Origin of the sequence: [Phormidium] sp. LEGE 05292, from assembly GCF_015207735.1 — a bacterium.
GTDB lineage: Bacteria > Cyanobacteriota > Cyanobacteriia > Cyanobacteriales > Aerosakkonemataceae > Floridanema.
The window spans coordinates 1-45,067 of record NZ_JADEWG010000043.1; the positions used below are offsets into that span (position 1 = coordinate 1).

Sequence of the window (45,067 nt, forward strand, 5' to 3'; positions counted from 1 at the left end):
CTCTGCCCCCCTGCCCCCCTGCCCCAAATCTCTGCACTGGGGCTGGATATTGGTCGGAAGCGGATCGGGGTAGCGGGGTGCGATCGCACAGGTTTAATTGCCACAGGTTTGACCACCATCGAGCGCAAATCCTTTACCGACGACCTGGCAAAATTTCAACAACTAGTAGCAGAACGAGAAGTAGAAATTTTAATCGTAGGATTACCCTACTCAATGGATGGCACCTTGGGCTACCAAGCCAAACAAGTGCAAAAACTCGCCCGTAGTTATGCTAAAGCCTTAAATTTACCCTTAGAGTATGTAGACGAGCGGCTTACCTCCTTTCAAGCCGAAGAACTGCTCAAAGCCGAGAATAGATCCCCCTCTAGAAATAAAAATTTGATCGATCGCAAAGCCGCAGCAATAATTCTGCAACAATGGTTGGACGAACGTCGTAAACGACAATAATACTCCCCTCCTTTGGAGCCTAACCATGTCTGAAAACAGAGAAAATGGATATTCTCAGGAAGAAGAAGATATCGTCAGCTTGATCGATCAACAAGGACGCGAACTTCTCTGCTACGTAGAGGAATATATTGAGCTAGAAGACGATGAATATCTTGTTCTGCTGCCAGTTGATGCCTCCGTCGATATTTTTATTGGCGATCCAGAAGCAGAAGAATTATCCGTAGTTCAAGATGAAGCAACTATTAAGGAAATTTTCGGCAGTGCTAAAGCTGTCTTGGCAGAAAAAAACCTCAAACTCAAAACTACTCCCTTCGTCTTGACTGTAGAAGGCGAACTCCCCCCCGTTGACGAAGAAAACCTACTGACTTTGGAAATACAAGACGAAGACGCTAACCCCATGCAACCTCCAGTAGAACCAGAGGAACTGCAATTATTAGCCAATTTCCGTCATGAAAACAAGGACTACAGCATCTACACTCCTTTAGCTCCCTTGGTTTTCTTCGGTCGTTTTAACGACGAGGGAAAAGCAGAGTTACTTTCAGAGGAAGAATATGAACGAGTCCGACCTCTACTAGAAGAGCAATTGTTTAATCAAATGGAATAATTGACAATCTCCGCCCTACAAGGGCGGAGATTCTTGCAGTATGACCTCTAAGTGCCGCGTGGCAGAAATGATTGAGCAGTGGGAAATAGGTGAAAAGCTGAACAGAAAAACTTTCTGCCTTGGAGCCTTCTTCCACTAGAACTTGCTTGCAATTAGGAAACTAAGTGGCATACTAATCACCGAGGTTGTGTTTTCTGATTGATGCTATTTCCAGATGAGCATTGTGCAACGCTTCTCTAAATTTTTTTTCTACCTGGCACTATTTCCTGCTGTAATCGCGCTATGTGCTTGGCAAGGTTGGACTTGGTGGAGTTGGGCGACAGCACCCCCCGTGCCTAAGCCATCTTCTACCGAAGCACCAGACGCTGAAAAAACAGTACAAATTCAAATTCCTTCTGGTTCTACTAGCAAGGAAATTGGTAGTTACTTGGAATCAGCGGGGTTAATTCGTTCTAGTAATGCTTGGGATCTTTGGGCACGCTGGTTAAATACCCAAAATAAAGGTGTGTTTAAAGCGGGGACTTACCAGCTTTCTCCCTCTCAGTCTTTAGCAGAAATTGCTGAACAAATTAGTCAAGGTAGTGTCTTACAAGTTAGCTTTACGATCCCGGAAGGTCGATCGCTCAAGCAAATGGCTGCTTACTTTGAATCCCAAGGCTTTTTTACCGCCCAAGAATTTATTGCCGCTACCAAAAAAATTCCTCGCGATCGATTTCCTTGGCTACCCACTGGTCTACCTCATCTAGAAGGCTTTTTGTACCCTGACACTTACCAAATAGCTAGCGGAGGCATTACTCCCCAAGCAGTTATCAATAGCATGATCAAACGGTTTGAGGAAGTAGCTCTGCCAATCTACCAACAAAATCCCCAACAAACTAAGCTTAACCTTCTCCAATGGGTGACTCTTGCCAGTATCGTAGAAAAAGAGGCGGTGATTCCGGCAGAACGTCCCCGCATTGCAGGTGTGTTTACCCAACGCTTGCAAAAGGGCATGAAACTGGAAGCCGATCCAACGGTTGAATATGGATTAAATATCCAACAAACAGCCGATCAACCCTTGACTTTTAAGCAAGTCAAAACTCCCTCTCCTTATAACACTTATCTGAATCGAGGTTTACCACCAACCCCGATCGCCAGTCCAGGAAAAGCTAGTTTACAAGCTACCCTGACTCCAGAAAAAACCGATTATCTGTTTTTTGTGGCTCGTTACGATGGTACTCATGTCTTCAGTCGCACTTTGGCAGAACATGAAGCAGCTGTGGCAGCGATTCGCAAACAACGAGTACAACAAAACCAGGGCACAACTGCTCAACCAAATTAATCACTAATTTGGTAAGAGAATGAGGTTGATGAGTTTTGTAGATAGCAGTTTTTATCCTGCAAAACTCATCAGGAAAAACTCAAACACTAGCCCTTTACTGATGACCAATTACCAAATAAATTCTTATGTCTTGGGGCGCACTGTTACAGCCAGACTTAATTTTAGAAGGCACAATTCTCCGTCTGACACCAGAAATTCTAGAGTACTACCAGATCAAGGGTTTGGTGTTAGATGTGGATGAAACTTTAGTACCTATGAAAGTTTCTCAAGCTTCGGATGAACTACTACACTGGGTCGAAGAAATTCGTCAAGTAGCTCAATTGTGGCTGGTAAGTAATAACATAAGTGAATTGAGAATTGGTAGAATTGCTCAAGCTTTGAATCTACCCTACATTTTGGGTGCTAGCAAGCCTTCTCGCCGCAAACTGCGAAGGGCTGTTTCACAAATGAATTTGCCCATAGAACAAGTAGCAATGGTAGGCGATCGCTTATTTACTGATGTCTTAGCAGGTAATCGTTTAGGAATGTTCACTATTTTAGTAGAACCGATCGTCCCTACTGGAGAAGCAATCCAATCTTACCCAATTCACACTCTAGAAGTTTGGCTATCCCAAATTCTCGGCGCAACTATCCCTGCGAAAAAACGCCATATTAAATAAGTAGCAGGGGGGCGGGGGGATGTACAAAGAAAATGTAGAATTACTATTCGGATAAAATCTAAAATCGATCGATTTTATGAATCAGACTATAGTTGTGAAAATTGGTACTTCTAGCTTAACCAATCCCGCTACTGGTAACTTAGCTCTCTCCACAATAGCTGGTTTAGTTGAAGTTTTAAGTCGTCTCCGTGCTGCGGGAAACAATGTTGTTTTAGTATCATCAGGGGCAGTGGGTGTAGGTTGCGCCCGTCTGGGACTACATGAACGTCCCCGGAATATAGCGGTGAAACAAGCTGTAGCTGCTGTGGGACAGGGTAGATTAATGCGTGTTTATGATGATTTATTTACTTCTTTACAACAGCCGATCGCACAAGTATTACTCACTCGTAGCGACTTAGTACAGCGCAGTCGTTATGTCAATGCTCACAACACTTTTCAAGCTTTATTAAAGTTGGGTGTCATCCCTATTGTCAATGAAAATGATACTGTCGCCATTGAAGAGTTAAAATTCGGCGATAATGACACTCTTTCCGCCAGAGTCGCTAGTTTATTAGAGGCAGATTGGCTGTTTTTACTCACAGATGTCGATCGACTTTATTCGGCAGATCCGCGCAGTAACCCCGATGCCCAACCTATTACTTTAGTGACGCGCATCGATCAACTAGCAGAATTACAAGTGCAAACAGGCGATCGCGGTTCTCAGTGGGGTACTGGTGGTATGATGACTAAAATTGCCGCTGCCCGAATCGCTACTGCTGCTGGTGTTCGCACGGTGATTACAGAAGGCAAAAACCCTGGAAATATTGATAAAATTCTCGCCGGGGAACCAATAGGTACTCATTTTGAACCTCAACCCCAACCCGGAAATGCTCGGAAACGCTGGATTGCTTATGGTTTAGTTACGTCTGGTAAAATCTATCTGGATCAAGGGGCAGTAAATGCGATCGCCAAAGCTGGAAAATCTCTATTAGCTGCCGGAATTACGCAAGTAGAAGGTGAATTTCATACCTCTGATGCAGTGCAACTGTGCGATACCACAGGTCGAGAAATTGCCAGAGGAATTGTCAATTATAGTAGTAGTGAACTAAAAAAAATTCAAGGTCGTCAATCAGCCGAAATTACTGCAATTTTGGGTTATTCCGGTGCAGAAACCGTAGTTCACCGAGATAACTTAGTAGTGAGTAGTTAAAAGGCAGAAGGCAGAAGGCAGAAGGCAGAAGGGAAGAAAGGCAGAAGGCAGAAGGGAAGAAAGGGGAAAGAGAATAGGATAAGTTTTCAATAATTTTCTCCCCTGCTCCCCTGCTCCTCTGCTCCTTTGCTCCTCTGCTCCCCTGCTCCTCTGCTCTCCTGCCCTTAACTGCTGCCAGAAACCCAAATAAATTTTAATTATAATGACGGCCCTCTGATTCGCACTTTTTAGCAAGGCAGCGTTCTAATAATTCTATTCTGTATAAGTACCAGAATTTATGAGGATTTAATATTAATTTAGTTTTAGAACTAAACAAAGGCTGGTTGAGAAAACGCCAGACGGGAAATTTAATTTTAACTTGTTTGTTAGACATAGTACTTATAACCAATGAAATCAGGTGGTAATAGCTTTGTGGACACTCTAAGCTTTTAGTGTGACTTATGAGCTTGTTATTATTACTGTCGCAAACATCTTAATCACTTGTCTTGGTGAAGATTGCGGAATGTGAGGATAAACTTTTTAACAAGTTACGTATTTTCCCTGAAATTCTACTTTGATAGTGTTACCCAATTCTCTGTTTTACATATTTTTTCATTTAATGGCAAATTTTATCATATCCTGTGAATTACTGAGTATTTCTGCCAAAATATTTAATGTTTTTGTAATTAAAATTTAAATATTACACATCTGTCATCCGTAATTTGAATCCGCTAAGGGAAAGGGAATTGACACTCTCACCGTTAAGCTAACCTATGATGGGAGATTCTTCATTAACCGAAGGATACCTGATAAAAGCAGTGCCTTTGCTTCAAAATCGATAAACCACCAGCGTCCTTGAGTGGATTTTCCTACGCGGAAAAAACCCTCTTTTCCCACTACGGTTATTGCATCGATGCGTACTCGCTCTAAAGGAGTAGGGGATCTGCCAATTACTAGATTTACTAGGGGAGGTAAAAGCGGAATTGCGATCGCTGTTAACAAAGCAACTACGAAAGTTGTCATCAATTGATACTTTTTCTGCAAATAAACCATCCTAATTTAATCATTATTTGATTTTTTACTATTAACTTTTACTAGAATATAGCAAAACTTTCCTTTTATTAGTTAGTAAATAATTAATATATTAAAAAATTAAATTATTTGGACTAATATCCTTGAAGTAATCATTCAATATGTACAAAATCGTTATCCCATAACATACTCTCTCCTAAATAGCGATAAAGTAACTAATATAACGAAGAGATAGATTAGGAGAATAGTTGATGTTGTCAGGTTATCGTCAGCAGGTAGAAGAACGGGCGAAGTTGGGAATACCGCCGCTACCGCTTTCGGCGCAAGAAACTTCAGAACTTTGCGAGTTGCTGAAAAATCCACCTGCTGGGGAGGAGGAGTACTTACTAGAATTATTGCGCGATCGCGTTCCTCCCGGAGTAGATCCTGCTGCTTACGTGAAAGCTGGATTCCTCACCGCCATTGCCAAAGGGGAGATCGCCAGTCCTTTGATTGCGCCTGAATGGGCGGTATATTTGTTAGGGACGATGGTAGGTGGATACAATGTGCAATCTTTGATTGATTTGTTGAAATCAAAAAATCCTCCCACTGCATCTCACGCCGCTTCAGCTTTAAGCAAAACCTTGTTAGTTTTTGATGCTTTCAATGATGTAATTGAACTGGCAAATATCAACCCTTATGCTAAACAAGTGGTTGACTCTTGGGCGAATGCGGAATGGTTTACTAGTCGCCCAAAATTGCCGGAGAAAATTACGGTAACGGTGTTTAAAGTGCCAGGGGAAACTAACACTGATGACTTATCTCCTGCGCCTCATGCTACCACGCGACCGGATATTCCTTTGCACGCTTTAGCAATGTTAGAAAGTCGGATGCCAGGGGGTTTAGAAACTATTGCTAAATTGAAGGAAAAAGGACATCCTGTTGCTTATGTGGGGGATGTAGTTGGTACTGGATCTTCGCGGAAATCTGCGATTAATTCGGTGTTGTGGCATATCGGTAATGATATTCCTTTTGTTCCCAATAAACGGGCGGGGGGATATATTTTAGGAAGTGCGATCGCTCCCATCTTTTTTAACACAGCTGAAGATGCAGGTGCTTTACCCATTGAATGCGATGTTACCAAGCTAGAAACAGGCATGGTAATCAACATTTATCCCTACAAAGGTGAGATTACCAACGAAGCAGGAGAAGTAATTTCCACCTTTACTTTAAAACCCGAAACTATCCTTGATGAAGTACGTGCAGGTGGTAGAATTCCCCTATTAATTGGACGCAGTTTAACCGACAAAACTCGTGAAGCTTTAGGATTAGAACCTAGCACATTATTTGTCCGTCCTACACCACCAAAAGATACAGGCAAAGGCTTTACTTTAGCCCAAAAAATGGTCGGAAAAGCTTGCGGTTTACCAGGTGTTCGTCCGGGAACTTCTTGCACACCAATTATGACAACTGTTGGTTCTCAAGATACCACAGGGCCGATGACCAGAGATGAGTTAAAAGAACTCGCTTGTTTAGGATTTAGTGCAGATTTAGTAATGCAAAGTTTCTGCCATACTGCCGCTTATCCTAAACCAGTTGACGTGAAAACTCACAAAGAATTACCTGATTTTATGGCACAACGGGGAGGTGTTTCATTACGTCCGGGAGATGGAATTATTCACTCTTGGTTAAACCGAATGTTGCTACCCGATACTGTGGGAACAGGTGGTGATTCTCACACTCGTTTTCCGTTAGGAATTTCCTTCCCCGCAGGTTCAGGTTTAGTAGCATTTGCTGCTGCTTTGGGTGTCATGCCTTTGGATATGCCAGAATCAGTTTTAGTGCGTTTCAAAGGTGAATTGCAACCTGGAATTACTCTGCGAGATATTGTGAATGCCATTCCTTATGTAGCGATTCAAAAAGGGTTGCTAACTGTCGCTAAACAGAACAAGAAAAACGTCTTTTCCGGGCGAATTATAGAAATGGAAGGTTTGCCCGATTTAAAAGTTGAGCAAGCTTTTGAATTAACCGATGCTAGCGCCGAACGTTCTTGTGCTGGTTGCACAATTAAACTGAGTATCGAGACAGTTTCCGAATATCTCCGTTCCAATATCGCACTGTTGAAAAACATGGTAGCGAGGGGTTATCTAGATGCCCGAACTATCATGCGTCGGGTGGCAAAAATGGAGGAATGGTTAGCAAATCCGGCGTTAATGGAAGCTGATGCTGATGCGGAGTATGCCGAAATAATTGAAATTGATTTGAATGAAATCAAAGAACCAATTGTGGCGGCTCCAAATGACCCGGATAATGTTAAATTATTGTCGGAAGTTGCGAACGATCCAGTGCAAGAAGTATTCGTCGGTTCTTGTATGACGAATATCGGTCATTATCGCGCCACTGCGAAAGTTTTGGAAGGGGAAGGTGCGGTAAAAACTCGGTTGTGGATTTGTCCGCCAACTAGAATGGATGAAAAGCAGCTGAAAGAAGAGGGATATTACGGGATTTTTGGTGCTGCTGGTGCGCGTACAGAAATGCCTGGTTGCAGTTTATGTATGGGTAATCAAGCGCGTGTTGCAGATGCAACAACCGTGTTTTCAACTTCTACCAGAAATTTCAATAATCGCATGGGTAAAGATGCGCGAGTTTACCTTGGTTCCGCTGAGTTAGCTGCTGTTTGTGCGCTGTTAGGAAGAATCCCAACTGTGCAGGAATATCTCGATTTAGTGGCGAAGAAAATTAATCCTTTTGCTGGTGATTTGTATCGCTATTTAAATTTCGATCAAATTGCTGGTTTTGCGGATGAAGGACGGGTGATTCCGTTGGAAGATATGCCGCGAATTGAGGATATTTTGGGGATGCCTGTGAAGGCGGGTAAATAGTTAAAGTAGGGTGGGCAAAAGCCCACCTTATTCTGTATGACTAACTTGCGGCAAACAGAGCAAAGCAAGTTAAAATGAGGTACAAAATGGTGAAAGATTTGAAAAGCTACTGATATGAAGTCTCTGCAAAACTACACTATTGTTATTCGTCCCGATGACAATGGCACTTTTGTCGCATATACCCCAGCAATTCCCGGTTGCCATGCTTGGGGACAAACGCCAGATGAAGCGCGTACTGAACTTGTCTATGTGTTCGAGATGATTCAAGAAGAATACCAAGAACAAGGACTTATGATGCCTGAAGACGTTAAGTTGGTGGTTGCCAATGCCAGCTAAAGCGAGTGAGTTGGAAAAAGTTGCCCGGAAACTGGGGTTTGAAAAAGTACGCCAGAAAGGTAGTCATGCTCGTTGGAAGCATCCAGATGGACGAGTCACTACGATACCTATTCATGGCAATGCTGAAATTGGTAGTTGGTTATTTTATGAAATTCTCAAACAAATAGGAATTACTGAAGAAGAGTTTAATCTATTGCGATAATTAGGAAACTGCTTGATAAAAGTTGTTATGAGTATGGAGATTAAGTATGATAAATAAGTCGATCGCAACTCCAAACAGTCTCTACGAACAAGACTTTTATTTGTGGATAGAAACAACTGCTCAACATTTAAAAGAAGGCAAATTTGATGAACTGGATTTGACTAATTTAATTGAAGAAATTGAAAGTATGGGTAGAAGCGAAAAGCGAGAATTGAAAAGTCGTTTAATTGTGCTTTTAATGCACTTGCTAAAATGGCAATATCAGCCAGAAAAACGTAGTGAAAGTTGGCGTAGTACCATCAGCGAACAGCGTATTTGTATTGAGGGATTACTAGAAGATAGTCCCAGCTTAAAACCTCTAATTTCCGAAGTGTTTGATGATTGTTATCAAAAAGCTCGTCTGAAAGCAGCGGATGAAACAGGAATCAAGTTAAACTTTTTTCCGAAAGAATCACCTTTTACTTTAGAAGAAACTTTGCAAACTAGTTTTTTTTAATGTTAGCTTTTCAACCTCCAGAGGTGAGAAAATTTACTGATTTTGCCGTAGCATGAACACAATGGATACGATCGCACCAACTTGACTCAAGTAAAGCATTATAGTACATTAGTATTTATTAAATAACTAATCAACAAAAATGGCTAAAGAAAAGAAGAAAAAAACACAGCCTAAAAAAACTTTTTCTTACATTGATGGTAGTTATGGAATACCCCGGATTATAGTTAGAGGGGAAAGTCCCGCTCCTGGTTATCCAGTAGCTTTTGTTGAAGCTCAAAATGATGGGGAATTAAAATATTTTAAACCAGATGAAGAGAGTGGAGAAGAATATGAAATAAGTAAAAGTGATGCGTGGTTAGAATATTACGATCGCCTTTTTGAAGGTGCAATGAGTCATGATATTATTCCAGCTTTTGATAAATTGTTAACTAATCAAAGTTGGAAAGTTCCCTTCGATTCTAATATGGAAGCTTTTTGGGATTTCCAGGAATACAAAGAGGACTATACAAATATTGAGAATTTAAAGTTATTGCCTAAAACTCACGATGATTGGTTAGCAAGTTTGGTAGCAAGATGGCGAAATAAACAATGTTGGTCTAATTACACATTACTCTTGCAATTTGAAGAACCCTATCCTTATCTACAATATCCAAACTCGGAGATGAGGTTTACTTGCGAAATAAGTCTTCAAAATGAACTTAGGATTCTTAACTATTGTCTAGACGATTTGGAATCAGAAGAAACAGAAGCAGAAGATGTTATTACAATAAAAGAAACTATTCACGATTTTATTGCGATCGCACCTTCGCTGTCCAATAATAATAACAGTTCTGTATTGCAAATTTTTACCCAACAAAAACGTCAGCATCCCCAATTTATATCAGATGCGATTAGAGAAGCTGTGGAGAATATTAAAAATGAACTAGCAGGAAGAGAAGAAAAATATCTCGCTGATGTTTATGAATTTATTCAGCAAATTGACGCAGCTGATTAACCAAGGGAAATTTTAGTTATAGGATAAGGAATAAATCAATGAGTAGACCGATATCTTTGTTTACTGATTATCGCAGTGGCGAAAATTCACTTACTAATTATTGCGGACTAATTTTTAAAATGCTTTATGAAGAAAATCCTAAAAGCTTTGAAGAAGTATTAGGAGCTTTATTGCCATCAGGTACTAATTTAACGGTAGGGGTGAATTTCTTACAACAGACAAAGCAAAGAAAAAGCATTCCTGATTTAGCAATAACTCAAAGGTCGTTTACTATTTTCTTTGAAACTAAGCTTTATGAAAAGCAAACTTATGAGCATATAAAAGGATTTCAACAAGAAACGCAAGATAAAATTCTATTTCTGCTATCTAATTTTGAATCCGATGAACCAGAAACGCAATTTGCAGAACAAATTAAAAGAGCATGGGAAGAAGAGCGAGTTATTCTACAACCTATTTCATTTGAAGAATTACTCAAACAATTAAAAAGCGTTCGTTCTTCAGAATCATTTAAAAAAGTAATCGATGAATTTGAAATTTACTTGGATACAAAGAACGTTTTGCCAAGGTGGAAATATTTGCTGGATGTTGTTAATTGTGCAGGTTCATTTCAAGAAATAGAAGCAAATGTCTATATTTGTCCAGATACAGGTGGCTCGTATAGTCACAGACGAGCTCAATATTTAGCTCCTTATACAAATAAGAGAGTTACGAAAATATTTGAAGTCAGAGCAGTTGTTTCTATTCAGCAGGAACTAGGGGAAGGAAATGTGAAGTGGAATAATAGCGGGGAAGCAGAACAAGTTTTAATTGAGGAAGCAAGGGAAGCTATTCGTCTTTTTGAGTTTAGGATAAATGAAAATAAAACTCTACCCTTGCAGGTATTTTTGTTGACTAATGGTGAACCTACTTGTTTTGAAAAGACAAGTCCTGGTGGAATGTTTGGTTCAAAGAAATACTTTTGGAATATTGCACTGGATTGCCAAAATTCTCAGGAATTAGCTAGGTTTTTGGATGGTAAGAGTTGGAATGATTTTCAGAATTAGACTGCAAGAAGTTAAAGAGGAGATTGGTAAGTTGTCTGATTTGCAATAGGTGAATAGAGCACAGGCTAGGCGATCGCGCTAAATTAATAACATAACTATCAAACTCAAAACTGTGATGAAAGCTGAAGATTACCCATTTGTGAAAGAATTGATTGTTGATACTGAAGGTACAATCCAAAAAGTTGTGATCGATTTTAGTGATTATCAGCATCTTCTAGAAGCGATCGAAGATGAAGGACTAATCCGCGCTATGAATGAAGTAAAAGGTGAGACACCGCTTACTTTAGATGAAGCATTAGCAGAACTGGAGAAAGAGTGAATACAGAGTATCTACCTAGTTTTGTGAAAGATCTCAAGGCGCTGAAAAGTACGCCTGTTTTTGAGTCTATTAAAGCACTGGTTTTTGAAGAGATACCCAACTTACCTAGTTTTGAAGATATCCTCAACTTGAAAAAGCTAAAGGGGTATGAAAATGCTTATCGAATTCGCGTCGGTGATTATCGCATTGGTTTTACATTTGATTGTGAAACAGTCATATTTTACCGGGTACTACACCGAAAAGAATTTTATCGCTATTTTCCTTAAATGCGATCGCACACCCTAAAATTGTTATCCCAGCAGATGTGGGAGTAGCTGTATATTGCTGCAAGAAGTTAAAGGGGAAATTGGTAAGTTATCTGATTTTCGATAGGTGAATAGAACACGGGCTAGGCGATCGCACTTTTCACTCTCCAAATGCGATCGCACCACACTTACTCATAAACTTCACTTCTATGAGCAATCAAAATTACAATCACCCGACCTTCTTCTTCTTCAATATCAGGATTAACATTTTGTTCAATGTAATAAACTACTCGATAATCACCCACACGGTAACGGTAATAACCAGCAAAATTGCCTTTTAAAGCTTTAATATTTGGATGATTTCGAGGATCTTCTTGAAGTCTTTCAAAGCATCTAGCTAACTTTTTAGCTAAGGGGAGATTAGCAGCTGCATAAAAATTTTCTGCTTCAGAGGACAACTGAACTCTATACATCGTTTCGTACTTTTCGCCAATCAGTTACCCTTCCCGCAGCAACGTCCTGTTTTCCGCGATCGAAAGCTTCAAGGAAACCAGGAATTTCTAATAATTCTTCTGTTGCTTCATTACTTTCGCGTTCTGCTAAATAAGCTAAGAAATCAGCAGCAACGCGCAATCTTTCGGGGGATAATCGATCAACGTATTCCTTAACTTGAAGGCGCATTTGGTCAGTATTCATTGGTAATAACAGTGTGATTATTTCATCATTTTAACCTGTAACAGCAAATGTTGGAGTAGCTGTATTTTGCTGTAAGAAGTTAAAGAGGAAATAGGCAAGTTGTCTGATTTTCGATAGGTGAATAGAGCACAGGTTAGGCGATCGCGCATCGATTTTACTCCCCAAATGCGTTGGCGTAGCCTGCCGTAGGCGTATCGTTTTGTTTCACTCCCAGCCTACCTAACAGTAATTATATATTATAATTAATTAGCCAAAATAGCATCCTCATAGATTCGCTATGTCTTCTGTAGAAATCAAACAAGCTATTTCCCAAATATCAGAATTATTCGATTTAGCTTTAAATGGAGAAGAAGTAATCATTACACAAAATCAACAGCCTTTATTAAAATTAGTTTCACTTGGGCCAAAATCTCAACGTCCTCCTTTATTTGGCACGGATAAAGGAATCATTTCTATTTCTGATGATTTTGATGCACCGTTAGAAGAATTTGAAGATTAACGATGCAAGTTTTATTAGATACTCATGCACTTATTTGATTTTTCTATGGGAACACAAAATTTAGTGATACTGGTAGAAATTTAATAGAAGATATAAACAATATAAAATATATCAGTGTGGCGAGTGCTTGGGAAATGGCAATTAAGCAAAGTAAAGGGAAACTCTCTTTATCGGTTCCTTTAGATGATTAAATTCAAGAGAAAATAAAGCTAGAAGATTTTCAATTACTAGAGATTAAGCTGAGTCATTTAAAGATTATTTCTCAATTGCATTTTTATCATAACGACCTTTTGATCGATTATTAATTGCACAAGCTATAGTTGAAAATATTTCGATTATCAGTCAAGATTCTCTGTTTAATTTATACCCAATTAATGTTGTATGGTAAGAATGCGATCGCCTATCTCACCCATTAAATCACACCAAAAAACTTAATGTCTTAGAATGGATTAATTTAAACTTGTTTTTATTGACTCTAATTCGCGATCGATATTTTCCACACAACCATTTAACAAATTTAGTTGCGATCGCTTACTACTAACATCTAATGACGGTTCTGATATTTGAAAATTGATAAATTTTTCAGCTTTTTCTTGATATTTTAGTAACTGCTCAACAGATTCTTTACTAAAACGAATTAAATAATCTTTCGCAGCATCAGCATATAGCTGCATGACTTGATTATGATAAGCTTCTTCGGTGGTTTGTTGCTTTCCTTTGGAGAGGTTTTGATTCAAAATATAAGCGGCGCTACCCACAACAGCAGCACCTACTGGGCCACCCAAAACCCAACCTAAACCAGTGGCGACACCTACCGAAGCAGTGTCAGCTAAACCATCAGAATTGGTCGGTTTATTTGGTAGATTTACTTGGGGATGAGTCGGGAATGAAATTGAGAGAGTTTCGGGTTGAGGACGATTGAAAAATTCGCTAGCTTGCGTCACCCATTTGACAATTGATTCTTGCATTTGAACCAATTTTGGTTGCAAAAAATTTCTTTCCCAGTTGCTAAATTGACCTTGTTGCAGTGCCGCAGCAGCTTCCGATTGATAGCGATATAAAAGTGTTTTCTCGTCTAACCAATTGCGTAATTCTAAAACGCTAGTTATAAAACCTTGTTTAATTAGTTTCTCGGCTTTTTGTTGAATCTCAATTTTGGCGTTGTGTTTATTTTCCAGAGTTTCTAATTCGCTGGCGATGCTTTGTGCTTTTGCTTGCAAGGATTGTTTGATTCGATCGGCAATTGTAATTACACGAGGTAAACGAACATCTGCGATTTTTTCTTGTTTTGCTGCCAAAATACTTTGCAAAGCAGATTCAAAAATAACTAAACCGCTACTTTGTGCGGCTGCAACATCACCTTTTAATCGGGATCTTAAGGCGGGGAGTGCATCAACTCGGTAAAGATTACTGATGTTTGGCGGTAAATCTGCACGAAAGCTTTCGGCTACAAATCGCAGACGTTTGTAAACTTCTTTTTGGTCTTTTGCTTCTAATAAATTGAGGAAATTCACAACAAAAACTATGGTTTTAATGCCTCTATCTATTAACCAATCATGTAGTTTTTCTCGTTCAGTTAAAGTCATCAATTGACGAGCATCTAAAACTTGAATAATTAAATCTGCTGTTAGCAGTTTGTTTCGGACTAATTCATCTTGTGCTTCTCTGTCGTTCGTTCCTGGTAAATCGAGTAATTCAACGTTATTTTGTAAGAGTGGATGAGGACAAAAAACTTGCACCGAGGCGACATCATCTCGCATTCTTCTGTCGCCATCTAAAATAGCAAATTGTTTGAGAATTTCTGTACCAGGTTCATTAATTTCTCTGCCGTCTATAAAGGTTATTTTAGTTTTTAATTCATCGCCATATTTGACAGAAATTGCTGCACCTGTGGTGGGAATAATATCAATTGGTAAGGCACGATTGCCGAGAATAGCATTAATTAAGGTTGATTTGCCGTAATTAAATGGGCCGAAAACGGCTATTTGAAATCCGGGTTTAGATAGATGATTGCAGACGGAAATCGCATCTTGATAAACTTGAGAGTTTTTATCTATTTCTAGCAAGGCTAATGCTGTTTGGAGATTGTTAACTAGGGTTTGATATTTGTTTTCTTGTTCCATATTACTACCCGAAACTTTTTCAAATGATTATATATTTTTACTCCCCGCAAGGGGAGTAAACAGTTATTTAAGCAACTGCTTTTAGAAAATTGTCGTAGACAGAATCGATTTTTCGGAAGTCAGAAAAGACATCTGATTCAATAGTTTTAAGACGCTTTAGTTCATTATCTCGATTAATTTCGTGAGATTCTTTTTGCTTGAGCAAATTATCTAGTTCAGCTTTGCGTGAGTTAATGTCATCGTTGATGCGATCGCTAACTTCTTTATCATAAACATTAAAGCATTCTTTGACAGCATCGTGAATTGGTTGCCATTGTTCTTGCGCTACTTGGGGGAGATGTTTTACTAACTCTTTTTTCGCTGCTTTTACTAATTCTTTTCTTGCTTGATCTGCTTGCAAAACTCCTATACCCATCCCTAATAAAGCTAGGTATAATGGGCCTAAAACAATGCCAGTTACACTACCAATAATGGTGCTAATCCCAAACACGGTAATTAAGTTTAACAGGATATTTTTCCAATCAAATCCTGCACCCGCCATTGCCACACCTGCAAAATTGCCGCTAGCTAAGGAAAAAAGCCCCATTGCCCATTTTGCCCAAGCGGGAGAGTTATCTTCTGGTAATGAATTCCCTGCGGCTTGGACTTTTTTTCCGGTTAATTTTTCAGTAATTGTATTGGTGATTTTGCTATAAGAAGCCCCGTAATTTTCTGCGCTTTTAGCTAATAATAGAAATGCACTATCCATTTCTTTTTCCGCCGTCAAACTCCATGCAGAGAGCTTGTCATTAATATATTGCTCGAATGCTTGTTTAAGTGCAGCTTCAAATGCTTCTCTGCGGCTTTTACTCAAAAAATCCATGAATTTTAAATCAGGTTGATAGCGTGTGAAATCTGATTCAAAAGTATTACCTAAGTTTAGCACATAAGTACGGAAAGAATCTGCGATCGCTTTAGCTTTACTATCACCTAAATTTTGAATTTCTTGTTTAAATTGATCTCTAATATGCGTTAATTTTTTAAATTCAGGTTCAACCGAACTAATCTTTTCTTTCAATTGCGTAACATCTTGTTCTAACAAGGGAATTCGCCTTGACACAGCTTCTTGCACACGGGTAGCAGTTTGACGCGCCAAAGTTCTCGCTTGTCGCAATTCAGAAATAGCCCTTTCTTTGGTTAAAAATGTGTTGAGTGCGCCCATAAATTCGGGAAAACCTGTACCTTCTAGAGAAGCTAAAGGCTGTTTTATACGTTTCCTTAATGCCTTAATTGCAGAAATTTCAAATACTCTTTCTTCATAAATATCTTGACCATCGATTACACAATATTCGCTTAAGTTAGCTTGAAAAACTCGTCGCAATCTATCTTCAGACTCTTGCAATTCTTCTAAATCATCTGGGTCAATTAAACTTTCCCGAACTTGATCCCAAGCATTAATTAAGAAGAACACGCTTAAACCGCGATCTTTGATATAGTTTTCTAAATAGCGACGTTCGCCAAGAGTGCAAGGTTGGGAAGCTCTTAAAACAAACAAAATTGCATGACAATTATTAATATAACCCAGGGATAATTCATTTCGTGCTTCTGTATCATTCAACCCTGGACTATCAACTATTTCCACACCTTTTTCTAACAAAGGTAATGGGTATTCAACTATGGCATAATCAACGTCGGGAAAGGCTTGTTTCTTTTCTTGTTCGAGCCTTTTTGCTTCGGCGGGATCGATCGTATAATCTTGCTTAAAACTCTTAAAATCCAACTCTTTTGGGCTTTTTCCATCTTTAAAATAAACCGTTACTTTCTTTTGGGGGCCATAGCGGAGTAGCGTTAACACTGCTGTACAGGGATTTACATCACTGGGTAATAAATTTTCGCCAATTAAGGCATTTAAAAAAGTACTTTTTCCGCGTTTCATATCGCCTAAAACTAGGAGGCGAAATACACCTTTTTGGTAGTTTTCACTAGCTACTTTAACATCTTCTATTTCTCTTTCTAAACCGAGTCCACCAGAAGATTTTTTGCCTTCTGTTTCAGCTTTTTCCAGAGTTGCAGTCATGTGGTTGAAGGATTTAGCTACTTCGGCGCGTGCTTGGGCAACTTTTTCTAAATCGTTAAGAAAACGATCGGTTTCAATTTTGTAACTCATTTCGTGGCACCAATAAATTCAACAGGAGCAAGTGTAATTTCTATTCCCAGGATATCACGCATAATAGGAAGTTAAACCTTCATAAACTGATTCCAAGTTGTGATATTCGGATAAAATTTCCGTGTCCAAAGTTCTCAGACGATTTGATTCAGCATGGTAATTAATTTCTTGTGATTCCTTTTGTTTGAGTAAGTTATCTAACTCAGCTTGGCGAGATTTGATGTCTTCTTTGATCCGTTTGTTGACTTCTTGTTCATAGGTATTGAAACAGTCTTTAACGGCTTGATGAATCGGTTCCCATTGTTCTTGTGCTAGTTGAGGAAGACATTTGACAAACTCTTTTTTGGTGGCTTTAATAAATTCTTTTCTGGCTTGATCTGCTTGCAGGGCACCTATTCCTAAACCAATTAAAGCAATTCCAATAGGGCCTAAAAATGTGCCTGTAAAAATTAGCAAAAAGCTACTAATTCCAATCGCTGCTAACCAGTTTACTAAAATGTTTTTCCAGTCAAAACCAACACCAGCTAGGGCTATACCTGCAACGTTACCTGTAATTAATGAGAAAAATCCCATTGCCCAACTTGCCCAGGTGGGAGAGTCGTTTTCATAACCTAAGTTTTGTCCGGCAAATACATTTCCCGTTAATTTTTCGCTGATGGTATTGGCTACTTTTGTATATGCTGAACCATACTCAGCCGCACTTCTAGATAAGATGGCAAAAGCATCATGTATTTCTCGTTCAGCAGTTAGTTCCCAAGCGGAGAATTTGTCTTTTATGTATTGTTCAAATGCTCGTTTACAAGCGGCGTTGAATTCTTCTCTTCTGTCTTGACTTAAGGAATCTAGAAATCCGATTGATGGTTGATATTGTAAGAAATCTGTTTCAAAGGTGTTGCCTAAATTCAAAATGTAAGCCCGGAAAGAATCAGCGATCGCTCTTGCCTTACTATCTCGCATATTGATAATATCAGCCTGGAAGCGATCGCGAATTTCCATCAATTGCTTAAACTCAGGTTCAACTGAATTAATCCGCCTTTTCAGTTCCTCAACATCTTGTCCTAACAAAGGAATTCGCCTTTCCACTGCCTCATGTACATGATTGTAAATTAAACGGGCTAAAGTTTTTGTTTGGCGCAATTCTGCGATCGCTCTTTCTCTAGTCAAAAACGTATTTAAAGCAGCAATAAACTCTGGAAATCCCGTTCCTTCTAAAGCACCTTCCGGGTTTTTTATTCGTTGCCGCAAAGCTTTTAAAGAGTAAATTTCAAACACTCTTTCATCATAAATATCAAACCCTTCCACCTGACAATATTCAGCCAAATAACTCTTAAATACTTGTCGCACCTTTTCTTCAGCCGCTTCTAATGCTTCAGTATCATCAGGATCGATTAATCCCTTGGTGATTTCATCCCAAGCATTAATTAAAAAGAAAACCGTTAAACCTCGACCTTTGATATAATTGTCTAAGTAACGACGCTCTGCCAAAGTGCAAGGTTGATCGGCTCTAAAGACAAATAGAATCGCATGGCAATTATTGATGTAATTTAGAGATAATTTGTTCAGCGCCTCTGTATCATTTAACCCTGGACTATCAACAATTTCAATTCCTTTTTCCAACAAAGGTAAAGGATACTCGACAACCGCATAATCGACATCAGGAAAAGCTAATTTTTTCTCCGCTTCTAATTTTTTGGCATCATCAGGATCGATCGTATATTCCTGTTTAAAAGTAGCAAAATCTAGCCTTTTGGCAGGTTTATCATCTTTAAAATAAACTGTTACCTTTTTTTCTGGGCCATAACGCAAGACTGTCAACACTGCCGTACAAGGATTAACATCACTTGGTAACAAATTCTCACCTATTAAAGCATTGAGAAAAGTACTTTTTCCCCGTTTCATGTCACCCAAAACTAACAGCCTAAATACACCTTTTTGAATGTTTTTTCTGGCTAAATCAATGTCTTCTATATCTTTAGCTAAACCTAATCCACCAGAAGCAGTTTCTCCTACAGTTTCAGATGTTTTGAGAGTAGCGGATATCTTACTTAAAGATTGAGCAAAATCAGAACGAACTTTGGCGAGTCGATCTAAATCCTTAATAAAACTTCCAGATTCCGTTGTGTAAGTCATAATTTTGAACGAATATAGGAAAATAAAAAGAAACTTAAACCTGAAGTACAAATATATTAATTATATTTGTACTCCAGTCTGGTAGAAGCTTTCATGTTGTACCACCAACTAGCATCTACCTTAATGATCCTTGCCTGACAAACTAAAAGCTTTTCGTCAAGCGGCTTATCAACATCTGACTAGAGCCAAAAATGCCAGATTACAAAACAAACTTGACAAAAAATGGATGACCGTACCGTTGTACTTGATTTAGACTGCTCCAATTTACGCCATCAAGACTAGTATAGAAGTTGGCACCGGAACAGGAATTTGGCCAAATTCCAAGAGGACAAGCAAAATTCAAAGAAAGAGTGCCGCTGTCAGTGGAATAGTCAGCAGTTCCTGCCGATCCCTTTGCTCCTGGATAATCTTGTACCCAGAATCGCCCTTGCTGTCCCGGTAGAATCTGTTTCGGTGGAGCTACTACATAATGACCATTGCTGGCAGTAAAGTCAGTTAAATTTAAAGTGGACTTACCATTAGTGTTATCAACAATGATGTAACAAGAATAGTCCATAGACTGAGGGCCTATTACCGAGTCCGGTGGAGCTGAATAAGAGGAAATATTATAGACACCGTTAGTATTAACCACCTGATAAAGACTTGCCGCACATTCGTCCGTATCTATGACCGTAAAACTAATAGTCTTGGGATTGCTGGAAGCGTGAATATCAGGACTGGCAGCACACTCAAATCCATTATTCACATACTGGACTAAGCCATTAGTTAGACCAAGTTTTGCTATATGAGTATGTCCCAAAACGCTCAGATTTGAGTTAGAGGTGAGGGCAGATTGTTGGGCAAACCACGCAATATAGAGGCCATTAGCATCAGCGATCGCTGCTTTGACAGCGGCTAATAGACCATCCTCTCCTCCACCCCAAGTATTAACCCATTGACTCCATAACGAACCATATATTGTCTTGGCTGCCCCCATCGTCGTCGTTTGACCATTTGCCAACAGAATGGGCTCGTTCTCCGGTATTTGGGTAGCAGCTATTGTATAGTCGAGAAGCAAAGCAACTACTGATGAAGGGTTTTTTAAAATTGTAGTTGCCAGAGTCGAAATATCTAATCCATTAGGAGATCCTTGATTGGGCAGATCGGCAACAGTTTCTCCAGGCTGAAGAGTTTTCTGCAACATATAGGCAAACGCCCGCGTCACAAAATGTCCTACAGGCAAAGGACTTAGTGGCGTGCTGAAGTCTGGGGCATTAAACATGGTGAAAGTATGCCCGTGAGTAAAAGCAACCTTTTTATTTTCCGCTGCGGATACATAATAAATCGGTCGATCGCAATACTGAATTTTATACCCTGATGAATTTTGAATTAGATTCAAATCATCTTGGGTTATATTCATGTCATGATTGCCATTGACATAAGTTACCTTGCCCTCCAGAGCGGTTAAAGCCTGACTCAACTTTCCCTGATGGCTTAAAATATTTGGATTAGCTGCAACAATATCGGCAAACGCAGGTGGTTTTTGACTGGGAGGACAAGTCCAAAAATCAAATATATCGCCTAATAGAACCAGTTCTTGAATTGAAGCTGCATTGGCAATAACATAGTCGAGGATTGCTGATAAATAAGGCTCGTGCAAGCTTTTTTGATACCAATTAACAGGCTCATTAGTAGCAATATGAACGTCGCTGAGAACTACGACTTTATTCTTCGTCATATTTCTTTCCTTTTTTGACTTAGGATTATTCTGGAAAACTATTTATTGGAAAAGCAACTACCTATAACCCAAACTGACAAACTAAAAGCCTTTCGTCAAGTAGTTTGCCAAGATTGTCATTATCTCCAGTGTTTCGACGTTCATGGTCAACAAGTATTTATGTTGGCGAAGCCTGCGCCAAGTGCATAGCTATACAGCATTGTAGACCACAACGCCATAATTTGATGCGCCTTTACATTCAACAAATTACTAAAAACTTAACTAAACAATTGCTATTTAATTCCGTAAGTAACGCTAATTTGACTCCTTATTTGTACTTCTGGAAGCGCAGAAGGGTCATAAGGGGGAATGCTTTGACTGATGTTAGAAAAAGGCGAAAGGGGAACAGCCTGTTTTGTGCCGCAAGCGGAAACAGAAGCGGGACTAACGATCGGATAAACTGTTACTAACAACAAATCTCCTAATTGCACGCCCATTTCTATTGCCACACTTCGCACCTGAGTTTCTGCATCTCTGATAGCGTTGCGGCGTGCATTACGTTCTAATGGTAGACAGTTGTTTACGGAATATTCAGCACTAATACCTTGAATAAATAATTTGCCACTAGTTTCTGTTGCTAAATTAGCTGTTTTTACGACTTCCTGCATTCTTTCGCGAGTCGGTTTAGAAATTTTTACGAATAACTTAGGATTTTCTAAAGAACTAGTTTGAATTTCAATATTATTAGCTGGAACATCGATCGCAACTAAAGCATCAACCACAGGTTTTAAAGGTTCTTCAGCTGGAGAAACTGTACCCTCAGTAAGTGAAGGAGTACTTCTTTGTGCGTTATTCAAAGGGTTACGGGAAGCAAAGCGAAATTCCAAACGGGCGATATCTGCGGGGGCACTCTCTTGACCTTGACCAACTACTGTTATGGCACGTTGGTTAATTAAAAGTTGCGGCGTAATGCCATTGGTAAGTTGAGATACATTAATTTTATCTGTGGGATTTTGGGCAAGGCTGGTTTTGCTAGTTGATATCCATAGCTCCGTCACCACAACGGCAGAAACCAGAGTTTGAGATAATACTGTTAAGAATCGATACATTTTGTGTTGTCACTAAACATTAATTTACAGGCTGAAAATGCGTTATTTTACGGAAAATTTCGCTGCACCCTGTCATCTTATGGTGTATCCAACTTAGAATATGGCTAGAAAACAAATTACAAATCCTTTTATGAGGAATTGGCTATGGCGACGATAAATGATAACCAACAAAATGAGCAAATTGCTACTCTGTCTCCAACTTCCGAACCTATGACTACTCGGATGCGACCTTGGGGAACTGTTACACTTCTCGAAGAAACCGATCGCTACAGGATTAATCGCATTGAACTTAAACCAGGTCATCATATTAGTACTCAGATGCACTATCACCGCAGCGAACACTGGATTGTAGTTTCTGGTACAGCTAGGGTTCTTTGTAATGGAAACGAGACTCTGCTAATGCAAAAACAGTCTACTTATGTTCCTGCTTCTACAGCGCATCGGGTGGAAAATCCGGGAGTTATTCCCCTAGTTATGATTGAAGTTCAAAATGGAGAATATCTAGGGGAAGATGATATTATTCGTTTTCCTGAAGATCAAGATAGTCATTAGAATGTTCGCTGTAATTCGGGAAAAAGGGAAAAGTCTTTTCCTTCACCTTTACCCTTTCTCCTGAATAAAACACAGAATTTTACTGGGGATGAACTCAAATCCAATGGACATCACGCAGCCAAGGCCAAACTCCTGTGTGTCTTCTCATAGTGACATTTTCACTATATTCTGAGATCACATCTTTGAGTTCTTGAGTCGTAAAACTGTAGTTCAACTTTTCGGCAATCTTAATGAAATCATCCGGGTTACTAGCCTCTTTCATCTTGTCTCTTAAAGCAAAATCTCTAGTAGCATCTTCTAGGAATTTATGGGCACTTTCTTTGGTCATTTTTGAAAATACCTTATTAATAACCACTTATCCAATTTTACCTAAAACAGTATAACAATTAATGTCCCCATTACAACAAAAATTCCCCATAAACCTGGTCTTGAGAGTTGTGTAAATGGACATTATAGCAATTTGTACCTCCTAGCAACCCGGTTTATTCTCTAAAAATGGCAGAAATGCAATAAGCTGTTGTGCATTTAAATGGTTAAAGGTAAGAGAAAATAGATGATTTAAATGCACAACAGCTTATACTTTTACATTTTGGCAGTGCGAAAATGATTCAGGTTTTAATGATTTTTGTCCAGTAGGTTTTCAAATTCGGCTTTTAAGGATTTGACATTGGCGACTCTTCCGACTAAGAGATTTTCGCTTCCGGCATCCTTTAAGCGTTCTTTCCAATATTTGATACTATCTGAGTTATTCACCCAGAAATTAACTACTGTGTCGATCGCGTCATCTAAATCCCAACCTCGGTAATTAGGAACATTTTCTACAGATTGAATTAATGCGTCAAGGGTACATTTGTATGCGGCGACATATTCCACTCCTGTCTGAGATTTTTGTTCTTTTCTCTCTTGCTGTTGATTAAAAAAGTATAAAATTGGAGAGACTCCGAGAATGTCGAAAGTGTACTTCATTCCTCTACTCCTAATCTGAGAGACTTAAGCTTATTTGATGACTTATATAGCAAATTTTCCCAATTTTTGGGTGACGAATTTTAAAGGGGAACTGGCGGCGCTCAGTGCGGCTTTTCTGTGGGCGATCGCTTCTGTGGTATGGTCAAAGGTGGGACAACGCATTGGGCCATTGGAGTTAAATTTCCTCAAAGGTGCGATCGCAATTGTTTTTCTTGGAGTAACGATTTTTCTTTCCGAACAATCATTACCAGCGATCGATCCTTTGGCTTTTTGGTTATTGTTACTCAGTGGCGCGATCGGAATTGCGATCGCAGATACAGCTTTATTTGCGGCGCTTAACTCTTTAGGCGCAAGACGCACGCTGTTATTAAAAATACTAACCTCGCCATTGGTAGCATTAATAGCTTTAGTTTTTTTACAAGAAACTCTCTCCGTTGCAGCTTGGTGCGGAATTTTTCTTACCCTATTAGGAGTAGCTTGGGTAGTTAGCGAAAGAGTTCCAGGAACAAATGGCAAAGAAGCATATTTTTGGCAAGGTATTCTTTGGGCACTTGTATCAACTTGCGGAGATGCGATCGCGGCAATTTTATCCCGTGTAGCATTAACTCAAACCACTATTAATCCCCTGTGGAGTACCCTAATTAGATTAACCGCCGGACTGATATTACTGCTAATCTGGATACTAATAAAAAACCAAAAAATCCGGGGAAATCCAATTCAGCAGTATAAACCTTTACTCACAATGAAATTATGGATAATCATTGCCTTTACTTCTTTTATTGGCACATACTTAGGAATTTGGTTACAACAAATATCCCTAAAATTTGCCCCGGCTGGCATTGCCCAAACTCTAAATGCTACTAGTCCACTTTTTGTTTTACCCATTGCAATTTGGTTGGGAGAAAAAGTCAGTTTTCGCGCCATTGCTGGAGTCTTGTTAGCTTTAGTGGGTATAACATTATTGTTTAGGTTTTAACCCCACTTTTTTGGATAAATTTATTGCAGTTTACCCAGGTAAGAGAAATGTTAACTTTTGCAAGTGAAACCGAAAATGATATCGCTGCTATTCGAGAAGTGCTGATAACTGCGTTCGATCGCACAAACGAAGCTAAACTTGTTGACCTAATTCGTAATTCTGAAAATTTTATTCCCGAACTTTCAATAGTAGCTAAAGAAGATAATCTTGTACTCGGTCACATTTTATTTAGCCCTATTTCAATTGATACAACCAGCGAAAATATTTCCGCTTTAGCATTAGCACCTTTAGCCGTTACACCCGCACACCAGCGACAAGGTATCGGTAGTCAATTAATAGAAATAGGTTTAGCAAAATGTCAGGAATTAGGACATAGTATTGTTGTAGTTTTGGGGCATCCAAATTATTATGCAAAGTTTGGTTTTCAAACAGCAAGTAAGTTTGGTGTAGCAGCACCTTTTTCAGTTCCAGATGAAGCATTTATGATTTTGGAACTAAAACCTGATGCTTTGCATAATGTTAACGGAACTGTCCGCTACCCCGCTTACTTTAATGAAGTTTAATCATTCTGTGGAGTATCTTTATCAAAACTTTTGCAAAGTTTACCGTTGTGTTCCCGATTTATTAGGAAATTCCGAGAAAATTGACTTAACTTACTTAGCAAAATAAATTTATGCGGTTTGTCGCAGTTGATTTGTATATTAGAACTACTAAGGGAAATTACCGATCGGGTACAGAACTATTTTCTAGAGTTCCTTATGTATATGAAAAGCTCAAAGTAAAAGACGATCGATTTTGGGTTATCGAAGTTTGTCACTATGCCAAAAGCAGCTTAAACTCCAATCGAGATCCTGTAGCAAGTGTCTTAGTAATGCGGTACTAAAGGAAATAATTAATTGAGCGATCGCGTAGCGTGTACTCAATTAATTATTTCCTTTTTCTCAATAGTTAAAAATGATAACTATCGCCTTGCCAAGTTGCGAATCATACTATTAGCCATAGTATAATGTTGCTGAATCGCAGGTAACAATTCAGAAGCAAAAGATACTACATCTCGATCTCTACCTTGTTGAGTTTGTCTTTGAAACAAAGCCACAGTTTGAGCATGATCGTTTACCATTGCTCTCATATAAGCTTGATCGAATCTTGCACCAGAAAGCCGTTGTAATTGCCGTTCTATTTGCTGATGTTGAGCATCCACTTGTCTAGGTAAAGTAACACCTTTCTGAGCAGCAATCTGCGTCAATTGATTACTGGCTTGCGTATGTTGATCGATCATTTGCTGTGCATACTGCTTAACTTGATCGCTGCTCGCTCTCTGCAATGCCAACTGACTTAAGCTTATTTCTGCCAAGTTACCTTGTGCTGCTTTATTCATAAACAGCCTGTCTGTAGAACTTAATCTATTTTGATATTGTTCTGTGGTATTTTGGCGGTTCTGTAATGTGTTAGGTTGACGTTCATATTGCTGGGCTACAGCCGCAAATCCTAAAACAAGAACCATTCCAGTTCCGATCAGACCAGCAGAAAGTATATTTTTCATGAGCGATTAACAGTCCTGATTTATCAAAAGTTTTATTACTCTGAAAATCATAGCTACTGCCAGTTCAAATAAACTTCTATCCATAGATTAACTATGGTCTAACTTGAGAGGTATTTGTGCAATTTTTTGTCAATGATTATTCATTTTACTGGAGTTTTTTTGCTAACCTTTAATCTCACACAAATGACAGATGACATATTGCTAAATATATAAAATCTAAACAGATATTTTAACAGCAAACCTACCCGTATTCTTTAAAGCATCTAAAAAAGCGTAAATTGCTGGAGAATGCAGAGCATTTGCTAACACTGCTACGCCAATTATTCTTTGCAAACGTACTGGTAAATTACATTCTTTGATACCAATTGGTAAAGGTTCAGCAGCCAAACGAGGCATTATAGCTGCGCCTAAACCTTGTCCTACCATACTAACAATTGTTGAATCTTCACGGATTTCGTAAGCAATTTTCATCGGGTATTCGGCTTGATTCAAATATGGTCGAATGTAATCTTGGCAAGGACTTAAGGAACTGATAATTAAGGGAAACTCAGCTAGTTGTTGCCAAGAAATTTGTTGATTGTCTAAATTAGTTTTTGGTGGTAAAAGAACGATGTAGTCGTCTCGGAGAATTTCCCAAGTTTCAAACTCATTATTAGAAGGTAAGTAAGTAAAGCCTATATCGGCAAAACCTGTACGCAAACTTTCTTCTATGCTGAGAAAACTATCATTTTCAGTAATTTTGACATTGATATCAGGAAATATACTGTGAAATTTAGCGATCGCCGTCGGTAAAATATGAGTTGCCACGCTACGAAAACAAGCAACTCGCACGATTCCGCCTTGTAAACCTTTTTCTAAATCGGCTTCTTTTTTAATTGCGTTTACCGATCGTAATGCTTGACTTGCATGAACTTTAATTCGTTCCCCCACAGGTGTTAAATGTGCACCATGACGACCTCGGTAAAACAAGACCACTCCTAACTGTTCTTCCAAGCTAGCAATAGCGTGGCTAACTGCTGATTGAGAGATTTTTAACCGCAATGCTGCTTCACTGAAATTTTTGCATTCTGCTACCACAAGTAAAGCAAGCAATTGAGAGAGTTTGATCTGACTTTTATTTATTTCATCCATATCAGTTTTTTACCCAACCTCTGTATTTTCCCAAAAACCGCAGCCTACTTCCTCTTTCTTTCTATCTATCTATTTTATTCATATAAACTATTCAAACAATAGATGGTTGATTAGTTGAATCAACGTTACATTAAATTTATAGACAAATTTAAAAAAGTCTTTATCAGGAGAAGTCTAAAAAAATGCTGCACAATTCTTTACATAAAAATCCAACCAAATCTCCGTTAATTCACGGTGTCCATCTACAAGCAAGTAAGTCCAAATTAGCCATATTGATTAACAAAATTTGCGAACGATTTGTCACATTAATTAATCATGCTAGCGAACTCAAAGTTTGGCAAAGTCGCGATCGCACAGGTCATACTTGGTGGGAGGCTTACGACCCCAGCACAGGTAATTCTATTAGCTTAGATTCCGAAGCAGAAATGCGGATGTGGATCGAAGAACGCTATCACTAATTCGTAAATTGGATAGAGACGTTGTATACCACGTCTCTACAATCTTTGAAAGGAGATGTCTATTAACGTTTCAGCGCCAAAGTCAAGCCATCAGCAATAGGTACCATACTGATACTGACTCTTTCATCTTGGAATAGTTTCTCGTTAAATTTACGGATCGCCTGCGTACTTTCATCTTGCACTTGTCGATCGGCAACTCTTCCCGACCAAAGTACATTATCAATCGCAATTAAACCACCAGGACGGATTAACTTTAAACAGCGTTCATAATATTCTTGATAATTCCCTTTATCCGCATCGATAAAAGCAAAATCAAACGTTTCTGATTCTCCAGAATCTAACAATTGAGCTAAAGTATCTAAAGCTGGTGCAATTCGCAAATCAATTTTTTCTGCGACTCCTGCTTCTTGCCAATAACGACGAGCAATATTAGTATATTCTTCACTAACATCACAAGCAATAATCTTACCATCTGGGGGCAAAGCTAAAGCTACATAAAGAGAACTGTAACCAGTGAAAACGCCAATTTCTAAAGTTTTCTTCGCGCCAATTAACTGCACTAACAAAGCCATAAATTGACCTTGTTCTGGCGAAATTTGCATTGTAGCATAAGGATGATTAGCTGTTTCTTCACGCAAACGCCGCAAAATATCTGGCTGTCTCACAGAAACAGACAAAAAGTAATCATAGAGTTGATTGTCTAATCCAAGTGTCTTTTTTGTCATTGTTATTTAGAGAATTCGTCATTGTTCAAACCAGATATAGTATTATATCGTTTACGTAAATGATTAATATAAATGGGGTAGGGGCGGGTTTAGCCAAAAGATTGGAATACTCAGTAATAAATATTAAAATCAAAACCCGCCCAGACCTAGCATCTCTAGCAAATATTTAAGTAATCGATATTACATAAGCATAGAAAGTTGAATTTAGAGAATGCGATCGGATGAATTTGGAGTGATTCCTATCACATCGGTAAGGGCGGGTTTTGTACCAAGATAGTCGATTATTGCAACTATTTTTGGCTAAACCCGCCCCTACAAACCCTAAAAATAACATAACCCCATGAAATACGATCCTGCAAAACATCATCGCCGTTCTATTCGCCTTAGAGGATACGATTATTCCCTGGCAGGGGCGTATTTTATCACCATCTGTACATGGCAACGCGAATGTTTATTTGGTCAAATTATTAATGGTGAAATGCAGTTAAGCCACTGGGGAGAAATTGTTAATTCACATTGGCAGAATTTGCCCAAATTTCATCCTAATTTAGAATTAGATGAATTTGTAATCATGCCGAACCATTTGCATAGCATCATAGTATTAATCAATAATAATTCTGTAGGGGCGGGTTTAGCAGATATGTCAGAAAGAAAACAGATAACCTCTCGACAAAACCCGCCCTTCCCAGTTCCACAAAAACAACAAAACTGCAAAAATTTACCAGAAATTCTCCGAGGATTCAAAACATTTTCTGCCCGTCGAATTAATCAGATGCGTCGTAACTGTGGTGTACCCGTATGGCAACGTAATTATTATGAACACATCATTCGTAATGACGAATCATTACAGCATATTCGTCAATATATTATTAATAATCCTCTCACTTGGGAATTGGATCAATTACATCCTAACAGTCCATCTAAATGGTAAGCTGATTGCCCCTACGGAATGGTAACTATTTAGTTTGACAAATACGGGCAACTGAAATCGATCGATCTCAGTTAATCTAAACTCTTCAAAAACCGATGTGAAGCCTCTAAAACCGTCACATCCCAGCAATCATCATTCTTAAAATTAGCCAAGATCGAGGCAATAAACAATTTCTTTTAGGTGACTCAAATGTATTACAGCGTCATCAGTATTAACATTGGCATAGTCTTTTCAGTATTGTTAGTTTTTGGCATTTTAAAATGGTTACAAATTCCTACAGGTAGTTTCCTTGACTGGGTAATTGCTGTGGCTATTTTTGAATGGTTGTTAGCAATTGTGACTATACCTTGGAATATCCATTTTGAAGCTAAAGAAGTAATTGCCGAGGCTACAGAATCTACTGAAAAAGGGATTAAAATTGAGCAGAAACAAGTTAATTATGCTCGAATTATCGCCAAGCGATCGCTCTTTGCAGCCATCACTCTGCACCTAATTTCCGCGATCGGTTTTTATACTTTAGCAGTTTGGGGGATTAGTGCGATCGGTTATCTTGGTTCTGCTGCTGCATTATTACTGACAATTTTACGTCCAGCAGTTCGCGCTTATCAATATTTAGCAGCGAGACTAACAATGATTCGTCAACAAGTCAAATATCCCCGTGAAGATATTTTAGAATTGCGGAATCGTTTTCGGGAATTAGAAGCAACTGTGCAAAGAATCGAAGAAAAGTTAAACCCAGAATATCCCGACTCTTGGGTAGCTACGCAACAAAGACAGTGGGAAGCAACACGCCATGATTTAAACCGCATTGCTGCTAATTTGGAAGAATTAAAAGCTAATAATCAAGCTGAACATAACAGATTATCACGCGAAGCAGAACAAGCGATCGCACAACTTTCCACCGATGGACAATTCCTCGATCATGTACGGGAAATTATTCGCTTTTTCAAGTCAGCTTAAGCAAGCAAGGTAACAAATGATTCATGAAAATAATCACCTTTGTTACCTTTGCTTAAACGATAAATTTATCAAGCTAAATCGATTTATTCCGTTTCCATTCCTCCATTTTCTGTCACAGCATTATTTAAAATTCCTTTTAAGTAACGCCGAATTGAAAGGTAACTCATTTCCTGATCTTTATTTATGTCATCATTGTCTTCAATTAGCTGGATCAAGGTATTTAACTGTGTAATTAAATCTCTCACCTTTTCATCTTTATGGTTTGTCTTATTAGCTATGCTGACAATCATTTGGGTATCCATTTTCAGCAAGTTTAGCAACATTCGGTTGTATTCTGGAAATCTCTGATCGAGTACTTGATTTACGGTGCTAACTAATTCATTCATGGGATAGCAATCACTATTTGGTTACTGTTCGTGCTGGATCAAGTTAGAAAAAGTTGCAGGTGAGACGAATCACCTAACGGAGAATCTTCAACAGCGTTTTACTGATTGAGTATCAAACGCATTTTGGGAACTTCGATCGTACTTTAGTTAGGCAAATTCATCTGTAAAATGGTTCATCAACAAATGGATTTCAGTCACAAGCTAGGAAGCAATCAATTACGAGTAGATGCAGTAACTCTGCAAATTGGGTAGTGATGCACCTAGCATTAATAAAATAGAAAGCTCAGTCAAAATAGTCTTTAAAAGCACAAAAAGTTATATTTTTCTACTTTCATGATGCTCTCTATTATCCAAGTTTTAGTGATTGCTTTATTGCATATAGGGTAATACCAATTAGAAGAATAAAATTCCGGATCAGTATGCTAGTTTGGAAAATCGGTTAACTCAGATCTTGCAGAGTAAGGAGGTTCCAATACTGCTCGGTTAAGCATTTTTTCCCTTTGTAGGGGCGAAGCATTCGGACAGAAAATATAGGGTTTGAGTCATAAATTGTCGCCCGAATGCTTCGCCCCTACTCTTAACCGAGCAGTATTGAAGGAGGTTCCACCTCACATATCCTCGTTCCCAGGTTCAACCTGGGAACGAAGAATGGAGGCTCTGCTCAGGAGTGCAAGATCTCAGTTAACTTATGAAGCATATATATAATTTTTAGGACTTACGCAAAAAACCCAGTTTCTAGGAAAAATCGTGGGTTTGGCAACGAGAGATCTACGCAGAAACCAGCTTTCTAGCCTCTTCGTGCGTAAGTTCTATTAGTTTTATCGCAATTCTCATACTCATGAAATATATAGTTGCTGGCTTTAAGGAACAAGGAAATAAAATAAAGTAAATATTCCAGCAAAAATGATTCCCGGAAATACCTTCAAATTTCCGAGAATCATTATCAAACAATGCTTTGCTATAATCCAACAGCTATATATTGAAAAAATTCTTGGCTTTCTTTTTTCTCCAAATTACCAGATTTAGAGGCTTTTTGTAATTCTGGTTTTTGAGCCAAAGTCATGTAGATATAAGCTAGCAGTTCCATAATTCAACCTCGCCAATTTTTTAGTTCTATACAACAGGGAAACTAGACTGAAAAAAAGTAAGAATTTCACTGTTCCAGAGGATAAATCTCTGATTCCTCTGACAGTGTTACCTGGAATTGGAAACCGATCGGATCGTAAGATTATTGAGTCTCTAATTCAACTTTGCCCTACTCTCACTTATCGATCGGTCGGATTAATTTTTTTCTCTGACTTATGTAATCTGTAGATACATCCCATACCATCTGTATTCAGGAAAATTTTCCTAAAATTTACCTATCCATATTAAATATATAGTGCAATTACCCTTTTTTTAGTCACCTGTGAGACAATTATTAATCTTTTCAGTAATATTGCTTAAGTATTGCAGTAGGTGCGATCGCGTATCGCAGATCCCAGACTTCTTCAAGAAGTCGGGGATTTGGGTAGCCTATAATGGAATGGCTAAGTCTTTATCGCCGCTGCGATCGCAAAATATCAACCACCGATGCAAATACCTCGCCTGCATCCCGACACGATCGAACAAGTTAAACAACGGGCTGATATCGTAGAAGTCATCTCGGAAAAAGTCGTTTTACGCAAACGAGGCAAAGATTTCCAAGGTTTATGTCCTTTTCATGATGAAAAATCTCCCAGTTTTAGTGTCAGTCCACACAAGCAAATGTATTATTGCTTCGGTTGTCAAGCTGGGGGAAATGTAATTACGTTCCTCATGGAACTAGAAAAACAATCTTTTGCTGATGTAGTATTAAATTTGGCGCGACGCTATTCCATACCAGTGCAAACATTGGAACCAGAACAACGTCAAGAACTGCAACGCCAACTAACTTTAAGAGAACAATTATTTGAAATTTTGGCAGTAACAGCAGCGTTTTATCAACACGCTTTGTATCAACCTTCAGGAAAAGCAGCTTTAGAATATTTGCGATCGGAACGACAGTTAAACGACGAAACAATTCAAAAGTTTCAGTTAGGTTATGCGCCTGTCGGTTGGGAAACTCTTTATCGATATTTGGTGGAACAAAAGGGTTTTTCTGTTCCATTAGTAGAACAAGCGGGATTGATTCGTCGGCGTAAGGAATCGCAAATCAGCTATTATGATTATTTTCGCGATCGCCTAATTATTCCCATTCACGATCTGCAAGGTAGAGTTATCGGTTTTGGTGGCAGAACTCTCGCTGACGAACAACCAAAATATCTCAACTCTCCCGAAACTCAACTATTTAATAAAGGCAAAACTTTATTTGCTTTGAATCAGGCAAAAGATGCCATTTCTAAGCAAGATTTAGCAGTTGTAGTGGAAGGGTATTTTGATGCGATCGCACTTCACGCAGCCGGAATTACTAACGCCGTCGCCTCTTTAGGAACAGCCTTAAGTTTAGACCAAGTAAAACTACTTTTACGCTACAACGAATCCAAACAATTAGTATTAAATTTCGATGCTGACAAAGCTGGTAATACCGCAGCAAAAAGAGCAATTGGAGAAATCGCCAACTTAGCTTATCGTGGAGAAATTCAACTACGCATTCTCAACCTTCCTAACGGCAAAGATGCCGATGAATATTTAAGAACTTATTCCGCCGAACAATATCAAAATTTATTAAATGAAGCGCCTTTGTGGTTAGCTTGGCAAATTGAACAATTGTTAGAAGGTAAAGACCTAAGACAAGCAAATCAATATCAGCAAGTTGCCGAAGAAATGGTGAAAATTCTCGGTAACATCATCGACGATAATCAGCTAACTCATTATATTAATCAATGCGCCGAAAGCTTGAGCAGAGGTGATTCCCGGCAAATCCCCTTAATTTCTCAAAACCTCCTCAACAAAGTTGTTCAGCACTGGAAAGCACTAAGTCGAGAAAATCAATCTCTCCAAATGCCATTATTGATAGAGAACTTAGTTAAGCGTAATTATCCCCAAGCAAAACCCCAACTTCGCATTGTTAAACAGCAAACTGCTGAAGCAGAAAAAGTAGTTACAACCCAAAGAGACGACTTATTAAAAATCGCTGAAGCTTTATTGTTGCGTCTTTATGTTCACTGTCCCGAATATCGCCAAGATATCATTGATGGTTTAGAAACCCACGAACTAGAATTTAGCTTTTCCCATCATCGGTTTTTATGGCAACAAATTCGCGAAATTGATATTAGTTTAAGTTCAGAAAATCTTATTTCCAAACTGCACGATAAAGCAGTAGAATTTCCCAAAGAAATGGCGCAAGTTTCCCGTCTATTTATTTTAGATGAAATGGCAGAAGCGAACCTTTATCGAGCGGGGGAATTAATCAAAGCTGCGATCGCACGCATGGAACAAATTATGTGCGAAAAACAATCGCGCCAATTTTTAGCACTCTTAGAAAAAACCGATAGTTCTACAGAACCAGAAATGCAGCAAAAATATTACCAAGAATTCATACACTATAAACAACGGAGTATGGAATTAGAGCAACAATGCCAAGTTTCCATCTCCGATTTATTGCAACTTTAAGAGGATGTTTTCAACTATTCTGAGAAGTCCGCGCAGGCGGACTTGGTTTGTATAGTCGCGGTTTTAACCGCCTGAATCTTGGCAAACATCGTTTAAGGACACATTAAAGTTTCGCGAGTATCACGCCCTGTCACAGAATTAGTACCTGTAGCAATTTTACAAAGGAATTCTAGCTGATCGTCCCGGAATAAAACATCCGTGAAATCAGCGCCTTCAATATTTGCGCCTTCAAACTTGGCATTGAAAGCAAAAGCGCCTTCTAAAATTGCATCCTTCAAATTAGCTTTGGTAAAACGAGCAGTTGCGATCGTTGAATAGGAAAGATTAGCACCTTCCAAATTAGCGTATAAGAAATTAGCCCCATAAAGACTTACTCCCCGCAAATCTGCATGGCTAAAATCGCTACTGCGGAGATTTGCTTTAGTAAAGCTAGAATCAGTTAACACCCGATTAGAGAAATCTGCACCCACCAGAGCCTCATTGTTATAATCCAATGCTAAAACTGGGGTGGAAGTTCCCACAAAAGCTACTAAGCAAATTACTGCCCAGAGCCATAAACTGAGTAATATCCTGGAAATCCGATTGTCTAGTCGAAAATTCATGCTGCTTACAGTAAATGGCGAATCGTTCAGTATCTAATTATCCCGATTTCGGTGCATTAGGAGAAGACCTAGTTGCACAATGGTTGCAGGAACAAGATTGGAATGTTCTGCATCGTCGCTGGCGGTGTCGTTGGGGAGAGTTAGACATCATTGCCGAAAACCAGTCAAATTTACTGCTGTTTGTCGAAGTCAAAACTCGGAGTCGCAGAAATTGGGATGGCGATGGTTTATTATCGATTACTCCCCAAAAACAAACTAGACTTTGGCAAACAGCACAATTATTTCTGGCTTCAGAAAATTGTTCTGAAAAAATCTGTAGATTTGATGTAGCTTTAGTTACTTGGCAAAAGGTAAAAAATAACTTAGCTCAAGACAGCAATTATAACCGTAGTGTTCCTAGTAATTATTCCTACATTAGCCCCTTAAAAAATACAGATGACTTCATTCAACAGTCAACTCTATATATTGCGGAATATCAACTCGTTTTACAACACTACATTGAGTCAGCCATAAACTTTGATTTCTAATTTGTCATCGATCAAAAGTAGTATTTTTTACATCTTTCATCTCTCACATCTGATTGATGACAAATCACATACAGTATTTAGGGTTAAGCCAAAGTTTCAGGGCAATATCCTAACCCATTGACAAATTGCTTACGGAATGTCTCAATTTCTTCTTTGTCTGGTCTACCATGAGACACAATTGCTACTTGGTAACGGCGCATTACTTCGATCGGTGGTTCACCAGCATCCAAACTCCAAAGCGCCATTTTCACCCGCACTTCGGGTTGGTAAGGAATGCCTAATTCACTGAGATAAGCTCTAAAGTTGCCATCTAGATAAGAGTCTAGTGCCTTACTCATTTTTACTTTAATTACCCAACCGTCAATTTGGTGCAGAACGGTTACAGAGTACAGGGGAAGTTGGTTATTTTTGTGTAAAAACTCAACTACTCTTTGGGTAAGACTGGCGTTAGCTAAGAAGTACAGGTAATCCATAAGGGGTGCTTGGGGCAAAGCAAATGCTACACCTTATATTGTTACTAAAAAAGAAGCATTTAAACTGGGGTGAATCCCCCAATTTTACTTGGGTAGTTTTACCCAATTATCTGTTAGTTTTGGCGGATTTATTAAGATAATAAAATCAAGTATAGCAAGTTTGCAGAAAAAGTTTACAAAACTATAGAAATATAGTGACTATTACTCTCACTCTGATTCAAATAATTTAAATTAATAGCACAATTAATTTAATGATGACATATCATGAATATCTCATACTACTGGAGAAAATTCAATCTTTTTTCAATTATGTAAAAGAAAAGTGATTTGAGCGCGTTAAATTAAGATCTATATCTGAACTGAATCAAGTATGAACCAGCCAAAATCTCCATCTATGTTATCTTCTAGTCCTGTTGGGGAAAGCAACGAAGACCTCTTATTATCTGCTTACGACTATCAACTTCCTGAAGAGCGCATCGCTCAAAATCCAGTAACACCGAGAGATAGTGCTCGCTTGTTGGTAATTAATTCCCCCACAAAACACAGCGATCGAGTATTTCGGGATGTAGTTGAATTGCTCAAACCGGGAGATTTGCTGGTAATGAATAACACTCGTGTGATTCCTGCTAGACTCTACGGACATAAATCTACTGGCGCACCTGTAGAAGTTTTGCTACTCCAAGAGCAAAAGAATAATTGTTGGTTAGCTTTGGTAAAACCAGGTAGACGCTTATTACCAGGAGCAGAAATTTATTTTAAAAATAAAAAATATTTAGATGAAGAGTCAAATTCTATTTTAAGTGCAAAAATTTTAGAAAAGGATGAAGCCACAGGAGGACGAATTTTGCAATTTGGATTACCGGAAGGAAAATCATTAATTCAAATTTTAGATCGGTTTGGTCATGTACCTTTACCTCCTTATATTAAAGACTCACAATCTCTTCCAGAACAATATCAAACTGTTTATGCACATACTCCGGGCTCAGTAGCAGCGCCAACAGCTGGGTTACACTTTACTCCTGAGTTATTGGAGAAATTAACAGCTAAAGGAATTGAACAAACTTTTGTGACGCTGCATATTGGAGTAGGTACATTTCGACCTGTGGAGGCCCAAAAAATTACCGATCACCAAATGCACGGAGAATGGGTGGAAATTCCAGAGGCTACAGTGGCAAAAATTCAGGAGACTAAGGCTAAAGGGGGTAGAATTATTGCGGTGGGAACGACAGCGGTACGTTCTTTAGAAGGAGCAGCGCAAGATGGAGAATTACGACCTTTTTGTGGTCAAACTGAATTGTTTATTTATCCCGGTTATAATTGGCGCGTGGTAGAGGGTTTGATTACTAATTTTCATTTACCACGTTCTAGTTTAATGATGCTGGTTAGTGCTTTGGTGGGACGGAAACGTTTGTTGTCTTTGTATGCAGATGCGATCGCGCAAAATTACCGCTTTTATTCTTTTGGTGATGCTATGTTGATTTTGCCAGAAGCTTGTATTAATTAATATTTAGTGGTTAGTTAACCTATCATTAACCTATTTTGTCCACGCTCAACTATAATTCTCTCATCAGCCGCCCATGTTGAAACAGATCTTTTATCGTCATCTACTTGTTATTATTACCAGTGTGCTTTTCACACCTATTGCAGTGGCGAACCCAGCTATTAGTTTGCCAAGAACAAAACAACTAATTGAAGGTGTTTATACTCAAGATTTAGAAGCGGCTGGTTATTTTCAACAAGGAGTTAGCAATTACACAGAGGGAAATTTAGTTGGAGCTTTTGCTGCTTTTCAGAAAGCTGTGGAACGTGACCCCAGTATTGCGATGGCTTACCATTATATGGGTAGCGTGTTTTTGCAAAATGGTCAGAATGCCGAAGCGATCGCAGAATTTTCCAAAGCTATTGAATTAGATCCTTCTTTAGGCGAAGCTCATTACAATTTAGGTATAGCTTTGTATCGCCAAGGTAGATTAGATGAAGCGATCGCAGCTTACCAGCGTTCCATTGCCATTAATTCTCGCAATTTTAATGCTTACTACAATATGGGAGTAGCATTGTATGACCAAAAACAATGGAATGGCGCAGCTGATGCTTATCGTCAAGCACTAGTTGTCAATCCCAAAAATACCAATGCTTTGTTAAATTTAGCCTTAGCTTTAGAGCAACAGGGGAACATTGATGCAGCGATAGAAACTTACCAAAGAGTCACAGTTATCGATCCTAAATTAGTGACAGCACAGAATAGTTTGGGGAATCTTTTAGTTAGACAAGACCGACCAGCAGAAGCGATCGCCGCTTACCAAGTAGCAATTACTAATCAGCCAAAAGATCCCGTAGCTTACTACAATTTAGGTCTACTGTTTTACCAAGAAGGTAAGTTAGAACAAGCCTTATCACCTCTGAGAGAAGCTAGGAAAATTTATGAAGACCAAGGTAACACCGCTAAAGCTACAGAAATGACTGCACTAATCAATCAAATTAAACAAAAATTGCAGACTCAGAAATAAGTAAACTACCACCTTTTTTTGCAAAAATTAGTTAATTGGTAGGCGATTGATATCTTTATTAGAACCAATCACTACCATTGCTGAACCCTTTTCTAGTCGTTTGTTGGGAGTAGGATTAATTTCAAACCTGCCATCCTGACTGACAGCTAATATACTTACCCCGTAGCGATTACGTAGTTGTAATTCGGAAATAGTTTTGCCATGAAACCCATCGGGAATAATCAATTCTATGATACTATTTTCTGGATCTAGCTCAAATCTTTCGATAATGTTTGGTTTAGTTAAAGCTCGCGCCAAATTACAACCAGCTTCATGTTCTGGATAAATTACATGATCTGCACCAACTCTTTTTAAGAGCTTCACATGAACTTCAGAAGAAGCTTTGGCTACTACATGGGGAACACCAGCTTCCTTTAAATTAAGTGTGGTAATAATGCTTTCTTCCAGATAATTCCCGATCGCCACTATCACAGTATCAAACTCATAAATTCCTGATTCCTTAAGTGCTGAAGCTTCAGTAGAATCTAGCTGCACCGCATGAGACAGTAGCTGATCGGTTAATGCTTGCGATACTCTTTTTTCATCTACGTCTGTTCCCATTACTTCATATCCCATTTTATACAAGCTGGAGCAGACAGCCCTACCAAAACGACCTAATCCAATTACAGCAAACTGGCTATTTCCTTTACGCAAACTGCGGAAAAAATTCAATGATGAAAGACTCATAAGTTATTGTGAATTTGAATTAGTGACTATTACTTTTTAGAGTAACCAAGTATGGACAAAAAAACATTATCCCACTAAAAGATTTTCTTCTGGGTAATGCACTGACTTAGGACGAGGATCTCCTAAAATCGCTGCCATAAATAGTAAAACTCCTACCCGACCGATGTACATAGTGGAAATTATCAGTAACTTTCCTACTACTGAAAGTTTAGCAGTAATTCCTGTGGAAAGACCGACTGTACCAAAAGCTGAAACAACTTCAAATAGAATTTGAAGAAAGTCTAATTTTGGATCTGTGAGGGAAATCAAAATTGTCGAAAGTAACACAGTAGCAACTGAACCAATCAGCACACCAACCGCTTTTAAAATCAAAGAAATAGCAACTTCGCGTTTATACAAAGTTACTTCTTCTTGCCCTTGTAAAATTGCTTTTGTCGCACTAGTGAGAACGCGCACAGTTGTAGTTTTTATCCCGCCACCTGTACCTCCCGGACTAGCACCCATAAACATCAAAGCAATAGTTAAAAATAACCCGGCTGTGGTCATTTTTCCGATATCAATAGTATTAAATCCAGCAGTTCTGGGAGTCACAGATTGAAACCAAGCATTGAGTACTTTTTCACCAAAATTCATCAGCCCAAAGGTTTCTGGATTCCTCCATTCGATAAAAAAGAAAGCAATTGTGCCAAATACTAAAAGTATGATTGTTGTGCTAGTCGCAACTTTAAAATTTAAAGAGAATCTGACACAGGCTTTTTTGCGTTGGATGCGATCGCGCAACCACAAAAACATCTCAAAAATAACCCCATAGCCAATTCCGCCAAAAATAATCAACCCCGTTACTACAGCAATTAACAAAATCGATGATTGATAGCCAATGAAGTTATCCTGAAACAAACTAAAACCAGCATTATTCCAAGAATTAACACTGTGAAAAATTGACAACCACAAACCTTGACTTAGCCCGTATTTGGGAGCGAATACAGGCATTAATAAGAAAATCCCTGTAATTTCAAAAATCATCGTAGTAGCGATAACTGAGCGAATTAATTGGGGAGCTTCTTGCAATCCTGGTCGATCCAAAGCTTGTTGAATCGCCATTTTATGCCGTAAATCAAACCTACGTCCCACTAACAAAATTAAAAAAGTTGTTGTTGTCATATACCCCAGTCCCCCAATTTGGACAAGGGCAACCATAAATAACTCTCCCCAAAAAGAAAAATAAGTTCCAGGATCTACCACTGATAGCCCAGTCACACAAACCGCAGAAGTTGATGTAAACAATGCCACAATCGGGTCATTCCAATTCCCACTGCTAGTCGAGAAAGGCATCATTAATAGGAGAGCGCCGACAGTGATTACAGCGAGAAAACCTAAACAAATAGTTCTAGATATGGTCATCGAAAATTTACATAGTAGTCTTTTTGCAGCTTACTGCTTTCTGAGCACTTTAAATCGAAAATTAAAAATCAAAAATTAAAAATCAAATCACCTCCTCTGTTAGGCTAATTGTAAATGTTACAGAACTTAACACAGAGATATTGGTTATGCCATCTACCCTAAATCAAAGAATTCAGGACTTTTACGACGCTTCCTCTGGACTTTGGGAAAAAGTGTGGGGCGAACACATGCACCACGGTTACTACGGTGCTGAAGGAAACATCAAAAAGGAACGTCGTCAGGCGCAAATTGATTTGATTGAAGAACTCTTAAAATGGTCGGGAATACAGCAAGCTGAGAAGATTCTGGATGTGGGTTGTGGAATTGGCGGTAGTTCGTTATATTTGGCGCAAAAATACAAGGCTACGGCTACGGGAATTACCCTGAGCCCCGTACAGGCGGCTAGGGCGACAGAGCGGGCGGCGACAGCCGGAATGAGTGAAAAAACTCAATTTTTGGTCGCAGATGCTTTACAAATGCCTTTTTCTGATGCTTCTTTTGACTTTGTTTGGTCAATGGAAAGTGGCGAACACATGGCAGATAAAGAGCAATTTTTACGAGAATGTTATCGGGTATTAAAACCAGGAGGAACTTTTTTAATGGCTACTTGGTGCCATCGTCCAACTAAGTCGCCGAATACGCCATTAACACCTGATGAACTACATCATTTGGCGGAAATTTATCGGGTTTATTGTTTACCGTTTGTGATTTCTTTGCCAGAATATGAAGCGATCGCCAAAAACCTATCTTTCCAAAACATCCGCACCGCAGATTGGTCAAAAGCAGTCGCACCTTTTTGGAATGTCGTCATTGAATCAGCTTTTAATTTAGAAGCCATAATCGGTTTGCTATTCTCCGGTTGGACTACTATTCAAGGCGCAATGTCCCTGGGATTAATGCAACGCGGATATGAAAGCGGATTAATTAGATTCGGCTTGCTTTGTGGCAACAAATAATCAAAATCTACAACTTGTAGAGACGTTTCATGAAACGTCTCTACTGCTGTGAAACCCGGTTAGCTACCCCTTCTATCTTCTTACACCTCTTTCTTCTTCTTTCTTCGTGTCCTTCGCGTCTTCGTGGTTCAAAAAAATGAAAGAAACTCGGCAAAAGACTTATTCATTTCCCACTACTGCGGTAGATTCTCCAAGCAAACAGCCTGCAAAACATTGGTTTTATCCCTATTGGAAATTTTCCCGTCCTCACACTGTCATTGGTACTACTTGCAGTGTAATAGGGCTGTATTTATTGGCGATCGCATCCGTAAATCACAACATTAATTTATCACTGCTTTGGCAATTGTTAGGCGCTTGGGTTGCTTGTCTTGCAGGCAACATTTACATAGTCGGATTAAACCAAATAGAAGACATAGAAATTGACCAAATTAATAAACCGCACTTGCCCTTAGCCGCCGGAGAATTTACTCCTAAACAAGCCAAATTAATTATTACCATTTCAGGAATATCAGCCTTATTAATAGCTGGGTTAATGGGGCCATTTCTCCTGGGAATGGTGGGAATTAGTTTAGCCATTGGCACAGCTTATTCCTTACCGCCGATTCGCTTAAAGCGGTTTCCCTTTTGGGCAGCAATTTGTATTTTTACAGTGCGGGGAGCGATCGTCAACTTAGGACTATTTTTGCATTTTCGTTGGGTGTTGGGAGCTAATCAACTAATTCCCCCAGAAGTGTGGGCATTAACCTTATTTATTTTAGTCTTTACGATCGCGATCGCCATCTTTAAAGACATACCCGACCTCGAAGGCGACAAACAATACAACATTACCACCTTCACCATTCAACTAGGACAAAAAACCGTCTTTAACCTCTCACTCTGGCTACTAACAACCTGCTACTTAGGCATGGTAATTGCGGGAATCTTCTGGCTACCTTCAGTGAATACAATATTCCTAGTCATCACACACCTATTCGCACTAGGAATACTGTGGTGGCAGAGTCAACAAGTAGATTTACAAGATAAAATTTTCCTAGCCAAATTTTATCAATTTATCTGGAAACTATTCTTCTTAGAATATCTTCTCTTTCCCCTTGCTTGTCTGACCAAGTGATAGCGATCGATCAATAAGGTGTAGGGGCGGGTTTAGCCAACAGGTTGGAATACCCAGCAATAAAATTGAAATCAAAACCCGCCCCTCCCAAGCATCTGTAGCAAACATTTAGGTAATCTAACGCAAGTTGCTAATTATTAAATTGAGGTTGGTAGTAGGTAGTAGGTAATGGGTAATGGGATTCCTACTACCTACTACCCACTACCCACTACCTATCACCACGTTAGTAAGTAGCAACTTGAGGTAATCTATACAAAACCATTAACTGTTTCGTGCATTACATTTAGGCAAATCAAAACCAGGTCATTCTTCAGGATGACCTATGATTCTATCCCTAGTTGGAGGAACCCATTTGGGATAGCCAGCAATAATAAGTCAAACCCAATAACTTGCAAGGCTAAATTCGAGTATCTGCAAACCTTAGTTTGTCAGCAAATCACATAATTAAAAGTCAAAAAAGTTATTGGTAATAATAAAGCAAAATTACAAAACCCAGCATCCAGCATAACTTCTTTGCCATAAATACCAGGAAACATAAATGGATAAAATACTTTTGAAAGGGAGAAAACTTACACAAACAGTAGCATTGTTGCTCACAACCAGCTTAAGCGCACCCCTTTTTGTTGCTTGCGGAAGCTCAAATACAGCTAACCAACCCCCCGTTTACGATAATCGTCCCACAGCACAAAATACAGCTAATAGAAATACGTATCCACCTAGACCCCAAGCCCGTCAAGGACTATCAACCGGACAAAAAGTAGCAATTTTGGCTGGTGCAGCCGCACTTTATTATCTGTACAACCAACACAAGAACAAACAAGAGCAAGGGGCAACAGGCAAATATTATCTTTCCAAAAACGGGCGTGTTTACTATCGTGATGCAGCAGGTCGTGCTCAGTGGGTAACACCTCCACCTGGAGGAATCAGAGTTCCAGAAGAACAAGCCCGACAATACCAAGACTTCCAAGGTTACAACGGAAGAACCACAGGCAGAGATCTTACAGACTTAGCTCCAGTACAATAGCTGGTTTTGTCAGACTTTTCAGCATTATTATTCAGCGAAGATATAGCAACCGCAAAAGTGTAAAAAACATTCATAATTTAGGAGAATGAATCATGGTTGATGGATTTTTCAGAAAAATCGGCGAAATCGCTTTTGGCTCCAATAATGACCAAGAGGATGAACAAGTACATCCAGCGAGCCAAGACCCTTATGGCGACCCAGCAGATGTAGGAATGTCAGGTGACGTGCGTCCGGCAAGTGAAGACCCCTACGGCGATCCCGCCGATCAAGGAATGTCAGGTGACGTGCGTCCGGCAAGTGAAGACCCCTACGGCGATCCCGCCGATCAAGGAATGTTTGGTAACGTGCGTCCGGCAAGTGAAGACCCCTACGGCGATCCCGCCGATCAAGGAATGTCTAGCAGTGGTTATATGGTCGAGCCTTCTGCTGGCTACCCATATAACAATCCCAATGATGAGGTAATGTCTCGCGGTGGTGCTTCCGGTAACGAAGACTACTACGAAGATGAAGGCAATGATAGAAGAAATTCCTGGTAACTGTTTGGCAAAAAGTTTGTTTGGAGATGCTAGCGGTACTTAGAGAGAGAAAGCAAGAGACAGTGGCAGATAATGCTACTGTCTTTTGTTATAGCTACCAAAATTTTGTTTGTTAAAGCTGGTATTTGCTTGGCAAAACTACTAAAGTAAATATAGAAAGCCGCGCTTTTCTCTCCAGAGATAGAGGCTTTTTCCAGGAAAAATTTTAACAACACAACGGAATATATCCTGTTCTCAGCCTTATGCTACTAAACAAACATGAAGTAAAAACCTACGGCGGAGGTGACTACAATGAATTTGAACCAGAAAATTACAGATACCGCCTGTGATGCGGCGTTTACCGGAAAAGAACTACATCCTTGGGATTTTGACCCGGCGGTAGCGGAGTTGCAAGGTCTGTTACGTGCTCACGGTTACACTATTAGGATGATTGATGGAGATTTTGGTAGCATTACAGAAGCTGCTGTCAGGTCATTCCAAAAAAAACATGGTTTAAGAATTAATGGTGTAGTTGGGTCACAAACCTGGGCTGCATTAAAATCTACAGTGAAACCAGGAACTCGTATCCTGCGACAGAGATACAGTGGTAATGATGTATATGAATTACAAGGATTGTTGCAAGTCAATGGTTATGAGATCAACCGAACTGGAATCTTTGACCAAAAGACTAAGTTAGCTATTAAGGACTTTCAACAAAAGCATAAATTAAAAGATAACGGCATCGTCAATAGTATTACTTGGACATTATTGCGAGGCGGCTACCCTCAACCCAGTTCTGCTAAAGAGCCTTTTTGGTTATCGAGTTTCCTGAAGTGGCGCTGAGGCAGGGGAGATGGGG

General features: G+C 39.1%; 50 protein-coding genes. 31 read left to right on the forward strand and 19 right to left on the reverse strand.

Annotation, left to right across the window (positions count from 1 at the left end; genetic code table 11):
* The first annotated feature begins 18 nt into the window (after positions 1–18).
* The 5 genes from ruvX to proB all read left to right on the forward strand — a co-directional run bounded on the left by ruvX (position 19) and on the right by proB (position 4,220).
* A complete protein-coding gene (gene ruvX / locus IQ264_RS14110) occupies positions 19–447 on the forward strand; it encodes a Holliday junction resolvase RuvX (protein ID WP_193981469.1) in 429 nt (142 codons plus the stop codon).
* A gap of 25 nt (positions 448–472) precedes the next feature.
* Positions 473–1,051 carry a DUF3727 domain-containing protein gene (locus IQ264_RS14115; protein ID WP_193981424.1) on the forward strand — a complete coding sequence of 193 codons (579 nt, stop codon included), beginning with the start codon at positions 473–475 and terminating at the stop codon, positions 1,049–1,051.
* A 214-nt stretch (positions 1,052–1,265) separates the two neighbouring features.
* Positions 1,266–2,372: an endolytic transglycosylase MltG gene (mltG, locus tag IQ264_RS14120; RefSeq protein WP_193981425.1), complete on the forward strand. Its 1,107-nt coding sequence runs from the start codon at positions 1,266–1,268 to the stop codon at positions 2,370–2,372.
* A gap of 125 nt (positions 2,373–2,497) precedes the next feature.
* Entirely contained in the window at positions 2,498–3,031 is a 534-nt protein-coding gene (locus IQ264_RS14125; RefSeq protein WP_193981426.1) for a YqeG family HAD IIIA-type phosphatase, read from the forward strand.
* Between the two features lie 76 nt (positions 3,032–3,107).
* The gene (gene proB / locus IQ264_RS14130) at positions 3,108–4,220 is read left to right on the forward strand and encodes a glutamate 5-kinase (RefSeq protein ID WP_193981427.1); all 1,113 of its coding nucleotides are present in this window, start codon (positions 3,108–3,110) and stop codon (positions 4,218–4,220) included.
* Positions 4,221–4,970: 750 nt separating this feature from the next.
* Here proB and IQ264_RS14135 read toward each other — a convergent pair.
* Positions 4,971–5,252, reverse strand: a complete 282-nt coding sequence (locus IQ264_RS14135; RefSeq protein WP_193981428.1) for a hypothetical protein — start codon at positions 5,250–5,252, stop codon at positions 4,971–4,973.
* 230 nt (positions 5,253–5,482) lie between these two features.
* On the opposite strand from IQ264_RS14135, the gene acnB reads away from it, so the two are divergent.
* From acnB to IQ264_RS14175, 8 genes are all read left to right on the forward strand, one after another.
* On the forward strand, positions 5,483–8,092 hold the full coding sequence (gene acnB, locus IQ264_RS14140; protein ID WP_193981429.1) for a bifunctional aconitate hydratase 2/2-methylisocitrate dehydratase: 2,610 nt from the start codon (positions 5,483–5,485) through the stop codon (positions 8,090–8,092).
* Between the two features lie 114 nt (positions 8,093–8,206).
* Entirely contained in the window at positions 8,207–8,428 is a 222-nt protein-coding gene (locus IQ264_RS14145) for a type II toxin-antitoxin system HicB family antitoxin (RefSeq protein WP_193981430.1), read from the forward strand.
* The gene (locus IQ264_RS14150; RefSeq protein WP_073596086.1) at positions 8,418–8,630 is read left to right on the forward strand and encodes a type II toxin-antitoxin system HicA family toxin; all 213 of its coding nucleotides are present in this window, start codon (positions 8,418–8,420) and stop codon (positions 8,628–8,630) included. The genes IQ264_RS14145 and IQ264_RS14150 overlap by 11 nt, the downstream gene beginning before the upstream one ends.
* A gap of 46 nt (positions 8,631–8,676) precedes the next feature.
* A complete protein-coding gene (locus tag IQ264_RS14155) occupies positions 8,677–9,126 on the forward strand; it encodes a DUF29 domain-containing protein (protein WP_193981431.1) in 450 nt (149 codons plus the stop codon).
* Positions 9,127–9,265: 139 nt separating this feature from the next.
* Positions 9,266–10,120: a hypothetical protein gene (locus IQ264_RS14160; RefSeq protein ID WP_193981432.1), complete on the forward strand. Its 855-nt coding sequence runs from the start codon at positions 9,266–9,268 to the stop codon at positions 10,118–10,120.
* 56 nt (positions 10,121–10,176) lie between these two features.
* Positions 10,177–11,163, forward strand: coding sequence for a hypothetical protein (locus IQ264_RS14165; RefSeq protein WP_193981433.1), 987 nt, complete (start codon positions 10,177–10,179; stop codon positions 11,161–11,163).
* Positions 11,164–11,278: 115 nt separating this feature from the next.
* Entirely contained in the window at positions 11,279–11,482 is a 204-nt protein-coding gene (locus IQ264_RS14170; RefSeq protein WP_193981470.1) for a hypothetical protein, read from the forward strand.
* On the forward strand, positions 11,479–11,748 hold the full coding sequence (locus IQ264_RS14175) for a type II toxin-antitoxin system RelE family toxin (RefSeq protein WP_193981434.1): 270 nt from the start codon (positions 11,479–11,481) through the stop codon (positions 11,746–11,748). The genes IQ264_RS14170 and IQ264_RS14175 overlap by 4 nt, the downstream gene beginning before the upstream one ends.
* Before the next feature lie 167 nt (positions 11,749–11,915).
* Here IQ264_RS14175 and IQ264_RS14180 read toward each other — a convergent pair whose 3' ends face one another.
* Positions 11,916–12,200 carry a type II toxin-antitoxin system RelE family toxin gene (locus tag IQ264_RS14180; RefSeq protein ID WP_193981435.1) on the reverse strand — a complete coding sequence of 95 codons (285 nt, stop codon included), beginning with the start codon at positions 12,198–12,200 and terminating at the stop codon, positions 11,916–11,918.
* Positions 12,193–12,423: a hypothetical protein gene (locus IQ264_RS14185; RefSeq protein ID WP_193981436.1), complete on the reverse strand. Its 231-nt coding sequence runs from the start codon at positions 12,421–12,423 to the stop codon at positions 12,193–12,195. The genes IQ264_RS14180 and IQ264_RS14185 overlap by 8 nt, the downstream gene beginning before the upstream one ends.
* Before the next feature lie 277 nt (positions 12,424–12,700).
* Here IQ264_RS14185 and IQ264_RS14190 point away from each other — a divergent pair, with 277 nt between their 5' ends.
* Entirely contained in the window at positions 12,701–12,922 is a 222-nt protein-coding gene (locus tag IQ264_RS14190; protein WP_193981437.1) for a type II toxin-antitoxin system Phd/YefM family antitoxin, read from the forward strand.
* A gap of 449 nt (positions 12,923–13,371) precedes the next feature.
* Here the strand turns inward: IQ264_RS14190 and IQ264_RS14195 are convergent, their stop codons facing one another.
* The 4 genes from IQ264_RS14195 to IQ264_RS14210 all read right to left on the reverse strand — a co-directional run bounded on the left by IQ264_RS14195 (position 13,372) and on the right by IQ264_RS14210 (position 21,038).
* A complete protein-coding gene (locus IQ264_RS14195) occupies positions 13,372–15,045 on the reverse strand; it encodes a dynamin family protein (RefSeq protein WP_193981438.1) in 1,674 nt (557 codons plus the stop codon).
* 67 nt (positions 15,046–15,112) lie between these two features.
* Positions 15,113–17,191 (reverse strand): dynamin family protein, encoded by a 2,079-nt coding sequence (locus IQ264_RS14200; protein ID WP_193981439.1) that lies wholly within the window; start codon positions 17,189–17,191, stop codon positions 15,113–15,115.
* A gap of 54 nt (positions 17,192–17,245) precedes the next feature.
* The gene (locus IQ264_RS14205) at positions 17,246–19,321 is read right to left on the reverse strand and encodes a dynamin family protein (protein ID WP_193981440.1); all 2,076 of its coding nucleotides are present in this window, start codon (positions 19,319–19,321) and stop codon (positions 17,246–17,248) included.
* 199 nt (positions 19,322–19,520) lie between these two features.
* Complete coding sequence (locus IQ264_RS14210; RefSeq protein WP_193981441.1) at positions 19,521–21,038, reverse strand: metallophosphoesterase; 1,518 nt, start codon at positions 21,036–21,038, stop codon at positions 19,521–19,523.
* 45 nt (positions 21,039–21,083) lie between these two features.
* On the opposite strand from IQ264_RS14210, the gene IQ264_RS14215 reads away from it, so the two are divergent.
* On the forward strand, positions 21,084–21,227 hold the full coding sequence (locus IQ264_RS14215; protein ID WP_193981442.1) for a hypothetical protein: 144 nt from the start codon (positions 21,084–21,086) through the stop codon (positions 21,225–21,227).
* A gap of 83 nt (positions 21,228–21,310) precedes the next feature.
* On the opposite strand, the gene IQ264_RS14220 is transcribed toward IQ264_RS14215, so the two are convergent.
* Complete coding sequence (locus IQ264_RS14220; protein ID WP_193981443.1) at positions 21,311–22,126, reverse strand: SIMPL domain-containing protein; 816 nt, start codon at positions 22,124–22,126, stop codon at positions 21,311–21,313.
* Between the two features lie 210 nt (positions 22,127–22,336).
* Here IQ264_RS14220 and IQ264_RS14225 point away from each other — a divergent pair, with 210 nt between their 5' ends.
* On the forward strand, positions 22,337–22,678 hold the full coding sequence (locus IQ264_RS14225; RefSeq protein ID WP_228061537.1) for a phosphomannose isomerase type II C-terminal cupin domain: 342 nt from the start codon (positions 22,337–22,339) through the stop codon (positions 22,676–22,678).
* Between the two features lie 94 nt (positions 22,679–22,772).
* Here the strand turns inward: IQ264_RS14225 and IQ264_RS14230 are convergent, their stop codons facing one another.
* On the reverse strand, positions 22,773–23,006 hold the full coding sequence (locus tag IQ264_RS14230; RefSeq protein ID WP_193981445.1) for a Nif11-like leader peptide family RiPP precursor: 234 nt from the start codon (positions 23,004–23,006) through the stop codon (positions 22,773–22,775).
* A 287-nt stretch (positions 23,007–23,293) separates the two neighbouring features.
* Positions 23,294–23,644, reverse strand: coding sequence for a hypothetical protein (locus IQ264_RS14235; protein WP_193981446.1), 351 nt, complete (start codon positions 23,642–23,644; stop codon positions 23,294–23,296).
* A 37-nt stretch (positions 23,645–23,681) separates the two neighbouring features.
* Between IQ264_RS14235 and IQ264_RS14240 the strand changes: the two genes are divergently transcribed.
* The 3 genes from IQ264_RS14240 to IQ264_RS14250 all read left to right on the forward strand — a co-directional run bounded on the left by IQ264_RS14240 (position 23,682) and on the right by IQ264_RS14250 (position 25,503).
* Positions 23,682–24,620: a DMT family transporter gene (locus tag IQ264_RS14240; protein WP_193981447.1), complete on the forward strand. Its 939-nt coding sequence runs from the start codon at positions 23,682–23,684 to the stop codon at positions 24,618–24,620.
* Positions 24,621–24,667: 47 nt separating this feature from the next.
* On the forward strand, positions 24,668–25,183 hold the full coding sequence (locus IQ264_RS14245) for a GNAT family N-acetyltransferase (RefSeq protein ID WP_193981448.1): 516 nt from the start codon (positions 24,668–24,670) through the stop codon (positions 25,181–25,183).
* Positions 25,184–25,293: 110 nt separating this feature from the next.
* Positions 25,294–25,503, forward strand: coding sequence for a hypothetical protein (locus IQ264_RS14250; protein WP_193981449.1), 210 nt, complete (start codon positions 25,294–25,296; stop codon positions 25,501–25,503).
* 78 nt (positions 25,504–25,581) lie between these two features.
* On the opposite strand, the gene IQ264_RS14255 is transcribed toward IQ264_RS14250, so the two are convergent.
* On the reverse strand, positions 25,582–26,163 hold the full coding sequence (locus IQ264_RS14255; protein ID WP_193981450.1) for a DUF4142 domain-containing protein: 582 nt from the start codon (positions 26,161–26,163) through the stop codon (positions 25,582–25,584).
* A 216-nt stretch (positions 26,164–26,379) separates the two neighbouring features.
* Positions 26,380–27,294, reverse strand: coding sequence for a LysR family transcriptional regulator (locus IQ264_RS14260; RefSeq protein WP_193981451.1), 915 nt, complete (start codon positions 27,292–27,294; stop codon positions 26,380–26,382).
* A 182-nt stretch (positions 27,295–27,476) separates the two neighbouring features.
* On the opposite strand from IQ264_RS14260, the gene IQ264_RS14265 reads away from it, so the two are divergent.
* The gene (locus IQ264_RS14265; protein WP_228061535.1) at positions 27,477–27,752 is read left to right on the forward strand and encodes a hypothetical protein; all 276 of its coding nucleotides are present in this window, start codon (positions 27,477–27,479) and stop codon (positions 27,750–27,752) included.
* Between the two features lie 62 nt (positions 27,753–27,814).
* On the opposite strand, the gene IQ264_RS14270 is transcribed toward IQ264_RS14265, so the two are convergent.
* Complete coding sequence (locus tag IQ264_RS14270) at positions 27,815–28,477, reverse strand: class I SAM-dependent methyltransferase (RefSeq protein WP_193981452.1); 663 nt, start codon at positions 28,475–28,477, stop codon at positions 27,815–27,817.
* A gap of 340 nt (positions 28,478–28,817) precedes the next feature.
* Here IQ264_RS14270 and IQ264_RS14275 point away from each other — a divergent pair, with 340 nt between their 5' ends.
* Positions 28,818–29,408, forward strand: a complete 591-nt coding sequence (locus tag IQ264_RS14275) for a transposase (RefSeq protein WP_193981453.1) — start codon at positions 28,818–28,820, stop codon at positions 29,406–29,408.
* A 189-nt stretch (positions 29,409–29,597) separates the two neighbouring features.
* Positions 29,598–30,368, forward strand: a complete 771-nt coding sequence (locus tag IQ264_RS14280) for a hypothetical protein (RefSeq protein ID WP_193981454.1) — start codon at positions 29,598–29,600, stop codon at positions 30,366–30,368.
* A gap of 83 nt (positions 30,369–30,451) precedes the next feature.
* Here the strand turns inward: IQ264_RS14280 and IQ264_RS14285 are convergent, their stop codons facing one another.
* Together IQ264_RS14285 and IQ264_RS33430 are read right to left on the reverse strand one after the other, a co-directional pair.
* Positions 30,452–30,754 carry a hypothetical protein gene (locus IQ264_RS14285; RefSeq protein ID WP_193981455.1) on the reverse strand — a complete coding sequence of 101 codons (303 nt, stop codon included), beginning with the start codon at positions 30,752–30,754 and terminating at the stop codon, positions 30,452–30,454.
* Positions 30,755–31,712: 958 nt separating this feature from the next.
* Positions 31,713–31,841 carry a hypothetical protein gene (locus tag IQ264_RS33430; protein WP_265583041.1) on the reverse strand — a complete coding sequence of 43 codons (129 nt, stop codon included), beginning with the start codon at positions 31,839–31,841 and terminating at the stop codon, positions 31,713–31,715.
* 485 nt (positions 31,842–32,326) lie between these two features.
* On the opposite strand from IQ264_RS33430, the gene dnaG reads away from it, so the two are divergent.
* Positions 32,327–34,327, forward strand: a complete 2,001-nt coding sequence (gene dnaG, locus IQ264_RS14290) for a DNA primase (protein WP_193981456.1) — start codon at positions 32,327–32,329, stop codon at positions 34,325–34,327.
* Between the two features lie 92 nt (positions 34,328–34,419).
* On the opposite strand, the gene IQ264_RS14295 is transcribed toward dnaG, so the two are convergent.
* Positions 34,420–34,929 carry a pentapeptide repeat-containing protein gene (locus IQ264_RS14295; RefSeq protein ID WP_193981457.1) on the reverse strand — a complete coding sequence of 170 codons (510 nt, stop codon included), beginning with the start codon at positions 34,927–34,929 and terminating at the stop codon, positions 34,420–34,422.
* Positions 34,930–34,943: 14 nt separating this feature from the next.
* Between IQ264_RS14295 and IQ264_RS14300 the strand changes: the two genes are divergently transcribed.
* Positions 34,944–35,456, forward strand: coding sequence for a YraN family protein (locus IQ264_RS14300; RefSeq protein WP_193981458.1), 513 nt, complete (start codon positions 34,944–34,946; stop codon positions 35,454–35,456).
* A gap of 83 nt (positions 35,457–35,539) precedes the next feature.
* Here the strand turns inward: IQ264_RS14300 and IQ264_RS14305 are convergent, their stop codons facing one another.
* Complete coding sequence (locus IQ264_RS14305) at positions 35,540–35,929, reverse strand: hypothetical protein (RefSeq protein ID WP_193981459.1); 390 nt, start codon at positions 35,927–35,929, stop codon at positions 35,540–35,542.
* Positions 35,930–36,299: 370 nt separating this feature from the next.
* Here IQ264_RS14305 and queA point away from each other — a divergent pair, with 370 nt between their 5' ends.
* Together queA and IQ264_RS14315 are read left to right on the forward strand one after the other, a co-directional pair.
* Positions 36,300–37,433, forward strand: coding sequence for a tRNA preQ1(34) S-adenosylmethionine ribosyltransferase-isomerase QueA (queA, locus tag IQ264_RS14310; protein WP_193981460.1), 1,134 nt, complete (start codon positions 36,300–36,302; stop codon positions 37,431–37,433).
* Between the two features lie 73 nt (positions 37,434–37,506).
* Positions 37,507–38,436 carry a tetratricopeptide repeat protein gene (locus IQ264_RS14315; RefSeq protein WP_193981461.1) on the forward strand — a complete coding sequence of 310 codons (930 nt, stop codon included), beginning with the start codon at positions 37,507–37,509 and terminating at the stop codon, positions 38,434–38,436.
* Between the two features lie 27 nt (positions 38,437–38,463).
* On the opposite strand, the gene IQ264_RS14320 is transcribed toward IQ264_RS14315, so the two are convergent.
* The gene (locus tag IQ264_RS14320) at positions 38,464–39,162 is read right to left on the reverse strand and encodes a potassium channel family protein (RefSeq protein ID WP_193981462.1); all 699 of its coding nucleotides are present in this window, start codon (positions 39,160–39,162) and stop codon (positions 38,464–38,466) included.
* 66 nt (positions 39,163–39,228) lie between these two features.
* On the reverse strand, positions 39,229–40,563 hold the full coding sequence (locus IQ264_RS14325) for a TrkH family potassium uptake protein (RefSeq protein WP_193981463.1): 1,335 nt from the start codon (positions 40,561–40,563) through the stop codon (positions 39,229–39,231).
* 146 nt (positions 40,564–40,709) lie between these two features.
* Here IQ264_RS14325 and IQ264_RS14330 point away from each other — a divergent pair, with 146 nt between their 5' ends.
* The 5 genes from IQ264_RS14330 (at position 40,710) to IQ264_RS14350 (ending at position 45,051) form a co-directional block, all read left to right on the forward strand.
* The gene (locus IQ264_RS14330) at positions 40,710–41,558 is read left to right on the forward strand and encodes a methyltransferase domain-containing protein (protein WP_193981464.1); all 849 of its coding nucleotides are present in this window, start codon (positions 40,710–40,712) and stop codon (positions 41,556–41,558) included.
* Between the two features lie 136 nt (positions 41,559–41,694).
* A complete protein-coding gene (locus IQ264_RS14335) occupies positions 41,695–42,669 on the forward strand; it encodes a homogentisate phytyltransferase (protein ID WP_193981465.1) in 975 nt (324 codons plus the stop codon).
* A gap of 538 nt (positions 42,670–43,207) precedes the next feature.
* Entirely contained in the window at positions 43,208–43,693 is a 486-nt protein-coding gene (locus tag IQ264_RS14340) for a hypothetical protein (RefSeq protein WP_193981466.1), read from the forward strand.
* Between the two features lie 92 nt (positions 43,694–43,785).
* Positions 43,786–44,229, forward strand: coding sequence for a translation initiation factor (locus tag IQ264_RS14345; RefSeq protein WP_193981467.1), 444 nt, complete (start codon positions 43,786–43,788; stop codon positions 44,227–44,229).
* Between the two features lie 291 nt (positions 44,230–44,520).
* Positions 44,521–45,051 (forward strand): peptidoglycan-binding domain-containing protein, encoded by a 531-nt coding sequence (locus tag IQ264_RS14350; protein ID WP_193981468.1) that lies wholly within the window; start codon positions 44,521–44,523, stop codon positions 45,049–45,051.
* Positions 45,052–45,067 lie beyond the last annotated feature (16 nt).

Coding starts and splice junctions, on each gene's coding strand:
- IQ264_RS14115 (WP_193981424.1), top strand. CDS start 473: ATGTCTGAAAACAGAGAAAATGGATATTCTCAGGAAGAAGAAGATATC.
- mltG (WP_193981425.1), top strand. CDS start 1,266: ATGAGCATTGTGCAACGCTTCTCTAAATTTTTTTTCTACCTGGCACTA.
- IQ264_RS14125 (WP_193981426.1), top strand. CDS start 2,498: ATGTCTTGGGGCGCACTGTTACAGCCAGACTTAATTTTAGAAGGCACA.
- proB (WP_193981427.1), top strand. CDS start 3,108: ATGAATCAGACTATAGTTGTGAAAATTGGTACTTCTAGCTTAACCAAT.
- IQ264_RS14135 (WP_193981428.1), bottom strand. CDS start 5,252: ATGGTTTATTTGCAGAAAAAGTATCAATTGATGACAACTTTCGTAGTT.
- acnB (WP_193981429.1), top strand. CDS start 5,483: ATGTTGTCAGGTTATCGTCAGCAGGTAGAAGAACGGGCGAAGTTGGGA.
- IQ264_RS14145 (WP_193981430.1), top strand. CDS start 8,207: ATGAAGTCTCTGCAAAACTACACTATTGTTATTCGTCCCGATGACAAT.
- IQ264_RS14150 (WP_073596086.1), top strand. CDS start 8,418: ATGCCAGCTAAAGCGAGTGAGTTGGAAAAAGTTGCCCGGAAACTGGGG.
- IQ264_RS14155 (WP_193981431.1), top strand. CDS start 8,677: ATGATAAATAAGTCGATCGCAACTCCAAACAGTCTCTACGAACAAGAC.
- IQ264_RS14160 (WP_193981432.1), top strand. CDS start 9,266: ATGGCTAAAGAAAAGAAGAAAAAAACACAGCCTAAAAAAACTTTTTCT.
- IQ264_RS14170 (WP_193981470.1), top strand. CDS start 11,279: ATGAAAGCTGAAGATTACCCATTTGTGAAAGAATTGATTGTTGATACT.
- IQ264_RS14180 (WP_193981435.1), bottom strand. CDS start 12,200: ATGTATAGAGTTCAGTTGTCCTCTGAAGCAGAAAATTTTTATGCAGCT.
- IQ264_RS14185 (WP_193981436.1), bottom strand. CDS start 12,423: ATGAATACTGACCAAATGCGCCTTCAAGTTAAGGAATACGTTGATCGA.
- IQ264_RS14190 (WP_193981437.1), top strand. CDS start 12,701: ATGTCTTCTGTAGAAATCAAACAAGCTATTTCCCAAATATCAGAATTA.
- IQ264_RS14195 (WP_193981438.1), bottom strand. CDS start 15,045: ATGGAACAAGAAAACAAATATCAAACCCTAGTTAACAATCTCCAAACA.
- IQ264_RS14200 (WP_193981439.1), bottom strand. CDS start 17,191: ATGAGTTACAAAATTGAAACCGATCGTTTTCTTAACGATTTAGAAAAA.
- IQ264_RS14205 (WP_193981440.1), bottom strand. CDS start 19,321: ATGACTTACACAACGGAATCTGGAAGTTTTATTAAGGATTTAGATCGA.
- IQ264_RS14210 (WP_193981441.1), bottom strand. CDS start 21,038: ATGACGAAGAATAAAGTCGTAGTTCTCAGCGACGTTCATATTGCTACT.
- IQ264_RS14220 (WP_193981443.1), bottom strand. CDS start 22,126: ATGTATCGATTCTTAACAGTATTATCTCAAACTCTGGTTTCTGCCGTT.
- IQ264_RS14225 (WP_228061537.1), top strand. CDS start 22,337: ATGACTACTCGGATGCGACCTTGGGGAACTGTTACACTTCTCGAAGAA.
- IQ264_RS14230 (WP_193981445.1), bottom strand. CDS start 23,006: ATGACCAAAGAAAGTGCCCATAAATTCCTAGAAGATGCTACTAGAGAT.
- IQ264_RS14235 (WP_193981446.1), bottom strand. CDS start 23,644: ATGAAGTACACTTTCGACATTCTCGGAGTCTCTCCAATTTTATACTTT.
- IQ264_RS14240 (WP_193981447.1), top strand. CDS start 23,682: ATGACTTATATAGCAAATTTTCCCAATTTTTGGGTGACGAATTTTAAA.
- IQ264_RS14245 (WP_193981448.1), top strand. CDS start 24,668: ATGTTAACTTTTGCAAGTGAAACCGAAAATGATATCGCTGCTATTCGA.
- IQ264_RS14250 (WP_193981449.1), top strand. CDS start 25,294: ATGCGGTTTGTCGCAGTTGATTTGTATATTAGAACTACTAAGGGAAAT.
- IQ264_RS14255 (WP_193981450.1), bottom strand. CDS start 26,163: ATGAAAAATATACTTTCTGCTGGTCTGATCGGAACTGGAATGGTTCTT.
- IQ264_RS14260 (WP_193981451.1), bottom strand. CDS start 27,294: ATGGATGAAATAAATAAAAGTCAGATCAAACTCTCTCAATTGCTTGCT.
- IQ264_RS14265 (WP_228061535.1), top strand. CDS start 27,477: ATGCTGCACAATTCTTTACATAAAAATCCAACCAAATCTCCGTTAATT.
- IQ264_RS14270 (WP_193981452.1), bottom strand. CDS start 28,477: ATGACAAAAAAGACACTTGGATTAGACAATCAACTCTATGATTACTTT.
- IQ264_RS14275 (WP_193981453.1), top strand. CDS start 28,818: ATGAAATACGATCCTGCAAAACATCATCGCCGTTCTATTCGCCTTAGA.
- IQ264_RS14280 (WP_193981454.1), top strand. CDS start 29,598: ATGTATTACAGCGTCATCAGTATTAACATTGGCATAGTCTTTTCAGTA.
- IQ264_RS14285 (WP_193981455.1), bottom strand. CDS start 30,754: ATGAATGAATTAGTTAGCACCGTAAATCAAGTACTCGATCAGAGATTT.
- IQ264_RS33430 (WP_265583041.1), bottom strand. CDS start 31,841: ATGGAACTGCTAGCTTATATCTACATGACTTTGGCTCAAAAACCAGAA.
- dnaG (WP_193981456.1), top strand. CDS start 32,327: ATGCAAATACCTCGCCTGCATCCCGACACGATCGAACAAGTTAAACAA.
- IQ264_RS14295 (WP_193981457.1), bottom strand. CDS start 34,929: ATGAATTTTCGACTAGACAATCGGATTTCCAGGATATTACTCAGTTTA.
- IQ264_RS14300 (WP_193981458.1), top strand. CDS start 34,944: ATGGCGAATCGTTCAGTATCTAATTATCCCGATTTCGGTGCATTAGGA.
- IQ264_RS14305 (WP_193981459.1), bottom strand. CDS start 35,929: ATGGATTACCTGTACTTCTTAGCTAACGCCAGTCTTACCCAAAGAGTA.
- queA (WP_193981460.1), top strand. CDS start 36,300: ATGAACCAGCCAAAATCTCCATCTATGTTATCTTCTAGTCCTGTTGGG.
- IQ264_RS14315 (WP_193981461.1), top strand. CDS start 37,507: ATGTTGAAACAGATCTTTTATCGTCATCTACTTGTTATTATTACCAGT.
- IQ264_RS14320 (WP_193981462.1), bottom strand. CDS start 39,162: ATGAGTCTTTCATCATTGAATTTTTTCCGCAGTTTGCGTAAAGGAAAT.
- IQ264_RS14325 (WP_193981463.1), bottom strand. CDS start 40,563: ATGACCATATCTAGAACTATTTGTTTAGGTTTTCTCGCTGTAATCACT.
- IQ264_RS14330 (WP_193981464.1), top strand. CDS start 40,710: ATGCCATCTACCCTAAATCAAAGAATTCAGGACTTTTACGACGCTTCC.
- IQ264_RS14335 (WP_193981465.1), top strand. CDS start 41,695: ATGAAAGAAACTCGGCAAAAGACTTATTCATTTCCCACTACTGCGGTA.
- IQ264_RS14340 (WP_193981466.1), top strand. CDS start 43,208: ATGGATAAAATACTTTTGAAAGGGAGAAAACTTACACAAACAGTAGCA.
- IQ264_RS14345 (WP_193981467.1), top strand. CDS start 43,786: ATGGTTGATGGATTTTTCAGAAAAATCGGCGAAATCGCTTTTGGCTCC.
- IQ264_RS14350 (WP_193981468.1), top strand. CDS start 44,521: ATGAATTTGAACCAGAAAATTACAGATACCGCCTGTGATGCGGCGTTT.